Source organism: Kitasatospora sp. NPDC041988, from assembly GCF_055588525.1.
The window spans coordinates 1-45,027 of sequence record NZ_JBVJCO010000014.1 but is presented as its reverse complement, the minus strand read 5'-3'; the positions used below and the strand labels follow the sequence as shown (position 1 = coordinate 45,027).

Sequence of the window (45,027 nt, the reverse complement as noted above, 5' to 3'; positions counted from 1 at the left end):
TTGCCCTTTCGTGCGGTGCCCTACCCCACTCCCCCCCCCCCCCCCCCCCCCACCCCCCCCCCCCCCCCCCCCCCCCGCTGCTCGTCGTCCTCGTCGGAGTAGTGCGCGCCGAGCGTGCAGCAGCCGTCGGACTCGCCCCGGCCCTCGCGGATGCCCTGGCAGCCCTGGCCGAAGATGCACGACCAGCGGGAGGTCAGCCAGGTGAGGTCGCAGCGGAAGACCTGCTCCTCGTCGTCGGGGTCGGTGAACTCGACCCAGGCGCGCGGGAAGTCGAGCGGGACCTCGGCGCGCAGGGTGGGCATCGCGAGGTCGATCGCGGTGGAACCGGTCTTGGACTTCTTCTTGGACGTGTCTGCTGCTGCCACTCGGCAAGGGTAGAGCCTCGGCGGCGGTGCGAACCGCCCGTGGCTTGGGCATTTGCGGCGATTTCACCGAGTGACGGCCGGGCTACGCAGTGCCGGTGGGCGTGAAGGCGGGGTGAAGAGGTCTCCGGCGTGCTGCGGGGGCGCCCGGAAGCGGCCCTAGGATGGCGGCCGGTCCGCTACGGGGAGGTACGGGGATGGCCAGCGGCAGCAGTACAGGCGGAGCCGGAAGCGGCAAGTTCGTCATCAAGCCGTGGGAACTGCACGGCGAGGGGCGGGAGTTCGAGAAGATCTCGCAGGACTTCGGGAAGGCCGCCGCCAGCCTGGAGCAGGCACTCGCCGCGCTCGGCAGTCCGTGGGGGCTGGACAAGCCGGGCAGCGGGTTCGCCGCCGTCTACAAGGACGCGCACGGCGGGCTGATCGGCGGCCTGCGCGGGCTGGCCGGCCGGCTCGGCCAGGTCGGCTCCGGGCTGCACACCATGGCCGAGCGGACCGCGGACGCGGACACCTCGGCCGCGACGGGGTTCGGCGGTGCGGCGGTGCCCGGTGCGAAGCCGGGCGCAACCCCGGGGGGCGGAAAGACCGTCCCCAAGGACATGTCGGCCTGACATCCGGCCCGTCCGGCCCGTCCGGCCCGTCCGGCCCGTCCGGCCCGTCCGGCCCGTGCGGCCGATGGCCCGCACGGCGAAGTCCGCAGTTCGAAGACCGCACGTCGAAGGGGGAGGCACGTGTCCCGGAAACTGCCCGAGGAGCTGGCGCCGGTACTGGCCAGGACCGGTCACCAGTGGCCGCAGGCCGACGAGGACGGGCTGCGCAAGGCAGCCGGGCTCTGGCGCGAGTTCGGCGTCGAGGCCGAACGCCTCGGCAAGCGCGGCGGGGACTCCGCCAAGCGCGTCGCCGGGGACAACTCCGGCCGCGCGGTGGAGGCCTTCGAGGCGTACTGGCGGGCGTTCAGCGGGAGCGGCAAGGGCCACCTGGACGACGCCCACTCCGCCACCGGCCTGATCGCCGGCGCCTTCGACAAGGCCGCCAGGGCCGTCGACAGCTGCAAGGGCGACATCGTCGCCACCCTCACCGAGCTGGCCGCCGAGCTGAAGAAGGCCGAGGAACAGGCGGCCAAGGCCAAGGAGGCCGCCGCCGGGATCGCCGCCGCCACCCAGACCACCCAGAGCGGGGGCACCGCCCCCGGGGGTCTCTTCGGCGGGCTCCGGCAGGGCGTCAACGCCATCGCGACCGGGGTGCAGAACGCCGCCACCGAGAAGGTCGCCGAGGTGGCGGCGGCGGTCGCCGTCGAGTCCGCGAAGCTGAAGATCGGCGGGCTGCTGGACGAACTCGGCCGGGCCATGAAGGACGGGCTGAGCGGCACGCTCAAGGAGCCCGCCGTGGTCGCCATGCTGCGCCTCGGGCCGGACGGGGGCCCCGGCGGCGTCCGCCCGGCCTCGTACACCGGCCCCGGCGGCGCGTTCGACCCGCTGGCCGCCGGCCTGCCCGCCGCGCTCGGCGAGCCCGGCGTCCTCGGCGCGGGCGGCGCCGGCCTGGCGGTGGTGGTCGGCAAGGACGGCAAGCCCGTGATCGGCGAGGACGGCAAGCCGGTGGTCGGCGTGCCCGGACTCGCGGTCAAGCTGGACGAGAGCGGCCGGCCGGTGCTGGACGAGCTCGGCAACCCCGTCATCGTCCGGGCCGACGGCACACCGGTCGCCGACCCGAGCGGGCTGCTCGTCGTCCGGGGCGCGGACGGCAAGCCGGTGGTCGGGGTGGAGGACCTCACCGTCAAGGTCGACGAGCACGGGCGGCCGGTGCTCGGCAAGGACGGCCGGCCGGTGCTGACCGACAAGGACGGCAAGGAGGTCGTCGTCCCGCTCTCCGAGCTCGCGGCGGGCGGCAAGGGGAACGGCCACGGGCTGGACGGCAAGCCGGGCGGCCCGCTCGCCGACGGGCCGGGTGCCGTGCTGCCGGGGGCGCCGGGCGCACCCGGGGCGGGGGTGACCGGGGCCGGGCCGGACGATGTGGTGATCATGGCCGGGGCCGACGGCAACGGGCACGGCCGGGGCGGTGGGCCGGGCTCTTCCGGTGGCCCCGGCGCGGACGGCTCCGCCGCCACCGACGGCGGCCGGGCGCCGGTGCGGACCGGCCCGGTGACCGGGGGCGGCGACTGGTCCCCGCCACCAGCCCACCAGGACAACCCGGGGCGGCCGGCCGCCCCGGCGAACCACGGCGGCGGGGGCGGCGGCCCGGCCGAGGGGGACTACAACCTGGCGCCGGCCACCCCGGCCGCGGCCTCGTACGCCTCCGGCGGCGGCGCGCCGGTCACCGTGCGGACCGACTCCGTGCTCGCCCCGCCCGCACCCTCGGCGCCCGCCTCGTACCCGCAGTACACGCCGGGGCCCGACGCGCCGTCGGGCGGAAACCCCTCGCACGGCAGCTCGTACAACGGCAGCAGCTCCTACGGCGGCCCGTTCAACGTGCCGGTCGGGGCCGGACCGGCCGGCGCGGGACCGGTCGGCCCCGGCCCGTTCGCCGGTGGGTCGGCCGGCATCGGCGGTGGTCACGGCGGGGGCTACAGCGGCTCCCCGGCGGCCGGGCCCGGCCCGGCACCGTTCGGCAGCGGCGTCGGCACCGGTCCGTCCGCCGGTGGCGTCCACACCGGTGCTCCGGGAGCGGCCGGGCCCGCCGGCCTGGTCGGCGTCCCGGTCGGCGCGGGCACCCCGGTGCCCGGCGGGTCCGGGACGCCCGGCGCCTCCGGGCAGCACGCCCCCGGCGAGGCCCGGCCCGGCGCCGGGCCGGGCGGCCCGCGCGCCGCCACCGGCGCCCCGCACCCCGTCACCGCGCCCGGCCCGCTGATCGTGCCGCCGCCCCCGGTGGCCCCGCCGGTCGTCGGCCCAGGCACCGGCCGCCCCGAGTTCCACCCGGGCGACCAGCGGCGCCGCCCCGACGGCTCCCCGACCGAAGGCCAGACCGGGCTCGACTGGGCCGCCGTCCCCGTCGCCACCGCCCACGCGATGGCCCTCCAGCTCGCCCTGCGGGGGAGGCGCGGCACCGCCCCCGACGAGCTCGTCCTCCGGCTGCGGACCATCGCCGACAGCCGCCCCTACGGCCTGCCCGGCGGCCTCGGACCCGTCGACCCCGAGCACCAGCGCGAGATCGAACGCCGCGCGCCCCGGGACGCCGACGGCCTCCCGCTGCGTCACCCCGACCCGGCGGCCGGCGGCTGGCCCGAGGTCGTCAACGACGGCGGACACCGCGAGCCCGGCCGGGCCAACAACAGCCTGGAGATCGCCCTCTCCGCCGTCGACACCTTCACCGGCCGCCCGACCTGCGCCGCCCCGCGCATCCCCACCGAGGGCGACGCGGGCGAACGCGGCGGGCGCGACCGCGCCGAACGCGAGCTCGGCGCACCCTTCCGCGACCTCGGCGACGGTGGAACGGCCTTCGGCCGGCTGGCCGGCGAACTGCGGCGGGCCGGCCACGGCTCCCAGGCCGTCCTGCTCACCCTGGACGGCTTCGGCCGCCCGCACGCCTGGAACGCCGTCAACCACAAGGACACCGTGACCTACCTCGACCACCAGGCCGGCCGTCAGGGCCCCGCCCCCCTGCACGAGGCCGCCCACGGGCTCTGGGCCATCGCCCTCGACCCCGACGGCCGCCCCCTCGACCTCGCCACCCGCCGCCCCGACTTCGCCACGGCCCAGGCCTCGTGACGTCCCGTCCGTCCGCCCGGCGCCGTCTCCCGGGGCGGGGGCCGGGGCGGCCGGGCCGCCGGCGGCGCGTGGGATCCTGGCAGGTGGCCGATGGGGGGCCGGGGGCCGGACCGGCGCTCCGGTGCCCGTCGGCCGGTCAGTTCGTCCGTGCCCGCGCCCATGCAAGGAGCTCCACCACGTGACCGACCGCGCGCAGGCGATCGAGGCCGCCCATCGCTGGATCAACGGAGAGCTGCCGAGGGCTTCGGCCGACGGTTCGACCGGGATCCGGCGGGTGCACTCGCACGAGTTCGAGCTGGGCTGGGTGGTCTGGGCGGAGCCGTCGCCGGCCCGGGTCGACCCGCTGACGGGGGAGCGGCGGGCGCCCGAGGAGGTGGGGGCGGCCTGTGCGGTGGTGGACCGCGAGACCGGGCGGTTCACCGTCTGGCCGTCGGTGCCGGTGGACGAGGTGGTCGCGCTCTACCGGGACTTCCTCGGGGCCGGCGCCCACGACCCGGCCCGGCCGCCGGCCACCGGCCGCGGCACCCGGGCCGAGCTGACCTACCGGGACGACCTGGGCGAGGTGCGCTCGCTGGCGCTGCGTTCGGCGCCCGGCCTGCCGCACCCGGCGCTGCGCGGCTGGTGGTGGCTGCGTGAGCAGGGCGTGCAGGCGGAGAACGTGCTGGCCGTCCACACCGATCTGCGGCTGAGCGCGCTGCCCGGCGGCTACTGGGCGTATGCGCTGGCGGCCGAGCTGCCCGACGTCCGAGTGGGCTTCGACCTGCCGTACGGGCCGCGCTTCGACCACCGCGCGGCGGCCGTCCGCGCCCTGCCGCCCGAGGCGCCCGAGGCGCCCGAGGAGAGCAGGGAGGCAGGGGAGGGCGGGCCGGCGCGCAACCGGGTGCCGTTCCCGCGCGCCCTGCCGCCGCTGCCCGCCGAGCCGGACGGGGTGCTGGCGGCCCGGCTGGTGGAACGGTTCGGCGCCGGCGGCGTCCAGCGGTTCGACCCGGCGGACGTCGCCCGGGCGGACCTGCCGGAGGCCTCCGCCCGCGTCCTGATGGCGGTCGGCGTGCCGGTGGCGGTCGAGGGCTTCTTCGCGCTGCACCACCCCCGGCCGGACGGGATCGCGGACGGCACCCGGCCCGGTACGGTGCTGCCGCCGCTGGCCGGCCATCTGGCGGAGATGGGCCGCGGCACCAGGGTGGCCGAGCGGGAGCGCCTGGCGCTGGCCCCGCAGCTGCTGCTGGGCACCGACGGCTGGGCGCTGATCACACTGGACACCGCCTGCGGCGCCGTGCGGGCGGTCGACCCCGACTACGCCACCGCCCGGCACTGCAACGACGGGCCGGCGTCCTTCGTCCGCTGCCTGGCGCTGTTCGCCGAGCGGCTGCCCGGCCTGCGCGGGCTCGACCCGTCGGCTGCCGGGGCCGCCGTCGACGCCTTGCAGCGCGGGTTGGCGGCGATCGACCCGACCGTCTTCGACGACCCGGAGAACTGGTGGGCCGTCATAGTCGAGCAGCTCTGGGACGGCCTGCTGTGACGGCGGGGGCGGACGCGTGCGTCCGGGTGATCTGTGGTGCGCCGCGGCCGGGGCGTACGGGGGAGCGGGCGCACCCTGAGGGGGACCGACCGCACTATCGGGTTGTCAGATCATCTTGACGACTCCTGGCCGACCCCCGACGATCCCCCCGAGCGCCCGCCTCCGCCGCGGCGTCCGAAGCAGAGCTGGAGTCATGCCGCCGTGACCACCTCGCCCCGCGCCGCCCGCACAGCCGCGCTCGCCGCCCTCGCCGTGCTGGCCGCCGGCTGCGCCTCCGCCCCCGGGCTGCGTGCCCGGCCGGCCGCCGCCGCCCGGCCGGTCTGCGACGGGCCGGTGGTGATCGGCCACCGGGGTGCGCCGCTCGACGCCCCCGAGAACACCATGGCCTCCTTCGAGAAGGCCCTCCAGCAGGGCAGCGACTGGCTGGAGACCGACGTCCAGACCACCCGGGACGGCGTCCCGGTGCTGATGCACGACGCCACCGTGGACCGCACCACCAACGGCAAGGGCGCCGTCGCCGACCTGACCTCGGCCCAGCTCGCCGAGCTGCGGGTGACCGTCGGCCCAGGCCCCGCCGAACCGGTGCCGACCCTGGAGGAGTTGCTGAAGCGGCTGACCGGCACCACCGTCACGCTGCTGATGGAGATCAAGTGGCAGCGCGCCGAGGACGTCTCCCGGATCGCCGGGATCGCGGCCGGCAGCGGCGCCCGGGTCTTCCTGTACTCGTTCTCCGCCGAGCACCTGCGCCAGGCCCACGCCGCCGCCCCCGGCCTGCCGGTGGTCCTCATCCAGGGCGCCGGCATCTCCGAGGATCCCGGCGGCCTGCCGCTGCACGGCATCGCGCTCGACGCCACGCTGGCCACCGCCTCCCGGATCGCCGCCGAGCACGGGGCCGGCCGCGAGGTCTACGTCTGGACACTGGACGACGAGGAGTCCTGGCAGCTGATGACCGAGCGGGACGCCGACGGCCTGATCACCGACACCCCCGCCCGGGCCCGCCGTTGGGCGGACGCCGACTGCCGCACCGGCCGGCCGGCCGCCGCCCCGCGCGGCGCCCGCGCGCACTGAGCGCAGGCCTTCCCGGCCGACCGGCCCGGACCAGCACCAGTACCGCCGTGCCAGGTCTGCCCCGAGGCCGGATCGCGTAGCGTGGAGAGTTATGCGACTCGGTGTGCTCGACGTAGGTTCCAACACGGTCCACTTCCTCGTGGTGGACGCCCATCCCGGGGCCGCCCCGCTGCCCGCGTACTCCCACAAGGCCGAGCTGCGGCTGGCCGAACTCCTCGACGAGCAGGGCGCGATAAGCGGACCGGGCGTCGACAAACTGGTCGGCATGGTCGCCTCCTCGCTGCGGGTCGCCGAGGACAAGGGCGTCGTCGACATCCTGCCGTTCGCCACCTCTGCCGTCCGGGAGGCCGCCAACGGCGAGGCGGTGCTCCGCCGGGTCGCCGAGGAGACCGGCGTCGAGCTGCGGGTGCTCTCCGGGCAGGACGAGGCCCGGCTCACCTTCCTGGCCGTCCGCCGCTGGTTCGGCTGGTCCTCCGGCCGGCTGCTCAACCTCGACATCGGCGGCGGCTCGCTGGAGATCGCCTGCGGGCTGGACGAGCAGCCCGACGTCGCCTGCTCGCTGCCGCTCGGCGCCGGCCGGCTGACCGGCCGCTGGCTGCCCGGCGACGTCGCCGACCCGGAGGAGCTGCGCGGCCTCAGACGCCACATCCGGGCCGAGATGGCCGCGGTGGTCGGCGAGATCGCCAGGCTCGGCGCCCCGGACCACGCCGTCGCCACCTCCAAGACCTTCAAGCAGCTCGCCCGGATGACCGGCGCCGCCCCCGCCGACGCCGGCCCGTACGCGGACCGGCGGCTCACCCGCAGCAACCTCTCGGCCTGGCTGCCCCGGCTCTCCGCGATGACCGTCGCCGAACGGGCGCAGATCCCCGGCGTCTCCGAGGGGCGCGCCAAGCAGCTGCTGGCCGGCGCGCTGGTCGCCGACGCCGCGATGGACCTCTTCGGCCTGGACGAGCTGGACGTCTGCCCGTGGGCGCTGCGCGAGGGCATCATCCTGCGCCGACTGGACACCATGGACAGCCCCACCGACCGCCGCCGCCCCGCCCTCACCACCTGAGGGTCCGGCCGAGGGCCGTCCGGACCGACCCCGAGGGCCTGCTCCCCGTTCCGGGCGCGGTCCGCTTACGCTGTCTCCCGTGGCGCAAGCAGCGGGCGAGGACGGGACGCAGGAGGGCCGCGCACCCGGGGACGGGCAGCCGCGGCCGGACGCCCCGCGCCGCACGCGCCCGGCCGGCGGGGACGGCCCCGGGGAGGGACCGGACGGGACGGCCGGCCGCTCCCGCAAGCTCGGCAAGGCGGTGAAGGGCGTCCGGGCGGCCAAGGTGGCGACCGCCGCCAAGACCGCGGCGGCGGCGAAGAAGGCCACCGGCGGGGTCACCCGGAAGGCCGCGACGAAGGCCGCACGGAAAGCCACCCGGAACGCCGCGCAGCAGACCGCGCAGGACGCCCCGGCGAAGGACACCCCGGCCGAACCGGTGAAGAAGCCGGCGAGGAAGCCGGCGAGGAAGGCCCCCGCGGCCAAGGCCCCCACCGCCCAGGCACCCCGTGAGACGCGGACCGCACGGGCCGCCGGCGCCGCCAAGGCCGCCGTGCAGTCGGTGAAGTCCGTCAAGGCCGCCCGGCAGGCCGCCGGCCGGACCGCCCCGCTGCTGCGCACCACCGACCGTCTGGTGCTGCCCCCGCACCCGGCCCTGCACATCCCCGACACCAAGGTCGCCCTCTCCACCGCCTCCGTCTACCCGGCCGGCACCGCCATCGCCTTCGAACTGGCCGCCAAGCTGGGCTACGACGGGGTCGAGGTGATGGTCTGGAACGACCCGGTCAGCCAGGACATCGAGGCGCTGCGCAGGCTCTCCGACGTCCACCGGATGCCGATCCTGGCCGTGCACGCGCCCTGCCTGCTGATCACCCAGCGGGTCTGGACCACCGACCCGTGGACCAAGCTGGTCCGGGCCCGGGCCGCGGCCGAGAAGCTCGGCGCGAGCGCCGTCGTCGTCCACCCGCCGTTCCGCTGGCAGCGCCAGTACGCCCGCGAGTTCGTCGAGGGCATCAACCGGATGGCGGGTGAGACCGACGTCCGCTTCGCCGTCGAGAACATGTACCCGTGGCGCTACCGCGACCGCGAGATGCTCGCGTACGCCCCCGGCTGGGACGTCACCGAGGAGGAGTACCGGCACTTCACCATCGACCTCTCGCACGCCGCCACCTCCCGGATCGACGCCCTCGCCATGGTCGAGCGGATGGGCGACCGGCTGGCCCACATCCACCTGGCCGACGGCAGCGGCTCCGGCAAGGACGAGCACCTGATCCCCGGCCGCGGCAAGCAGCCCTGTGCCGAGCTGCTGGAGCACCTGGCCCGCACCGGCTTCGACGGCCACGTGGTGCTGGAGGTCAACACCCGGCGCTCGGCGTCCCCCGCCGAACGCGAGGCCGACCTCGCCGAGGCGCTCGCCTTCACCCGGCTGCACCTGGCCACCCCGGCCCGGGTACGCTGATCGCGAACTGCCTTACGGAGGGGGAGATATGACGGACGCTACGGACTTCCGGGAGCTGGCCAAGTCCTTCGGTGGGGTGGCCGCCGAGTACGACCGGGCGCGGCCCTCGTACCCGGACGAGCTCTTCGACGAGCTGGAGCGCCTGGCCGGCCGCCCGCTGAAGGGCGCCCGGGTGCTGGACGTCGGCGCGGGCACCGGTATCGCCACCCGGTTGCTGGCCGGCCGCGGCGCCGACGTCATCGGCATCGAGCCCAACGACGGCATGGGCGCCCAGTTCCTGGCCTCCTCGCCGGGCCTGCCGCTGGTCAAGGGCACCGGCGACGAGCTGCCGTTCCACGACCACTCGGCCGACGTCGTCGCCTACGCCCAGGCCTTCCACTGGACCCACCCGGAGCGGTCCGTCCCCGAGGCGATCCGTGTACTGCGGCCCGGTGGCGCCCTGGCCACCTGGTGGAACGTGAAGGACAGCAGCGTCGGCTGGGTCCGCGCCATGGGCGAGCGGCTCGCCGTCGCCCTGCAGGAGAAGTACCACGGCTACGGCGCGGTCAACGAGATCGCCGGCCACCTCGCCCCGTACGACCTGCGGATCGGCACCGCCGTGCTGCGCTGGGAGCGCCGGGTCCCCGTCGACCACGTGATCACGGACCTCACCTCGCGCTCCTACATGGCCTCCCTCACCCCCGAGCAGCGCGCCCCGCTGCTCGCCGTCGAGCGCGAGGCACTGCTGGCCGAGTTCCCGGACGGCTGGGTGATCGAGCCGTACGTGCTGGACCTGACCGTGGCGCGCACCCGGGGCTGACCGCATCGCGGACGTGGCGTCCACCGCCCGGACGCCGGGCGTAGTCTCGGAAGACACAGCGGCCGCCGCACCCCCTACCGGCGGCGCCGCCAGCAGCCTCCGAAGGAGTGGAGCACAGTGCCCGAGCTGAAGTCCCGTACGGTCACCCACGGTCGCAACATGGCAGGCGCCCGGGCGCTTCTCCGGGCCGCCGGCGTAGCCCGCGAGGACTTCGGCAAGCCGATCATCGCGGTCGCCAACTCCTTCACCGAGTTCGTCCCCGGCCACACCCACCTGCAGCCGGTCGGCCGGATCGTCTCCGAGGCGATCAAGCAGGCGGGCGGCATCCCGCGCGAGTTCAACACCATCGCGGTGGACGACGGCATCGCGATGGGGCACGGCGGCATGCTCTACTCGCTGCCCTCGCGCGACCTGATCGCCGACTCCGTGGAGTACATGGTCAACGCGCACTGCGCCGACGCCCTGATCTGCATCTCCAACTGCGACAAGATCACCCCGGGCATGCTGATGGCCGCGCTGCGCCTGAACATCCCGACCGTCTTCGTCTCCGGCGGCCCGATGGAGGCCGGCAAGGCCACCCTGGTCGACGGCACCGTGCGCAAGCTCGACCTGGTCGACGCGATCTCCCAGGCGGTGAACGAGAACGTCTCCGACGAGGACATCGCGATCATCGAGGAGAACGCCTGTCCGACCTGCGGGTCCTGCTCGGGCATGTTCACCGCCAACTCGATGAACTGCCTCACCGAGGCGATCGGCCTCTCGCTGCCCGGCAACGGCTCGGTGCTCGCCACCCACACCGCCCGCAAGGCACTGTACGAGCGGGCCGGCCAGACCGTCGTCGAGATCACCAAGCGCCACTACCACCAGGACGACTACTCCGTCCTGCCGCGCTCGGTCGCCACCCGCGCCGCCTTCGAGAACGCCATCGCCCTCGACATCGCCATGGGCGGCTCGACCAACACCATCCTGCACCTGCTCGCCGCCGCCCAGGAGGCCGAGCTGGACTTCGACATGCGGGCCATCGACGCCATCTCCCGCAAGGTGCCCTGCCTCTCCAAGGTCGCGCCCAATGGCTCGTACTACATGGAGGACGTGCACCGGGCCGGCGGCATCCCCGCCATCCTCGGCGAGCTCTACCGCGGCGGACAGCTCAACGAGGACGTGCACACCGTCCACTCCGACTCGCTCGCCGAGTGGCTGAAGACCTGGGACATCCGCGGCGGTTCGCCGTCCGCCGAGGCCGTCGAGCTCTGGCACGCCGCCCCCGGCTGCGTTCGCTCCGCCGAGGCGTTCTCGCAGTCCGAGCGCTGGGATTCGCTGGACACCGACGCGGCCAAGGGCTGCATCCGCAGCGTCGAGCACGCCTACTCGGTCGAGGGCGGCCTCGCCGTGCTGTACGGCAACCTCGCCGAGGACGGCTGCATCGTGAAGACCGCCGGCGTGGACGAGTCGATCTGGACCTTCAGCGGCCCGGCCGTCGTGGTCGAGTCCCAGGAGGACGCCGTCGACGCGATCCTCACCAAGCGGGTCAAGGAGGGCGACGTCGTCGTCATCCGCTACGAGGGCCCCAAGGGCGGCCCCGGCATGCAGGAGATGCTCTACCCGACCTCCTTCCTGAAGGGCCGCGGCCTCGGCAAGGCCTGCGCGCTGGTCACCGACGGCCGCTTCTCCGGCGGCACCTCCGGCCTCTCCATCGGCCACGCCTCACCGGAGGCCGCGTCCGGCGGCACCATCGCCCTGGTCGAGGACGGCGACATCATCGCCATCGACATCCCCGGGCGGAAGATCTCCCTGGAGGTCTCCTTCGAGGAGCTGCACGAGCGCCGGCTGAAGCTGGAGGCCGAGGGCGGCTACCGGCCGAAGAACCGCGACCGCCAGGTCAGCCAGGCCCTGCGCGCCTACGCCGCGATGGCCACCTCCGCCGACAAGGGCGCCGTCCGCGACGTCTCCAAGCTCGGCTGACACCCCGCGCACAGCGCCGCGCACCACGAGGAGCCGTTCCGCCCGGCGGGACGGCTCCTCGCGTTCCCGCGGCACCGGGTGATAATCGGCCGTGTGACCGAGCACCCCACCCCCGCCCCCAAGCCCGCCGGCGCCCCCGAGCCGGAGCCGATCCGCTGGTTCGGCACCAGCTGGGTCGGGCGCGGCAGCGACTACTGGCCGCGCCGGGTCGTCGTGCCGATCGGCGCCCTGCTGGCGACCGCGGCAGCGGCCCTCGTCCTGCGCCTCGCCGTCGACGGCGTCCGGCTCTCCGACAACGGGGGCTTCGTCAACGGGCTGCTGCTCGCCGCCGTCGCGATCTGCTCCTGCCTCTCCGGCCTGCGCAACTGGAAGCTGCTCGCCGAGGGCAGGGACGAGCTGACCGGCTGGATGGCCGAGGAGAAGTCGCTCGGCGCGGTCTGGATCATCGGCGGGGCCGGCGCGCTGTTCGCCTACTTCCTCCGCAGCCTCGTCGAGGCCCCCGGCGAGGCGGTCAAGCGGGCCGGGTACGAGCGGGCCACCGCCGCCCACGGACGCCGCCAGGCCGGCCGCAGCGGCCGGCCCGACGCCAGGGCGCCGGGCCGGGGCAAGCGCAAGGGCTGAGGGCGGTCAGCTGCGGCTGACCGTGCCGCAGTCCTCGTGGTCCGTCAGGTCCTTGGAGCGGTCGTACGGGTCGGTGGTCGGCCCGCTCTGCTTCGGCTGCGGCCGGGCGAACTGGTTGAACTGCGGGTGGAAGTAGCCGTCGTAGACGTCGCAGGCGGAGTTGCCGGACTCCGACCGGCTCTTGCCGAAGTTGATCTTCTTCGGGTCGTTCCGGTACTTGCCCGGGTCGTAGAACCGGAAGTCCTCGATCTTCCGCACCACGGTGCGGGCGGTCCAGGTGTCCCCGGCGACATCGGCCGCCGGCACCACCAGGCCCGCCGGCCTGGCCGTCCCGTCGCCCTTGGGTGCCGGCGCCCCCGACTGCGGCGGGGCGCTCGTCGCCGGACGCTGGGAGGCGGCCCGCTGCGCGGCCTCCGGCCCCGGGCGCACGGCGTACACATAGGTGAAGTCGGTGTGCACCACGACACCCTTCTCGCCGTCGCCCTCGACGCTGATCCGGCCCTGCATCCTGACCGTGTCGGTCACCGGGATCGCCTCGCGCGGATCGAACCGGCCGAACGACCCGGTGGGGTCGTTCTCCTTCGACGGGTGGGCCAGCGCGGCCTCCAGCTCGTCGCGGGTCTCCCGTTCGAGCATCGCCAGCGCCGCGTCCGGCCGCCCGCCCGCGATCACCTTCGGATCCAGGTTGGCCGCCGCCAGGTACTCCTTCACCAGCTTGACCTGGGCGGTCACCTGATCGGCGCTGAACACCCCGATCGGGCCGGGGGCCTGCGGCAGCTCGAAGGCGTCCAGCGTGGTCGGCCAGCCCTCGGCGGGCGAGCCGGCCCACGGGTGGTCGACGGTCGGCTGCTTCGTGTCGGCGGTCGGCGGCGCGGTGGTCGGCTTCGCCGTCTCCGGGGGCGCGGTGGGCGCGGCGGAGGAGCTGCTGTCGCCGCCGTAGTGCTCGGAGTACCAGCTCCGCAGGGCGTTCAGGTTCAGCGCCGCCAGCAGCACCGCGACCGTCAGCACCACATAGAGCGGCGTGCGCCACTCCAGCCGGCGGCGCGGGCGGGGGCCGCCCCAGGGGTCGACCGGCTTCGGGCTTCGGCCGAACCGCTTCGCCTTCGCCGGGCCGTCGTTCACCGAGCGGCGGCCGCCCGGGTCGACCGGCGGGGTGTGCTTCCACTGGGCGGCGAGCATCCGGGTGCGGCCCGACTGCTCCTTCACGGCAGCGCCCTTGACGAACTCGTCGTCCAGGACGAGGTCGTCGAACGGGTCCTTCCCGCCCGCTCCGGACGGGTCCGCCCCGTCCGGGTTCCGGCCCTCGGACGGGCGCGGTTCTGGATCTTCGGCTATCGGCATCGCGCCAGTATGCCGAGGAGGTGTGACGGTTCCCCGATCGGGGCCACACCTTGTGGTGAACTCGTGCACGGTGTGCGGTGATCACCCCTTTTTGTCCGCTGCCGGGGCCGCCTCACCCCTTGCCGCGGGCCTGCTTCACCGAGCCGACCACACCCGCGACCGCCAGCAGCACGCCGGCCGGCAGCAGCGAGAGGAAGAACGCGCCGAACAGGCTCGCGTCGCCGAGGAACGTCTGCGCCAGCATGTTCAGCACCAGCAGTCCGCCGGCCGCCGGCAGCGCCGACTGCCAGGGGTGCTCGGCCGCCCACTTGCGCAGCCGCCGGTCGCCGGTGTCGCGGCGCAGCTGCCCGCCCACCGTGCCGACCAGGAAGAAGAAGAACAGCGCCCAGCCGGCCGGACCGGCCAGCATGCTCAGCGACCAGTTCCCGGTGATCGCGTCGATCCCCAGGGCCGTCGCCCCCACCACCGCACCGACACCCGCGGCCGTCCGCCACGGTCCCACCGTCGCGGCGGCGACGGCGGCTTGCCGGTTCTCACGTCGGGACATCTCTCCGTGTGCCATACGTCCACGGTGCGCCCGGGAACAGCCGCGGGCCATAGGGGAGAACCCCGAGTTTCTCCCTAGGTGTTCGTGGGCTTCCGCAGAATGGACGCTCCCGCTGCGGGCGGGCCGGCGGTGCGAGGATGGCGGCAGGAACGGATGCAAGGAGCGGGCATGGGCAGCGCAGCGGCGCACGGGCAGAAGATCGCCTTCCTCGGCACGGGCAAGATCGGGGAGGCCCTGCTCTCCGGTCTGCTGCGGGCCGGAAAGGACCCGGCCGACGTCCTGGTGACCGCCCGCCGGCCGGAGCGGGCCGCCGAGCTGGCCGCCACGTACGGGGTCGGCGTGGTGAGCAACAGCGAGGCCGCCAAGCTCGCGGACACCCTGATCCTCGCGGTGAAGCCGCAGGACATGGGCACCCTGCTGGACGAGCTGGCGCCGCACGTCAGCGCGGACCGGCTGGTGATCTCGGCGGCGGCCGGCATCCCCACCGCCTGGTTCGAGGCCCGGCTGGCGGCCGGCACCCCGGTGGTCCGGGTGATGCCCAACACGCCCGTCCTGGTGGACGAGGGGATGAGCGTGATCTCCGGCGGCTCGCATGCCACCGAGGCGCATCTGGAGCGGGCCGAGGAGATCTTCCGCTCGGTCGGCAAGGCACTGCGGCTGCCGGAGTCCCAGCAGGACGCGGCCACCGCGCTCTCCGGATCCGGCCCGGCGTACTTCTACTTCCTGGTCGAGGCGATGACCGACGCGGGCATCCTGCTCGGCCTGCCCCGGCACGTGGCGCACGACCTGATCGTGCAGTCGGCGATCGGCGCCTCGGTGATGCTGCGGGACTCCGGCGAGCACCCGGTGAAGCTGCGCGAGGCGGTCACCTCGCCGGCCGGCACCACCATCGCGGCCATCCGCGAGCTGGAGAACCACGGGGTGCGGGCCGCCCTGCTCGGCGCCCTGGAGGCGGCCCGGGACCGCTCCCGGGAGCTGGCCTCCGGGGGCAAATAGGGCCGCCGGAGGCGCCCAGTAGGCTCGACGGTATGGCCTATGACCTGGTGATCTTCGACAACGACGGTGTCCTGGTGGACAGCGAGCCGCTCTCCAACCGGCTGCTCGCCGAGTACCTGACCGAACTCGGGTACCCGACCACGACCGAGGACTCCTACCAGGACTTCATGGGCACCGCCGCCCACCGGGTCCACGACGTGATCGCCGAACGGTACGACGGCGCGAAGCTGCCCGACGGCTTCGACGGCCTCTTCCATGCCCGCGTGTTCGCCGCGTTCGACGCCGAGCTCACCGCCGTCCGGGGCGCGGAGGCGCTGCTGAAGGAGCTTCAGCAGTGCTCCGTGCCCTACTGCCTGGCCTCCTCGGCGAACCACGAGTGGATCCGCACCGCCCTCGACGTCACCGGCCTGCGTGGGTACCACGCCGAGGAGCGGATCTTCAGCGCCCAGGACGTCGGCGTCGGCAAGCCCGCGCCCGACCTCTTCCTGCACGCCGCCCGTACGCTCGGCGTCGACCCGGCCCGCTGCCTGGTGCTGGAGGACAGCCCCAACGGCGTGCTGGCCGCCCGCGCCGCCGGGATGGACGTGTACGGCTACACCGCGCTCACCGACCCGGCCAAGCTCACCGCCGCCGGTGCCACCGGGCTGATCGCGGCCCTGGCCGAGGTGCCGGCGCTGCTCTGAGCCCGCCGGGGCCGCGGTGGAGAACTCCCGCGCGACCCCTCCCGCAATCGCCCGCCACCGCCTACGCTCTCGCCAACATCGTCGTACCGGCCAGTAGCGAGGTCCGTGTGAGCACCGCGATACCCCCTCGGCTGCGGCAGGCCAGAGCCGCGCTCGCAGCGAGCTTCCTGCTCCAGGGCGTCACCTTCGCCCTGCTGGTCACCTGCATCCCCGAGATCCAGGACCGGTACGGGCTCAGCGACGCGCTGCTGCCGGTCTTCCTGGCCGCCGTGCCGGTCCTGGCCGGGGTGGGCTCGATCGTCTCCGAGCAGCTGGTGAAGCGGACCGGCGCGCGCGCCGTGCTGCGGGTGGTCCAGCCCGCCGTCTGCCTCAGCCTGGCCGCTGCCGGGCTCGGTGGGACGCTCTGGCAACTCGCCCTCGCGCTGGGCGCGTTCGGGCTGCTGGTCGGTGCGCTGGACGCCAGTATGAACATGCTCGGGGTGGGCCTCCAATACCGCTACGGCCGCTCGGTCATGCTCGGCTTCCACGCCGCGTTCAGCCTCGGCGGCATCCTCGGCGCGGCCCTCGCCGGCCTCGGCTCGCACTACGACCTCGGCCTGCCCGTCCTGTTCGGGACGGCCGCCGCCGTGATCGCCCCGCTCGCCGTGCTGGCCGGCACCCTCCCCCGGCCTTCGGCCGGGGGGACCCCCACTGCCGGGCCCGCCGAGCTCGGCGACGCCGTCCGGGAGGCCGCCGAGGCCGCCGCCCGGTCCATCCCGTGGCGGCCGCTGCTGCCGCTCTGCCTGGCGATGGCCTTCGCCTACATCGCCGACGCCTCGGTCTCCAACTACAGCGTCAAGTACCTCACCGACGGCCTGGGCAGCCCCGAGGACGTCGCCAAGCTCTCCTATCTCGGCTACATGGTGGCGATGCTGCTCGGCCGGGCGGTCGGAGACCGTGCGGTGCAGCGCTGGGGTGCCGTCCCGGTGGTCCGCGGCGGAGCGGCCCTGGCCGCGCTGGGCTTCGCGGTGGCGGCCGCCGCGCCCGGTGCCCCGGCCGGGATCGCCGGGTTCACCGTGCTCGGCTTCGGGATCTGCGCGATCATCCCGCAGGTCTTCGCGGCCGGCGGGCGGCTCTTCCCGGCCGACTCGGACGCCGCCGTGGCCCGGCTCAACCTCTTCAACTACGTGGGCTTCCTGGTCGGTTCGCCCCTGGTCGGGGCGATCGCCGGTGCCGGCTCGTACCGCTGGGCGCTGCTCGCCCCGATGCTGCTGGTGCTGGCCGTCCTGCCGCTGGCCGGCCGGTTCGCCCCGGCCCCGGTGCTGGCTCCGGCGACGGCCTGAGGCCGAGGCCCGACGTCCGAGGCCCGACGTCCGAGGCCCGACGTCCGAGGCCCGACGTCCGAGGCCTGACGGCCGAGGCCTGCTGTCAGAGGTCCGGGCGCTGGGCTCAGGGCTCAGGGCTCGCGGATCTCGTCCAGTGACTCCTGCATCAGCGCCTTGGCGCGGGTGAACCAGTCCGCGAGGACGGCGATCTCGGCCGGCGTGTAGTCGGCGAACAGCGCGCCGAGGCGCTGGTAGAACGGGCCGTAGACCTCCAGGATGCGCGCCTGTGCCGACTCGGCCATCACCACCCGTACCCGGCGCCGGTCGGCGGGGTCGGCCTCCCGGTGGGCGTAGCCGGCCTTCTCCAGGCGGTTGAGCACGCCGGTCACCGCGCCGGTGGTCAGGTGTGCCCGTTCGGCGAGGTCGCCGGCGGCCAGCGGCTCCCCGGCCAGGGCCGCCTCGATGACGAAGCCGAGGCAGGTGAGGTCGGTGACGTTCAGTCCGAGCCGTGCGGCGATGTCCTGTTGTCCGAACTGTGCGAGCGCGATCATCCGGTCCATCGCGTACTGCGCCTGCTCGGCCGTCGCCTGCGGGCGCGGCTTGCCCTCCACGGGAGATCTCCTTAGCATCTAAGTTACTTAGCTCGTGAGATAAAACGCCTGCGCGGCCGCTCCGCACTGCGGTCCGGCCGGTCGCGGGTCCCATCACACCAAAGAGGAGACATGGGCGCACACGACGAGCACGACATGGGCCACACCGTCGCCGGCTGGACCGGCGTCGCCCTCGCGGTCACCGGCAGCGCCGTCGCCGGCCTGGCCCTGGTGGCCGGCTCGGCGGCAGGGCTCTGGCTCGGCGCGGTGGTCACCGCGCTCGGGGCGCTCACCGCCTGGCTGCTCCACCTCGCCGGCTGGGGCAAGGCGACCGGCCCGCGTCCGCCCGGCCGCCGGCACTGGCGCACCCGCGACGCGGCCGCCCGGTACGGCCACCCCGACTGCCTCGGCTGCCGCCTGGCGGGCCGGACCGGTGCCGGGGCCGTCGCCGCCGGGGCCGCCGCCGCGAGCGGTGCCGAGGCCGCCCCCACGCCCCGCCCGGCCGGCCGGCCCGCCCGCGGGTAGCCGCGCCCACGGGCCGGGGGCACGCCCCTGGCGGCCGTCGCACCGCCGCGACGCACTACCGTGGAGGCCATGCCCGAAGCCGAGCGTGACACCCCCTGCGGCCTGCATCTCTTCTGGGACGAGGCGGTCACCGCCTACGACTTCGGTCCCGGCCACCCGATGGACCCGGACCGGCTGGCGCTCACCATGCGCCTGGTGGAGTCCCTCGGACTGAACACCGGGCCGGGTGTCACCGTCCGCTCCGCGCCGCCGGCCGGCGACTCCACCCTCCACCTGGTGCACACCCGCGAGTACGTCGAGGCGGTCAAGCACGCCGCCGCCCACCCGGACGAGCGGGACCAGCGGCACGGGCTCGGCACCGACGACAACTGGGCCTTCCCCGCCGTGCACTCCGCCTCCGCGCTGATCGCCGGCCAGTCGGTGGCCGCCGCCGAGGCCGTCTGGCGCGGAGAGACCCCGCACGCCGTCAACTTCGCCGGCGGCCTCCACCACGCCATGCCCGGCAAGGCGTCCGGCTTCTGCATCTACAACGACCCCGCGCTCGCCATCGCCCGGCTGCTCGAACTCGGCGCCGAGCGGGTCGCCTACGTCGACGTGGACGTCCACCACGGCGACGGCGTCCAGCAGGCGTTCTGGGACGACCCCCGGGTGCTCACCGTCTCGCTGCACGAACACCCCGCCACGCTCTTCCCGCAGACCGGCTGGGCCACCGAGACCGGTGGCCCCGACGCCCCCGGCACCGCCGCCAACCTGCCATTGCCCGCCGGCACCGGCGACTCCGGCTGGCTGCGCGCCTTCCACGCCCTGGTGCCCGAGCTGCTGGCCGCCTTCCGCCCGCAGGTCCTGGTCACCCAGCACGGCGCGGACACCCACCTGGAGGACCCGCTCGCCCACCTCGCCGTCACCGTCGACGCCCAGCGCCTGATCGCCGAGGAACTGCACGCCCTGGCCCACGAGCACGCCGACGGCCGCTGGATCGCGCTCGGCGGGGGCGGCTACGCCGTCGTGGACGTCGTCCCGCGGACCTGGACCCACCTCGTCGCCACCGCCGCCGGCCGGCCCGTCGACCCGGCCACCGAGACCCCGGAGGCCTGGCGCGCGGAGGTGTACCGGCGCACCCGCCGCCCGGCCCCGCTGCGGATGACCGACGGCGCCCGGCCGGCCTGGCGCGACTTCGACGCGGGATACGATCCGGCCGACCGGCTCGATCAGGCGATCCTGGCCGCCCGCCGCGCCGTCCTGCCCCACCACGGCCTGCTGCCCTGACCAGCGGCCCTGAACCGCGGCCCCCGGTTGTGAAGGGTGTGGGCGGTGCGCACGGACGGTACGGCAGACCGCCGAGCGACTACGTACTGCAACAGTCCTATCTCTCACCGTACGAGGACTGCGCTTCTCCCTCTTCCCACTGGTACCACCCATAACTACTCTGGGGATACACGTGTGCCGGTGGAGTCACCGGAGGGGAAGCCGGTGCCTTGCACACGGGTAAGGGTCGGGTGATGGTCATGAGTTCCGGCGAACGCCCCCTGCAGGAAGTCGTCTTCCTGACCGTGGCCGAAGTGGCCGCGGTCATGCGGGTGTCCAAGATGACGGTGTACCGGTTGGTGCACAGCGGAGAGCTGCCGGCCATCCGGGTCGGGCGGTCCTTCCGGGTGCCCCAGCAGGCGGTGCACGAGTACCTCAAGGAGTCCTACGTGCGGCTCGAGAGCGCGTAGGGCAGGCGGCGGGTCGGGGCTCACAGCCGGTGGGCCCCGCACCCGTTTGCCGCAGATTTCCCCCGAGTTTCCCGGTCACGGGGAGCACGATTACGGCCCTGGCCGTACGGACGGTAGGCTAGGCCCTCCGTCAGTCGTATGGACTCCGTCTCTCACGGACGGGAGTCTCAGTGAGCGAGGGTTGTTCCGTGGGCTCTGTCATCAAGAAGCGTCGCAAGCGTATGGCCAAGAAGAAGCACCGCAAGCTTCTGAAGCGGACCCGCGTGCAGCGTCGCAACAAGAAGTAAGCGCCCGCCGCGCCCTGCGCGCCCGGCGCTTCCACCGCCCGTCCAGGCCCCCGTGGTCTGGGCGGGCGGTGTCGTTTCACGGCCCGCCGCGGTGTCGCGGTACGGTGCACGCAGGTCGCGGAGGCCGAGGAATGAGGTGCAGCACTGTGGGCAAGGTCGTGCTCGTCACCGGTGTGGCCCGCCAGTTGGGGGCCCGCTTCGCCGCCGAGCTCCGCCGCCGGCCCGGCGTCGACCTGGTGGTCGGCGTGGACGTGCAGCCGCCCCGGCAGGCCGTCGAGGAGCCGGACGGGCCCGCCGCGCCGTACCGGTTCCACCAGCTCGACCTGCGCCGCCCGGCGGTGGCCCGGGTGATCGCCGAGCACGGCGTCGACACCGTCGTCCACCTCGCCGTGAGCGCCACCGGCCTGGGCTCCACCAACCGCTCGTCGGTCAAGGAGTCCAACGTCATCGGCACCATGCAGCTGCTCGGTGCCTGCCAGAAGGCGCCCGGGGTGCGGCGGCTGGTCGTGAAGTCGACCACCGGCGTCTACGGCTCGGCGCCGCGCGACCCGGCGGTGTTCACCGAGCGGACCCAGCCCAAGAACCTGCCCGGCGGCGGCTTCGCCAAGGACGCGGTGGAGGTCGAGGGCTACGTCCGCGGCTTCGCCCGCCGCCGCCCGGACGTCGCGGTGACGGTGCTGCGGTTCGCCAACATCGTCGGGCCCGGCGCCGACACCCCGCTCAGTGAGTACTTCGCGCTGCCGGTGCTGCCCACCGTCCTCGGGTACGACCCGCGGCTGCAGTTCGTCCACGAGGACGACGTGCTCGCGGTGCTCTCCCTGGCGGCCGACGAACCCGAGCCGGGCACCGTCAACACCGGCACCTTCAACGTGGCGGGGGAGGGCGTGCTGCTGCTCTCCCAGTGCGCCCGCCGGCTCGGCCGGCCGATGCTGCCGCTGCTGCTGCCCGCGATCAGCTGGATGGCCGGGCTGGCCCGGCAGACCAGGATGGTCGACTTCTCGCCCGAGCAGCTGCGGCTGCTGACCCACGGCCGGGTGGTGGACACCGCCCGGCTGCGCGAGACCTTCGGCTACCGGCCCCGGTACACCACCCCGGAGGCGTTCGCCGACTTCGCCGCCGCCCAGTCCGCCGGCCTGCTGCCGCCCGAGCGGCTCGCCGCCGTCACCGACGGGCTGGCCGCGCTGCTCGGGCGCGAGCACGGCCCGGCCACCCGTCCCGACCGACCCAGGAGCTGAACCCGCGATGAGTGCCGCAGCCGAGAACGCGCCGGGCGAGGCCAAGGTCATCCCGATCGAGTCCGCGCCCAGCTGGAGCGAGCCCGACCGGCCCGCCGGCCTGGCCGACCAGCTCGCCGACGCCGTCGGCGGGGCGCTGGCCGGGCGGCTCGGCCCGGCCGCCACCCGGCTGTTCGGCAAGGGCTGGGAGGGCCGGGCCGCCGACGGCCTCGCCTTCGTGCGCCGCCGGATCACCGGGGACTACGAGGTGGACGAGTTCGGATTCGACCGCGAGCTGACCGAGGAGGTGCTGCTCTCGCTGCTGCGCCCGCTCGCCGAGAAGTACTTCCGGATCGAGGTGCGCGGGATCGAGAACATCCCGGCCGAGGGCGGCGCGCTGATCGTCGCCAACCACTCCGGGACGATCCCGCTGGACGCCCTGATGACCCAGGTCGCCATCCACGACCACCACCCCGGCGGGCGGTTCCTGCGGATGCTCGCCGCCGACCTGGTGTTCGTCCTGCCAGGCATCAACGAGCTGGCCCGCAAGGCCGGCCACACGCTGGCCTGCAACGAGGACGCCCAGGCACTGCTGGAGCGCGGCGAGCTGGTCGGGGTCTGGCCGGAGGGCTTCAAGGGCATCGGCAAGCCGTTCTCCGACCGGTACAAGCTGCAGCGGTTCGGGCGCGGCGGGTTCGTCGCCTCGGCGCTGAGGGCGCAGGTGCCGATCGTCCCCTGCTCGATCGTCGGTGCGGAGGAGACCTATCCGATGATCGGCAACTTCAAGACACTGGCCCGGCTGCTGGGCCTGCCGTACGTGCCGATCACGCCGACCTTCCCGTGGCTCGGGCCGCTGGGCGCGGTGCCGCTGCCGACCAAGTGGACGATCCAGTTCGGCGAGCCGATCGCCACCGACCGGCACCCGGTGGAGGCGGCGGACGACCCGATGCTGGTCTTCGACCTGGCCGACGAGGTGCGGGAGACCATCCAGCACACCCTCTACGAGCTGCTGGTGCAGCGGCGTTCGGTGTTCTTCTGATCCTGCCGGAATCCTTCCGGAACGGCTGAGGGGCCCGGCGGCGCCGGGCCCCTCAGCCGTTCCGGCCGCGTCAGCCGCCGAGGATCCGCAGCCCGGGCAGCAGCCCGGGGATCAGCGGTGGCACCTCGACACCCTGCGGCGGTGCGTCGCCGGTGGCGGCGCTGGGTGTGCCGGACGGCTGCGGGGCCGCCTGGTCGGGCGTCGGGTCGGGGCTCGGGGAGGGCTTGGTGCCGGTGAGCCCGCTGGTGAGGTTGTCGACCAGCCCGTTGACCGCGCCCGCGGCGTTGCTGGGCACGCTGCTCGGGGCGACGGCGCCGCCGTTGCCGGGCGTGCTCGCCCCGGCGGAGGGTGCCCGCTCGGTGGTGCCGGCCTTGCCTCCGTTGGCGCTGCCCGCGCCGCCGCTCTGGGCCGGTCCGGCGCCCGGTGCGGGGTTGCCGCCGACGGCCGGGGTGCCGGCCGGGGAGCCGCCGCTGGGCGCGGAGCCCGTGCCGCCGCCCGTCCCGTTGCCGACCTTGTCGCCGCCCTTGGCGGGCGGCCCGGCCAGACGCAGGGGCGCGACGTCCTCGCTTATGTCGTCGAAGAGCTGGTCGACCAGGTGCGCCTGCGGGATCAGCTGGACCGGCAGCCTGCTCTGCAGGTCGCTCCAGCGGTCGTCCTCGTCCTGGGCGAAGCCGGCCAGGGTGCGCATCGGGTCGAGCGAGCCGTTGCTCCGGTAGACCGAGCGCAGCAGGTCGCGGCCCTTGAGGGCGTCGGCGTGCATGTCGTCGAGCGCCTTGCGGACCTGCTCGACGGTGCCCGGGCTGAGCGCGCCGGCGCCGTCCGTCCGGCCGACCAGGCTCTGGGCCTCGCCGAGCCGGGTGGCGGCGTTGTCGAGCAGCAGCCCGCCGCGCTCGCTGTCGGAGTTCGCGAGGTCCAGCCGGAGCCCTTCGAGGCCGCGCTTCATGCCGTACAGCGTGTCCCCGGGCAGGGCGTTGGAGCTGGCGGCGGCCGCACCGGCGAAGCTGCCGACGGCGAGCCCGGCGACCAGGCCGCCGATCGCGAACCGGCGGCTCCAACGGCCGCGCGGCGCCATCCGGACCGCCCGGTGCCTGCGCTGGCGGGGCACGGTCGCGCCCGGCCCGCCGGCGAAGGCCTGCTCGAACGCGGCCATCAGCTGGGCGCGTTGGACGGTTCGGACCTCCGCGTCCAGCTCCGGTCCGGGCAGTGCACCGAGTGCACCGGCCATGCCGACCAGCTCGGCCATGGCGGCCGAACCGGCTCCGGTGGAAACGGTGTTGGCCGATCCGGCAGCGTCGGCGCCGCGTTGCTCTGCCTGGTGGGCCTCCAGCGCCTCGGCGAAGGCCTTCACCCGCCGGTGCTCCAGCACGTTTGCCGTCACGGGCCACACCTCCCTTCGTCGTTGTCGACACCCCGGCCTGCCGGACGGTTGCCTCGGCGGGCCAAAGCCACTCCATCGGGTGAGAGGTCGCAATTCGACTTGACCGTACGCCTGGTGGAGGCTTGCACGCTGGCCAACGAGCGGTGCGGGCGGTCGGTTACGCACGGCTGATCATCGGACCGACCGTTCACCCGGACGTGTCGGGCCGGCACCGACGGTGACGGCCCCCCGGTCGTCCTCCCCGGTGGCTTACCCGTCGTCCTCCCCGTCGTCCACCCGGCTCGCTGCCCGGCTATCTCACCGGGGCGGTCCCCGGCGCCGTCCCCGGCGCCGCCGCCGCGGTCCCCCGGTCCCGCTCCGCTCACCGCGCGTCGGGCGGCAGCAGGCGGGCCAGCGTCCGCACCGCGCGGTACTGGAGGGTCTTGATGGCGCCCTCGTTCTTGCCCATGATCCGGGCCGTCTCGGCCACCGAGAGCCCCTGCAGGAAGCGGAGCGTGACGCACTCCTGCTGCTGCGGGTTGAGCCGGCGCACAGCGTCCAGCAGGGCGGCGTTGGAGAGCGACTCCAGCACCGACTCCTCCGGGCTGCGCTCGCACTCGTTGGAGTCGAGCATCTCCCCGGTGGTGACCTCCAGCCGGAACCGGCTGGACTTGAAGTGGTCGGCCACCAGGTTGCGGGCGATGGTCACCAGCCAGGCGCCGAAGTCCCGGCCCTGCCAGGTGAAGGTGCCGATCCGGCGCAGCGCGCGCAGGAAGGTCTCGCTGGTGAGGTCCTCGGCGGTGGCCCGGCTGCCCACCCGGTAGTAGATGTAGCGGTAGACGGTGTCCGCGTAGTGGTCGTAGAGGCGGCCGAAGGCCTCGCTCTCGCCGGCCTGGGCCTTCTCGACGAGCTCCATGATCGGGTTGTGCTCGGTCTCGTAGCCGGGGCTCGGGGCCGTCCTGGCCCGGCTGCGGCCGCTGGTGCCGGTGGCCCCGGTCCGGCCGCGCGAGCCCGTCCCGGTGGAGGAGCCGGCGGCGGTGGTGCGCAGGGCCTGGCCTGCGGGTTGGGGCGGGCCGTAGCCGAACGCGGCTCCGGCGGGGACCAGTTGGGGCGATGCGGTGAGCTGGCTGCGGAGCAGGGTGCGCAACAGCTCCAGGCCGGTGGAGATCTGCCGGGCGGAGGCCGGGCGGCCGCGGAGGCTGGTGCGGGAGCGCAGGGGCGCGGGCGACGGGCGGGAGGGTGCAGGCGCGTCGTTCCGGACGGGTGGGTACACGGGACTCCCAGAGGCAGAACTGTGGACGGATCACCTCCGCCTGCGCGGAGAGCACGTCCGCGCCGCCCGGTCGGGAGGGGCGCGTGGGTGACGTGCATCCAGGAGAGAATAACGCTTTGTGCAATGACAGCTACACCGTGTGGTCGAAGTGGTCGTTTAGGATCCGCATTGCATGCATATTCGGCTGACACTGACCGAAGATGTCATCGTTCATCCGGCTCAACGTGATCGAACAGGCGCATAGGGTGACCAATTCGGCGGTCTGGTGGGCGGTTTCCCAGTCATTGGCCTCGGTAACCCCTGACTTTCCCCGTCTGACGAACGATCAGAACCGGTCACTGGATGACAGGTTCGTTCGGCCGGCTCGGACGGCCCTGCGCCACACGGGAGTTCGCCCGTACGAGGGGCCTGGTCAGCATGCGGATTGACGGGTGGTCACCCGTCCAGGGGAAGCCGTCGCCCCGGCGCGCCACGGCACGGCGAGGGCGTGGCCAGGACGTGCTTCAGGCGGGTCCGGGTCTGGTCCGGGGCGCGGGTCAGGCGCGCTGGCGGCGGTGCAGGGCGACCCCGGCGGCCGCCGCGCCCGCGACGACGCCCAGTGCGGCCGCCGCCGGCAGGCCCACCCGGGCCGCCTTGCGCCCGGTCCGGAAGTCCCGCACCCGCCAGCCCTGGGCCCGGGCGTGCCGGCGCAGCGCGCCGTCCGGGTTCACCACGTACGGGTGGCCGACCAGCGAGAGCATCGGGATGTCGTTGGCCGAGTCGCTGTACGCGGCGCAGCGGTCCAGTGCGAGCCGCTCGCGGCGGGCCAGCGCCCGGACGGCGGCCGCCTTGGCGGGCCCGTGCAGCAGCTCGCCGACCAGTCGGCCGGTGTAGAGGCCGCCCTCGGCCTCGGCCACGGTGCCGAGCGCGCCGGTCATGCCGAGCCGGCGGGCGATGACCCGGGCCACCTCCAGCGGGGCGGCGGTGACCAGCCAGACCCGCTGGCCGGCGTCCAGGTGCATCTGGACCAGGGCGCGCGTGCCGGGCCAGATCTTGTCGGCGACGACCTGCTCGAAGACCTCCTCGCAGATGGCTTCGAGGTCGGCGGTCCGCTTGCCGGCGACCAGGCCGAGCGCGGTGTGCTGAGCGTCGGCCATGTGGTCCGGGTCCTCGGCGCCGTGCAGCCGGAACCAGGTCTGCTGCCAGGCGAACCGGGCGATGTCACGGCGGGTGAGGAAGCCGCGGCGGTAGAGGCCGACGCCGAGGTAGAAGATCGCGGCGCCGCGCAGGATGGTGTTGTCGCAGTCGAAGAACGCGGCGGCGCGCGGGTCGTCCCGCTCGGGGGTGTGGTTCCCGGCGGGTGCCTTGGGGGCCTTCGCCGGCCGGTCGGCCGCCGGGGCCTGCTCGGCTGCCGGGGCCTGCTCGTCCGGCGCGGCGGGGGCGGTGGCGACGGCCGGCTCGGCCCGCAGGGCGGCCTCCGCCGCCTCGGCCGCGGCCTCGCCGGCCAGGGCGGTCCGCGCGGTGGTGGAACGCCTTGACTGGGTGAGCCTTCGGAGCACGGCCATGGCACCGAGCATAGCCAGCCGGGCCGGGAGAGGCCGTGACGGCGGCGTGCCCGCGCGGTGAACACCGGACGGCCCGGCCGTGGGTCCGGGTCGGTGTGAGAGGGGCGCACAATGGCCGGGTGAGCCCACTGCTGCGACGTGACAAGAACCCGAGCCCGAAGCCGGCCGAGCGGACCGTGACCCTGGTCGGCAAGCCGGGCTGCCACCTGTGCGACGACGCCCGGGAGGTGATCGTCCGGGTGACCGGTGAGCTCGGTGCGTCCTTCGAGGAGAGGGACATCACACAGGACGAGGAGCTGTACCGGAAGTACTGGGAGCAGATCCCGGTCACCCTGATCGACGGCCGCCAGCACGACTTCTGGCGGGTCGACGAGCGCCGCCTGCGCGCCGCCCTCGGGGCCTGAGAGGCGGGCGGTACGCGCCCGGAGCGCCGCCGGTCGGCTCCCGCTCACTGCCGACGCCGCCCCCGCCGGTCGGCGGGGGCGCTTCGCCGAATCGTTGTGAAGAAAACCGGGATCGCTCTGGGGAGCCCCCTGCTGGTCGGCTTACGATCGAACTCGTTTGCGCCCATGGGGGGCTGAGCACGCGAGGAGTGCCGCCATGCTTCCCGTCCCGACCCCTGGGACCTCTGTCGCCCCCGCCGGGGCCGGGGGGTTCGCGGTGGTGGACGTGGAGGCGACCGGCCGCAGCCCGTGGCGGCACCGGGTGGTCGAGGTCGCCGTGGTGCTGCTGGACGGGGCGCTGCGTCCCGAGGCCGAGTTCTGCACCCTGCTGGACCCGTTGGGCCCGGTCGGCCCGACCCATGTGCACCGGATAGCCCAGGCCGACGTCGAGGGCGCCCCCCGGTTCCGCGAGATCGCGCCGCACCTGCTGGAGCTGCTGGCCGGCCGGGTGCTGGTCGGCCATCACGTGACCTGCGACCACGCGTTCCTGGACCGCGAGTTCGCTCGGATCGGCGTGCCGCTGCCGCCGGTCCCGCTGCTCTGCACGATGCGGCTGGCGCGCGCGCACCTGCCGCAGGCCCGCGGTTTCGGCCTGGTGGCCTGCGCGGAGGCGGCGGGTCTGGGCCGGTTCCCGGCGCACACCGCGCTGGGCGACGCCCGGGCCACGGCCGAGCTGCTGCGGCACTGCCTGGGGGCACCGTCCTGCCCGCCGGACGACTGGGCGGTGCCGTTGCGCGAGGCGGCCCGGGTGCCGTGGCCGCGGCTGGGCCGGGCGCGTTCCCGGCCGTCCGGGGAGTCCGTTCCGCTGCTCCGCCGCGACCTGCCGTCCGGGGAGTCCGTCCCGCTGCTCCACCGCGACCCGGCGTCCGGGCCGTCGGCGGCGGGCCTGCCCGAGCCGCTGCGGGAGCCCGCGCACCCCGTCCGGACACCGGGCGCACAGCCCCCGGCGGCGGCCCGGAAGGAGTCCGGTGCTATGGGGTCTTCGGCGTGATGCGCATCACTGTGCGGGGACAAATCGGACACCATCTTTGTGCACACGTTCACAAACGCATAGCCTGGCTGCCAAAGCCCAGCTTCACCCACAGGAGCACCGTGGCAATCGGCCGATCACCACAGAGCAGTTCGCAGACGCCCGACCAGGGCGCCGCGCGCCGACCCTCGCGTGCCCGGGGCATCCCGGAGGCGACCGTCGCCCGTCTTCCCCTCTACCTGCGGGCCCTCACCGCGCTCTCCGAGCGCTCGGTGCCGACCGTCTCCTCCGAGGAGCTGGCGGCCGCCGCGGGCGTGAACTCCGCGAAGCTGCGCAAGGACTTCTCCTACCTCGGCTCGTACGGCACCCGCGGTGTCGGCTACGACGTCGAGTACCTCGTCTACCAGATCTCCCGCGAGCTGGGCCTGACCCAGGACTGGCCGGTCGTCATCGTCGGCATCGGGAACCTCGGCCACGCGCTCGCCAACTACGGCGGCTTCGCCTCCCGCGGCTTCCGGGTGGCGGCCCTGCTGGACGCCGACCCGGCCGTGGTCGGCAGCAGCGCGGCCGGCCTGCCGGTGCGCCACATGGACGAACTGGAGTCCATCGTGGAGAGCCAGCACGTCTCGATCGGCGTCATCACCACCCCGCCCGGCGCCGCCCAGCAGGTTTGCGACCGCCTGGTCGAGGCCGGCGTCACCAGCATCCTCAACTTCGCCCCGACCGTGCTGACCGTCCCGGACGGCGTGGACGTGCGCAAGGTGGACCTCTCCATCGAGCTGCAGATCCTGGCCTTCCACGAGCAGCGCAAGGCCGGCGAGGAGCCCGACCGCACCGAGTCGGTGCTGGACCGCGCCCCCGGTCCGGTCCGCGCGGCCGCCGCCAAGCTGCGCCGCGCCGCCGGCGGCTCCGGCAAGACCCGTACCACCGCCGAGCCGGCGGCCAAGGACGCCGAGGCGGCGCCGAAGGCCAACAAGCCCGGCAAGGGCGGCGAGGGTGAGCTCTCCGCGGTGATGCCGGCATGAGCAACGAGATCCGTGGCACCAGGGGGCGGGCATGAGTCTTCTCGTCGTAGGACTGAGCCATCGCACCGCCCCGGTCGGCGTGCTGGAGCGCGCCGCCCTGACCGGTGACGTCCCGACCAGGCTGCTGCACGACGCGGCGGCCACCGCGACCGTCGCCGAGGCCGCGCTGCTGAACACCTGCAACCGGATCGAGCTGTACGCGGACGTGGACAAGTTCCACGCCGGCGTCGCCGAGCTGTCGCTGCTGCTGGCCCACCACAGTGGGGTGGACCTGGAGGAGCTGACCTCCCACCTCTACGTCCACTACGAGGACCGCGCCGTCCACCACCTCTTCTCGGTGGCCTGCGGCCTGGACTCGATGGTGGTCGGCGAGGGCCAGATCCTCGGCCAGCTGCGCGACGCACTGGCCAAGGCGCAGGACGAGCACACCGCCGGGCGCGGCCTGAACGAGCTGTTCCAGCAGGCCCTGCGGGTCGGCAAGCGCGCGCACAGCGAGACCGGCATCGACAAGGCCGGCCAGTCGCTGGTGACCTTCGGCCTGGAGCAGGTCGCGGCCGGCGCCGGCGAGATCGCGGGCAAGCGGGCCCTGGTGGTCGGCGCGGGCTCGATGAGCTCGCTGGCCGCCGCCACCCTGGTCCGCTCCGGCGTCACCGACCTGCTGATCGCCAACCGGACGCCCGAGCGCGCCGAGCGGCTGGTCGAGATCCTCGGTGCCGGTGCGGCCCGGACGGTCGAGCTGGCCAAGGTGCCCGAGGCACTGGCCGACGTCGACCTGGTGATCTCCTGCACCGGCGCGGCCGGCGTGGTGATCAGGGCCGAGGACGTCGCCGCGGCGGTCGCCGCCCGCGGTGGCACCACCCCGCTCGCCTTCCTCGACCTCGCCATGCCGCGCGACGTCGACCACGCCGTGCACGAGCTGCCCGGCGCGCTCCTGGTCGACCTGGAGAGCCTCTCGCACGCCCACGCCGCCACCCCCGGCGCCGGGGACGTGGACGCGGTCTCCGGCATCGTCGCCGACGAGGTGGCCGCCTTCGGCGCCGCCCAGCGGGCCGCCCGGATCGCCCCCACCGTGGTGGCGCTGCGGGCGATGGCCTCCGACGTGGTCGCCGCCGAGCTGGGCCGACTGGACTCCCGGCTGCCCGGTCTGGACGAGCGCTCCCGCGCCGAGATCACCCAGACCGTCCGCCGGGTGGTCGACAAGCTGCTGCACGCGCCGACCGTGCGGGTGAAGCAGCTGGCCGCCGAGCCCGGCGGCGCGTCCTACGCGGACGCGCTGCGCGAGCTGTTCGACCTCGACCCGGCGGCCGTGCACGCGGTCTCGGGCACTCCGATCGGCACCCAGCAGCCTTCGGGCGGGGGCGCCAGATGAACCGTCAGCCATCCCACGAGTACCACCGGGACGATCACCTCATGAATGGTCAACCGCTCACCGACCAGGCCCCGGCCGCCACCGCACCCCTGCGACTCGGCACCCGGCGCAGCGCGCTAGCCATGGCCCAGTCGGGCATGGTCGCCCGCGAGGTGACCCGGCTCACCGGGCGCCCCGTCGAGCTGGTGGAGATCACCACCTACGGCGACACCTCCCGGGAGGCGCTGGCACAGATCGGCGGCACCGGCGTGTTCGTCTCCGCCCTGCGGGACGCCCTGCTGGACGGCCGGATCGACTTCGCCGTGCACTCGCTGAAGGACCTGCCCACCGCCGAGCCCGCGGGCCTGGCGCTGGCCGCGGTGCCCGAGCGCGAGGACGCCCGCGACGCCCTGGTGGCGCGCGAGGGCCTGGCCCTGGACGAGCTGGTCGAGAAGCTGGCCGGCGCCGGGCACACCGCCCGGATCGGCACCGGCTCGCCGCGCCGGATGGCCCAGCTGAACGCCTGGGCCCGCGCCCGCGGCGCCCAACTGGAGACGGTCGCGATCCGCGGCAACGTGGACACCCGGATCGGCTTCGTCGCCTCCGGCGAGCTGGACGCGGTGGTGCTGGCCACCGCCGGTCTGAACCGGCTCGGCCGCGCCGCCGAGATCACCGAGCACCTCGACCCGGAGCTGATGCTCCCGGCCCCCGGCCAGGGCGCGCTCGCGATCGAGTGCACCACCGCCGACCAGGACCTGATCACCGCGCTCTCGGCCCTGGACCACCTCCCCACCCGGGTCGCGGTGGCCGCCGAGCGTGCCCTGCTGGCCACCCTGGAGGCCGGCTGCTCCGCGCCGGTCGCCGCGCTGGCCACCTGGGGCCACCCGTACGAACTGCGGCTGGAGGGCGTGGTCGGCACCGTCGACGGCGCCACCCTGCTGAAGATGTCCGCCAACGGTCCGATCGTCCTCGACGAGACTGCCGAGCAGCAGGCGAAGGCCCTCGGCCACGCCCTTGCCGCCCGGCTGCTCGACGCGGGCGCGGCCGCCCTGATGGGGGAGCGAGCCCGATGAGCCCCACCACCGCCACCGACACGCCGTTCCCGGCCGACAGCCCGTTCGCGGGCGGGCCGGCCGCCGCCGGACGGTGCACCTTCCTGGGCGCGGGCCCCGGGGACCCGGGCCTGCTGACCCTGCGCGCGGTCGAGGTGCTGGCCTCGGCCGACATCCTGGTCGCCGACCCGCTGACGGCCGCCGCCGTGCGCAGCCACTGTCCGGCCGGTGTGCAGGTGCACACCCCCTCCGCCGAGGGCACCGACTTCGACCTGGCCCAGCTGGTCGCGGAGGCGGTCCGCTCGGGCAAGCACGTGGTCCGTACCGTCGACGGCGACCCGGGCCTGGACGGCTGCGCCGCCGAGGAGATGCTCAGCTGCGCGGGCGGCGGGATCCCGTTCGAGGTGATCCCGGGCGTCGCCCAGTCGGTCGGCGTACCGGCCTACGCGGGCGTCCCGCTGCGCGGCACGGCCGGCACCGACGTCCGTTTCGTGGACGGCGCCGCGCTGCTCGCCGGCAGCCCGGTGGACCTGGGCGCGCCGGAGACCACCCTGGTCGTCCGCACCACCCTGGGGCAGCTGCCGGCCACCGCCAACGCGCTGGTCGCCAACGGCCGCAAGCCGGAGTCGGCGCTCAGCGCGACGCTCTCCGGCACCACCACCCGCCAGCGCACCTTCACCGCCACCCTGGCCACCATCGCGGCGGACCTGAAGGCGGCCCGGGTGCTGCCCTCTCCGGTCTCCGCCCCGGTGGACCCGGCGACCTCGGTGATAGCCGTGGTGGGCGAGCAGGTCGCCCACCGCGCCTCGCACTCCTGGTTCGAGACCAAGCCGCTGTTCGGCTGGAACGTGCTGGTGCCGCGGACCAAGGAGCAGGCCACCGGCCTCTCCGAGCAGCTCCGCTCGTACGGCGCGGTGCCGCAGGAGGTGCCGACCATCGCGGTCGAGCCGCCGCGCACCCCGCAGCAGATGGAGCGGGCGATCAAGGGCCTGGTCACCGGCCGCTACGAGTGGATCGCCTTCACCTCGGTGAACGCGGTGCGCGCCGTCCGCGAGAAGTTCGAGGAGTACGGCCTGGACGCCCGGGCGTTCGCCGGGATCAAGGTCGCGGCGGTCGGCGAGACCACCGCGCAGGCCCTGGTGGACTTCGGTGTGAAGCCCGACCTCGTACCGTCCGGCGAGCAGTCCGCGGCCGGGCTGCTGGAGGACTGGCCGCCGTACGACCCGGTGTTCGACCCGATCGACCGGGTGCTGCTGCCGCGCGCCGACATCGCCACCGAGACCCTGGTGGCCGGCCTGGTCGAGCTGGGCTGGGAGGTCGACGACGTGACGGCGTACCGGACGGTGCGCGCCTCGCCGCCGCCGGCCGAGACCCGTGAGGCGATCAAGGGCGGCGGCTTCGACGCGGTGCTCTTCACCTCGTCCTCGACCGTGCGCAACCTGGTCGGCATCGCCGGCAAGCCGCACAACGTGACGGTCATCGCCTGCATCGGCCCGGCCACCGCGAAGACCGCCGAGGAGCACGGCCTGCGGGTCGACGTGATGGCTCCGGCCCCGTCGGCGGCCGCACTGGCCCAGGCGCTGGCAGACTTCGGGGCCAAGCGCCGCGACGCCGCGACCGCGGCGGGCGAGCCGGTCTACCGGCCCAGCGAGCGCCGTCCGGGCTCGCGTCGCAAGGCCCGCTGAGAATCCTCCCCGCCGGGGGCGGCAACCCCGTCGCCCCCGGCGCTGCACAACCGTTCGGAGAGAGAAGCCGTGTCCGCTGAATTCCCGTACGTTCGCCCCCGCCGGCTCCGCACGACCCCGGCGATGCGCCGGCTGGTCGCCGAGACCCGGCTGCACCCGGCGGAGCTGATCCTGCCGCTGTTCGTCCGTGAGGGCGTCAGCGCGCCGGTGCCGGTCACGTCGATGCCGGGCGTGGTCCAGCACACCCGCGACACCCTGCGCAAGGCCGCGGTCGAGGCCGCCGAGGCGGGCCTGGGCGGGGTCATGCTGTTCGGCGTGCCGGCGGTGCAGGACGCGGTCGGCAGCGAGGGCACCAACCCGGACGGCATCCTCCAGCAGGCGATCCGGGACGTGGTCTCCGAGGTCGGCGACTCCCTGGTCGTGATGTCGGACCTCTGCCTGGACGAGTACACCGACCACGGCCACTGCGGCGTGCTGGCCGCCGACGGCAGCGTGGACAACGACGCGACGCTGGAGCGCTACGCCGAGATGGCCCGGGTCCAGGCGGACGCCGGCGTCCACCTGGTCGGCCCGTCCGGAATGATGGACGGCCAGATCGCGGTGATCCGCAGGGCCCTGGACGAGGCCGGGCACCAGGACGTGGGCATCCTCGCCTACACCGCCAAGTACGCCTCGGCGTTCTTCGGCCCGTTCCGGGAGGCGGTCGGCTCCTCGCTGAAGGGCGACCGCAAGAGCTACCAGCAGGACCCGGCCAACGCCCGGGAGGCGCTGCGCGAGCTGGAGCAGGACCTCGCCGAGGGCGCCGACCTGGTGATGGTCAAGCCGGCCATGGCCTACCTGGACATCCTGCGGCAGGTGGCCGACGCCTCGCCGGTGCCGGTGGCGGCCTACCAGGTCTCCGGCGAGTACGCGATGGTCGAGGCGGCCGCGGCGAACGGCTGGATCGACCGCGAGCGGATGATCCTGGAGACGCTGACCTCGATCCGCCGGGCCGGGGCCGGGCAGATCCTGACCTACTGGGCGGTCGAGGCCGCCGCGATGCTCAAGTAGTCCGGTCGTCCGGTCGTCCGGTCGTCCGGTAGTCCGGTAGTCCCGTACGCGGACGAAGGCCGGGCCCCTCCCGCGGAGGAAGGGCCCGGCCTTCGTCGTACGCCCGGACGTCAGCCGACGTGGGCGAAGCCCTCCACGCCGCCGAGCGCGTCGGTGGAGGTGGCGGCGCCCCAGCCGTGCGCACCGCTGTGGATGTGCGAGGTGTGGGCCAGGCCCCACCACTCGCCGGCGGCGAACACCGGGTGGGCCGAGGCGACGAACTCGCCACCGCCGGCCAGGCCGACGTGCGCGAACGCCGGGGTGGCGACACCCGCGAGCGCCAGTGCGCCGAAGGCGGTCAGCGCGGCCTTGCCCAGCTTGCTCTTCATGGATCTGCCCTCTCGTTCGGAGCGCTCGTTCGGAGCGCTCTGCCACTGATCACGTGAACACACGCTGCCGTCCGTCCCGGCGCCCCACGCGCCGGGACGGACGGCCTGTCACCCGGCCGGGCCACGCCCGAACGAGGCGGTCCGGCCGGACAGTTGATCGCATCAAAGCCCGGAGGGCCCGGGGAGACGTCCCCGGGCCCTCCGTCCGCGCCATGCCCCTGGATCAGCCGATCAGGTGCGAGACACCCGCGTCGCCCGAGGACTGGGTGTTCTGGCCGACGTTGCAGATCTGCTTCGGGGTGCTGTTGAGGACCGGGACCTCGACCGGAACCGCGACACCGATGACGGCGACCGCGATGTTGTGCACCTCGGGCAGGCAGACGTTCGCGTTGTCCAGGGTGTGGAAGTTCGGCGAGCCGTTGCCGTGGGTGCCGGTCTGGTTGGTGCCGCCGTTGCCCTGGGCGGAAACGGCCGAGCCGTCCGAGTCGGCGATGGCGGAGGCCGAACCCGCGGACATCGCGATGGCGGCGGCGGCCAGGCCGGCGGCGGCGAGGGTCTTCTTGATCATTTCTGGTTTTCCTCTCGGGGTTGAATCGGGGAGCGATTCGAAGGGTGGTTCAGGGGGGTGGTGCGGGGAGGCGGGTCAGCCGACCAGGTGGGAGACGCCGGCGTCGCCCTTGGTCTGGGTGCCCTGGCCCTGGGTGCAGTACTGCTTGCCACCGCTGTTGGCGATCGGGACCTCGACCGGGACGGCCACCCCGAGCACGCCGACGGCGATGTTGTGGATCTCGGGGAGGCAGACGTTCGCGTTGTCCAGGAAGTGGAAGTTCGGGCTGTTGTCACCGACGGTGCCGGTGAAGTTGGTGCCGCCGTTGCCCTGGAGGGACGCGGCGGAGCCGTCCGAGTCCGCGATGGCCGAGGCCGGCGCCGCGGCGGCGGCCAGTGCGGCGACGGCCAGGCCGGCGGCGGCGAAGGACTTCTGGATCATGGGGAGATCCCTCTCTGAAAAGCTTTTGGTTTCCGTGCGTACAACGCGTACAACGCTCAGACCCGGTCTGCGGTCACTGACATTCAGATCAAAGAATGACGGCACGGAAGGTTACGGGGATTTTTGAAAAGAGTCCGGGAGGCGCGGCGATCGGGGCTTTCCGGTCGGATTATTAGGCCGAACCGGTTAACCGCCGCAATCCGGGCTCCGGGTGTCTCGTTGAGACAGATTGCTTTCCGGCTGCGCCCGCGCAGCCGTCTCCCCAGATCTCCAGTACGGACAGGCAGAACGGTGAAAAGCATGAAGTTCTCCAAGCGGGCCGGCGCGATGCTGCTGGCGGTCGGTGCGGGCGTGCTCGCCTCCCAGGGAGCGGCGTCCGCCGCCGCGGTCAGCCCCGACCAGGTCGGGGCCCTGGAGGACAGGCTGGGCACCCAGCAGGTCCCGGTGGACGTGCCGCTCGCTCCGCTGGACAGCCGGATCTCCGGCGGCATCCCGACCTCCCTGGTGATGCCGGCCGTGCCCGGCCGCACCACCGGCAACGAGCTCCTCCCGGAGCGGATCGTGCCGGCGCTCGGCACCGGCAAGGTCGGCCCGACGGCCAAGGCCGAGCTGCCGCTGCCGCTGGTCGACCGGGGCGCCGACCTCGGCGAGCTGCTGCTGGAGGCCCCGGCCGCGCCGCTGCACGCCGACACCCCGGGGATCGGCCTCGGCAAGCCGCTCGCGCTCGCCCAGGACGGCACCGGGCAGCTCGCCGACGGTGCGCTCAAGGTGGACGAGATCGACCCGCGGCTGATCACCGGCGCGGTCCAGGCCGTCCCCGGCGCCAAGGCCACCCTCGGCAACGAGGACGAGCGGATCTCCGTCACCGACTCGGTGGGGGACCTGGCCGCGACCACCACGGCGACCACCACCGGCGTGGTGCAGCAGACCGGCCTGGCCGGTCTCGCCCAGCTCTGAGCGATTCCACCCGCGCGAGAGCCCGGTATCCCCGTCCAGGCCGGTCCGGACGGACGGGGGTACCGGGCTCCCGCGTGCCTGCTGCGGGTGCGTCCGCTGCCGGTGCGTCGGCTGCCGGTGCGTCCGCTCCCGGGCTCAGCCGGGCAGGGCGCCGAGCACCTGCCCGACGACCGGCAGGTCCCGCGGCCCGCCGCCGGCGCTCAGCGGGCCGGTCAGCGTGCTGGTGGAGACCGGCGCCAGGCCGGAGTTGTCCGGCTGGACGGTGGCGCCGTTGTTCAGCACGTCGGCCGAGGAGTTGGCCCACGGGTCCAGACGGAGGTCCTTGACCGGCGCGATGCCGTAGCCGAGGCCGGCGGTCGTACCGCCGAGCGCCTGGGCGAGGTCGGTCTTGGCCAGGCCGGCGCCGCCGGCGGCCGGCGCCGCGTGCGCCGTGCCGGCACCGGCGCCGAGCAGCATCGCGGCGCCCAGGGCGGCGGCGAGGCCGGCCCCGCTCTTCTTCGAAACCATGCGAATCACCTTCGGGGGGATCGGGTCCCCGGGCGGCTGGACTGCGCCCGGGCATGCCGAACTGCCCCCCGGCCGGCTGGTCGGGGGGCAGTTCGGCCGGAATGCGTGCCGATCGGGGATCAGCAGTCGTCCGAGTCGTGGTGCGGGTGCGCTTCCACGTTGGCGCAGCTGTTGCCGAACGCCGGGTTCAGGGCGCCGATCACGTCGACGGAGTTGCCGCACAGGTTGATCGGGATGTGCACCGGGACCTGGAGCTGGTTGCCGGAGAGCACACCGGGCGACCCGGCGGCGACGCCCTCGGCGCCGGAGCTGGCGGAGGCGGCACCGGCCGCGCCCATCACCAGGCCGGCGGCGGCGGCGGAGAGGACGGCGGCCTTCTTCACGTTCTGCATGGGGGTTGATCTCCTCGATCACACACGGGTTGAGCGGGCCGCACCCCGCGGTCGGCGGGGCGCGGCACGGACTCGGTGAAGCAGCTGTCGCCGGTGCGGCGACCGCCGGTTCAGCCGATGTTGGTGCAGTGGTTGCCGAACGCCGGGTTCAGGATGCTGACGACACCGATGGAGTTGCCGCAGACGTTGACCGGGATGTGCACCGGGATCTGGATCTGGTTGCCGGAGAGCACACCGGGGGAGCCGGCGGCGACGCCCTCGGCGCCGGAGCTGGCGAACGCACCGCCGGCCGCACCGACGACCAGGCCGGCGGCGGCGAGGGACAGGGCGGCGGCCTTCTTGAGGTTACGCATGGGGTTCTTCCTCCGTTTTCTGCCCGACCGTAAATGGAATTAGTCGGGAGCCGGGCGAAGGTGAATCATCGCCCGCTGGCTTCTGGAAATGCCGTGATTGTCACTCTGGCGGCCCAAGTGGCGCGTGTCGCCCGTGGCTTGGGCGATGGACGGCGGCCGCGTCACCGCACGTCGCGAATTGTTCCCGCACGGCCGGGACAATTCGCGCAGACGCGCGACCAGGAGCAATTCCGGACGGGCTCGGACCGGCGGCGGATCTCCCGGAGTCGATGAGCCGCCCGGCGAGGTGGGCCGGGCGGCCGTTCGGGGCTGGGTCAGGCGCTGGCGCAGTGGTTGCCGAACGCCGGGTTGAGCAGGCCGACCAGGTTGGCCGAGTTGCCGCACAGGTTCACCGGCACGTGCACCGGGATCTCGATCCCGTTGCCCGAGGCCACCCCGGGCGAGCCGGCCGCGACACCCTCGGCGGACGCGCCGTGGATGTGGTGGGCGGAGGCGACGCCGGCGCCGGCGGCCAGCATGGCGGCGGTGGCCGCGGTGCCGAGGGCGCCGTGGGCGAGCTTGCGCATGTGCGGTACTCGATTCGTCTGGAGGGCCTGGGTGGAGCGTGTTCCGCCAGGGAGAACGAGGAAGCGCCCGGGGGGAAACGGTCGGGCCGGGTGATCACCCGAATGCCTGGCGCCGGTTCGGTTAGGCCACTTGGGTGACAAAGGGTGTGCCGTCGCAACCGGGTCGGGCGGGTGTCGTTCTAGATGTCGCACTCCCCGTGCATCTCTGTCGATTAGTCAGGAGGCTCCTATGAGCATCAAGAAGACGGCCGCCGTCGGTGCCGCCGTGGTAGGCATCGTGGCGGCCGGTGCCGGCACCGCGATGGCCAGCTCCGGCGCCGAGGGTGTCGCCGCGGGTTCCCCCGGCGTCATCTCCGGCAACCAGGTCCAGGTTCCGGTCCACATCCCGGTCAACCTCTGCGGCAACACCATCAACGTGATCGGTCTGCTGAACCCCGCGTTCGGCAACCACTGCGTCAACGCGGGCTGACCTGCGCCCGGTTCGGCCGGCGCGAGCCGCCGTTCCGCGCTTCCCTCCTGGGGCGCGGGGCGGCGGCTCTCCGCATTCCGGGTGCTGCGCCGGCGCTGTACGGGCGGCCGCGTCGGTGCTCTGCGGGCGCTGGGCGGGGCTGGGTCAGGGCCTGCGCCGGGCTGGGCGAGTGGCCGTACGCGTGTCAATTCCCGGTGCCGTCACAAGCCTTGTTGCGTTACTTGTCAGTACTTAGAATATGAGACCTGCTCACCTTCTTTGCTCCGAGCCGCCCGGCGCCCCCGGTCGGGCGGTCCCCCACCCCGCAAGGAGTCGCGTGTGATCAGGTCAAGATTGTCAGGTGCGCGGCGGTTCCGGTCGGTTGCGCGCCGCTCCCCGTACGGCGCGCTGCTGGCGACGGGCGCCCTCGTCGCCACCCTCGGCCTGGCCGGTGCCCCCGCCGCCCTCGCCGACTCCGGACCGGCCGCCGCGGCCGCCGGCACCACCCGCCCGGCCGCGATCGTCGCCCTCGGCGACAGCGCCATCTCCGGGGAGGGGGCCGGCACCGACACCGGCGACGGCTACTTCCCCGAGACCGACAGCCCCACCAACTACTGCCACCGCCACCCCAAGTCGGAGATCTTCGTCACCGGCATCCCCGATGTCACCCCGGTCGACCTGGCCTGCTCCGGCGCCCAGACCGGTGACCTGGTCAGCGACCCCGAGCTGGCCAGGATCACCGGTGGCGGCAGCGGCGACTTCGGCGAGCGCAAGCAGGACGTCCAACTCGCCGAGGTGGCAGGCAAGTACGACGTCAAGATGGTCGTCGTCACGATCGGCGCCAACGACGACTTCGACTTCAGCGGGATCATGATGCACTGCCTGGCGCAGTACTTCCCGGTCCCCAAGGACCAGGGCTGCCGCGACACCATCGGCAGCGACGAGATCGCCCAGCGGGCCAAGAAGGTCCAGCCCAAGGTGGTCGCCGCGCTGCAGGACATCCGCCAGACCATGCGGAAGGCCGGCTACGCCGACAACGCCTACCAGCTGGTCTACCAGTCGTACTTCAACCCGATCACCCCGGACATCCGCCGCAACGACTACCTCGGCAAGGTCGCCGACGGCTGCCCGGCCTTCCCCGAGGACCTCGCCTGGGGCCACAACTGGGTGGTGCCGGTCTTCAGCGACACCCTGCGCGCCGCGGCCGAACAGGTGCCCGGTGTCCGGTACCTGGACCAGCGGCGGGTCGCCTTCGGCCACGAGGTCTGCGCCGAGTGGACCAGCTCCCCGTACGAGTACAGCAACGGGGACGTCATCAACCTCTCGGAATGGGTGCGCAACGGCTGCGACTCGCAGATCGGCATCCCCGGCCTCTGCATGAACATGGTCCGCCAGTCGTACCACCTGCGGGTGGCCGGCTACCGCGGCGAAGGAGTCTGCCTGGCCCAGTTCTACGCCAAGCCCGACCAGCAGCAGGCCTACTGCACCCTCAACCAGCAGAACACCACGTCCATCCAGCCGCTCACCCCCGGCAAGCCGTTCGCCGACGTGCCCGAGGACGGCGCCTGGTACCAGCTCACCAACTCCGCCAACGGCAAGGCGCTCGACCTCTCCGGCGGCGGCACCTACGGCGACTCCACCAACGGCCGCTCCGCCATCACCTACAACGCCACCGGCGGGCTCAACCAGTCCTTCGTCCTGGAGATCAAGCAGGGCGGCGGCTACGAGGTCGACTTCAGCGGCAACCGGGACATGTGCCTGGACGCCAACGCCGCCTCCACCGCCCCCGGCACCCGCCTCCAGCAGTGGGGCTGCAACGGCGGCGGGAACCAGCACTGGGTCTTCAAGCCGGCCGGCAACGGCCTCTACAAGCTGGCCGACTCCCAGGACCAGTCCAAGGTCGCCACCGCGAGCGGCAACCTCGACGCCAAGGGCAACCAGCTCGTCGAGCTCGCCGCCGACACCGGCGCCGCCAACCAGCTCTGGCAGCTCACCAAGCTCGGCATCGTCTACCTGCACGGCTGACGGCCCGGCCAGGCCGCCCACCGGTCACCACCCCGCCGCCGCCCCCAACCGGGCGGCGGCGGTTCCGGGAGTCCTGCACGGAAGGTTGACGCGGGTGGTCGAACCCCCGTGACGTAGGCTCGCCCGGCGGCGGAGCGTTGGACGGCCGCGCCGACCACGAGCGGGGGAGGGAGTCCCGAGCTGATGAGCACGGCAGCGAGCACATCGAGTACGGAGCCGGCGAGCGCGGAGCCGTCCGGTGCCGGCGATCGGCCCGACGGGGCCGAGGGCCAGGGCCGGTTCTCCGCCGCGGTGGACCGCTTCGCGCCCGCGCTCGGCGCGTACGCGGTGGTGAAGGCGGTCGGCCTGGCCGTCTTCATGCTGCTGCTCTCGCACACCGGGGACTTCCTCAAGAAGGAGGTCGGCCGCGGCGGCGGTGCCCAGCCCTGGGACGTGCTCGGTACCTGGGACGGCATCTGGTACCAGCGGATCGCCGAGAACGGTTACGACCCGCAGCTGATCCGGCTGCACGGTTTCGGCCCGCTGGCCACGTACCACGAGAACTCGGCGGCGTTCTTCCCGCTGTACCCGTGGCTGATGCGGCTGGTCGGCGCGGTGACCGGCCTCGGCCCGTACGGCTCCGGGATCCTCGTCTCGGTGATCGCCTCGTTCGTCGCGGCGGCCGGGATCTTCGCGATCGCCGAGCGGCTGGGCGGCTTCCGGGCGGGCGTGACCGCCGCGGTGATCTGGGGTCTCTTCCCGGGCTCGGGGGTGGAGTGGGCGGTCTACTCGGACTCGCTCTTCGTCGCGATCTCCGCCTGGGCCTGCTACTGCGTGATGACGCGCCGCTGGGTGGCCGCCGGTCTGCTGGCCCTCGCGGCCGGCCTCAACCGGCCGACCGCGGCCGCGCTGATCGCGGCCGTCTCGATCGCGGCGCTGGTGGCACTCGTCCGGCGTAGGGACGGAATCGCGCGCCCCCTGACCGCGATGCTGATCACCCCCTGGGGTCTGCTCTGGTACGTCGCCTGGGTCGGCTACCGGATGGGCGACTGGGGCGGCTACTTCAAGCTCCAGCGCGGCGCCTGGAACCGCTACTTCGACTGGGGCGCCTCCACCTCCCGCACCTTCCTGGACGTGATCACCGGGCACTGGACCTTCTGGCAGTCCAACCCGGTGCCGGACCTCATCGCGGTGGGGCTGCTGATCGCCCTGCCCGGCCTGCTGGTGCTGCTGTTGCGCGTCCGGCCACCGCTGGTGCTGGTGGTCTACACGCTGCTGACCGTCTTCACCGCGCTGAGCAGCAACCAGATCTTCAGCAACATCTCGCGCTACCTGCTGCCCGCCTTCCCGCTCTTCATCGGCCTGGCGATCGCCCTGCGCCGGGTGCGGCTGCCCTCCCTGATCGGCCTCTTCGCGGTGCCGTCGCTGGCGGCCGGCTGGTACGCGGGGTACGCGCTGTTCGAGCTGGGCATTCCGTAAACCGGGCGTTCCGTCGGGCGGCGCGTTCCGTCGGGCGGGGTGTGCTGCTGGATGGGGGTGTGCTGCCGGGCGCGGCGCATTTGGTTGTTCACGGGATCATCTGCCGGGAGACTGCCTTGCTACGCTCGGACGTATGACGACGAGCCCGCCCGTGCGCCAGATCCGCGACCTCTCCGGCCTGCTGGACCACGCCAGCCACGTGCTGGCGACCCGGATGGCGGCCGCCTTCACCGAGCTCGGGATCACCCCGCGCGCGTACTGCGTGCTCTTCCACGCGATGGAGGCCGAGCGCACCCAGATCCAGCTGGCCGAGCTGGCCGACCTGGACAAGACCACCATGGTCGTCACCGTCGACGAGCTGGAGAAGGCCGGCCTCGCCGAGCGCCGGCCGTCCGCCACCGACCGCCGGGCCCGGATCATCTCGGTGACCGAGGCGGGCGAGCGGGCTGTCGAGCAGGGCACCGCGATCGCCGACCGGGTCCACCGCGAGGTGCTGGAGTCGCTGCCGGACCCGGAGCGGACGGCCTTCGTCTCGGCGCTGTCGCGGCTGGTGGACGGGCACCTGGCGGAGCCGGTGGAGAGCGACCGGACGGTCCGGCGGGCCCGCCGCTCCCGGGGCTGAGTGAGGACCCAACAAGACCTTCCCGAGAAAGATAGTCCCGAACAAAACCATCTGTTAGTGTCATACCCGGTACTCGACGAACCGGGAGACCCACCATGACCACGCACGCCCCGACCGCGCCCGCCCCGCGCAAGGCCGCGCCGACCGCGTCCGCCCCGACCGCGTCCGCCCCGAGCCCGGCGGCCCCCGCCCGCTCCCGCGCGCTCGCCCTCGCGGTGCTCTGCGCGGGAATGCTGATGATCATCCTGGACGGCTCCATCGTCACCGTGGCCCTGCCGGCCATCCAGGCCGACCTCGGCTTCACGCCCGCCGGCCTGACCTGGACGGTCAACGCCTACCTGATCGCGTTCGCCGGCCTGCTCCTGCTGGCCGGCCGGCTCGGCGACCTGATCGGCCGCAAGAAGGTGTTCGTCGCCGGGCTCGCGCTCTTCACCGCCGCCTCGCTGCTCTGCGCCGTCGCCACCGGCCAGGGTGTGCTGATCGCCGCCCGGTTCCTGCAGGGCGTCGGCGGCGCGATGGCCTCCGCGGTCAGCCTCGGCATGATCGTCACGCTCTTCCCCGAGCCGGGCGAGCGCGGTCGTGCGATCGGCGCCTTCAGCTTCGTCGGCGCGACCGGCGCCTCGATCGGCCAGGTCCTCGGCGGCGTCCTCACCGAGGCCCTCAACTGGCACTGGATCTTCCTGGTCAACCTGCCGCTCGGCCTCACCGCCGCCCTGCTCGCCGTCCGGGTGCTCGACGCCGACCGCGGCCCCGGCCTGCGGGCCGGCGCCGACGCCCTGGGCGCCGTCCTGATCACCGCCTCCCTGATGCTCGGCATCTACACCGTCGTCGGCACCGGCGAGCACGGCTGGACCTCCGCCCGCACCCTCGGCCTCGGCGCGCTCTCCGGCGCCCTGCTGGCCGCCTTCCTGCTGCGCCAGGCCCGCACCGCCCACCCGCTGCTGCCGCTGCGGATGTTCCGCTCCCGCACCGTCGCCGGCGCCAACGTCGTGCAGATCCTGACCATCTCGGGGATGTTCGGCTTCCAGATCCTCGTCGCCCTCTACCTGCAGAACGTGCTCGGCTACGGCGCCGCCGCCACCGGCCTGGCGATGCTTCCGGCGGCCATCGCCATCGGCGCCGTCTCGCTGCTGCTCTCCGCCCGGCTGAACGCCCGCTTCGGCGAGCGCAACGTCCTGCTCGCCGGGCTGGCGCTGCTGGTCGCCGCGCTCGGGCTGCTCACCCGACTGCCGGCCGACGCCGACTACGTCGTCCACCTGCTGCCGACGATGCTGCTGGTCGGCGGCGGCGGGCTGGTGCTCTCCGGCCTCACCGCACTGGGCATGTCCGGCGCGAGCGCGGCCGACGCGGGCACCGCCTCCGGCCTCTTCAACACCACTCAGCAGGTCGGCGCCGCCCTCGGCGTCGCCGTCCTCACCACCCTGGCCACCTCCCGCGGCGCCGCCCTGACCGCGGCCGGCCACTCGACCGCGGAGGCCCTCACCGGCGGCTTCCGGCTCGCCTTCGCGGTAGCGGCCGGGCTGCTGACGGTGGCCCTGGTGCTCACCGCGGTCGTCCTGAGGCCCGCCCGCCCGGCCGCCGACCGGCCGGCCGCGCCGATGCTCTGAAGTCCCTGCTCTGAGGCGCGGATCTTCTGACGCACAGCCACACAGTCACACAGCCACACAGCGACGGGCCGCCGGGGTGACCGGCGGCCCGTCCGTTCGGCGCGGCGGGCGGGGGCACCTCCCGTGCGGGGGGGGGGGGGAGGGGGGGTGGGGGGGGGGGGGCGGACCCTCCTTGGCGTGAAGGGGAAAGACAGGGCCCCACCCCCTCCCAACTCCAGCCCGTCGGG

General features: G+C 74.1%; 44 protein-coding genes and 1 pseudogene. 31 read left to right on the top strand and 14 right to left on the bottom strand.

The window, feature by feature from the left end; all coding sequences use genetic code 11:
- Nucleotides 1-65: 65 nt before the first annotated feature.
- Nucleotides 66-302: pseudogene (locus ACZ6NC_RS16355) on the bottom strand (hypothetical protein); the annotation flags it as partial.
- A gap of 257 nt (nucleotides 303-559) precedes the next feature.
- Between ACZ6NC_RS16355 and ACZ6NC_RS16350 the strand changes: the two are divergent.
- From ACZ6NC_RS16350 to ACZ6NC_RS16310, 9 genes are all read left to right on the top strand, one after another.
- Nucleotides 560-970: a hypothetical protein gene (locus ACZ6NC_RS16350; protein WP_465733164.1), complete on the top strand. Its 411-nt coding sequence runs from the start codon at nucleotides 560-562 to the stop codon at nucleotides 968-970.
- A 120-nt stretch (nucleotides 971-1,090) separates the two neighbouring features.
- A complete protein-coding gene (locus ACZ6NC_RS16345; protein ID WP_465733162.1) occupies nucleotides 1,091-4,060 on the top strand; it encodes a toxin glutamine deamidase domain-containing protein in 2,970 nt (989 codons plus the stop codon).
- A 178-nt stretch (nucleotides 4,061-4,238) separates the two neighbouring features.
- Nucleotides 4,239-5,579, top strand: coding sequence for an SUKH-4 family immunity protein (locus ACZ6NC_RS16340; protein ID WP_465733160.1), 1,341 nt, complete (start codon nucleotides 4,239-4,241; stop codon nucleotides 5,577-5,579).
- Between the two features lie 201 nt (nucleotides 5,580-5,780).
- On the top strand, nucleotides 5,781-6,647 hold the full coding sequence (locus tag ACZ6NC_RS16335; RefSeq protein ID WP_465733158.1) for a glycerophosphodiester phosphodiesterase: 867 nt from the start codon (nucleotides 5,781-5,783) through the stop codon (nucleotides 6,645-6,647).
- 91 nt (nucleotides 6,648-6,738) lie between these two features.
- Complete coding sequence (locus tag ACZ6NC_RS16330) at nucleotides 6,739-7,701, top strand: Ppx/GppA family phosphatase (protein WP_465733156.1); 963 nt, start codon at nucleotides 6,739-6,741, stop codon at nucleotides 7,699-7,701.
- A 610-nt stretch (nucleotides 7,702-8,311) separates the two neighbouring features.
- Nucleotides 8,312-9,139, top strand: a complete 828-nt coding sequence (locus ACZ6NC_RS16325) for a sugar phosphate isomerase/epimerase family protein (protein WP_465733381.1) — start codon at nucleotides 8,312-8,314, stop codon at nucleotides 9,137-9,139.
- 28 nt (nucleotides 9,140-9,167) lie between these two features.
- The gene (locus ACZ6NC_RS16320) at nucleotides 9,168-9,938 is read left to right on the top strand and encodes a class I SAM-dependent methyltransferase (protein WP_465733154.1); all 771 of its coding nucleotides are present in this window, start codon (nucleotides 9,168-9,170) and stop codon (nucleotides 9,936-9,938) included.
- A gap of 117 nt (nucleotides 9,939-10,055) precedes the next feature.
- Nucleotides 10,056-11,900, top strand: a complete 1,845-nt coding sequence (gene ilvD, locus ACZ6NC_RS16315; protein WP_465733152.1) for a dihydroxy-acid dehydratase — start codon at nucleotides 10,056-10,058, stop codon at nucleotides 11,898-11,900.
- A 93-nt stretch (nucleotides 11,901-11,993) separates the two neighbouring features.
- Nucleotides 11,994-12,521 carry a hypothetical protein gene (locus tag ACZ6NC_RS16310; protein WP_465733150.1) on the top strand — a complete coding sequence of 176 codons (528 nt, stop codon included), beginning with the start codon at nucleotides 11,994-11,996 and terminating at the stop codon, nucleotides 12,519-12,521.
- Between the two features lie 6 nt (nucleotides 12,522-12,527).
- Here ACZ6NC_RS16310 and ACZ6NC_RS16305 read toward each other — a convergent pair whose 3' ends face one another.
- Both ACZ6NC_RS16305 and ACZ6NC_RS16300 read right to left on the bottom strand, forming a co-directional pair.
- Nucleotides 12,528-13,862 carry an SCO2583/SCO2584 N-terminal domain-containing protein gene (locus tag ACZ6NC_RS16305; RefSeq protein ID WP_465733148.1) on the bottom strand — a complete coding sequence of 445 codons (1,335 nt, stop codon included), beginning with the start codon at nucleotides 13,860-13,862 and terminating at the stop codon, nucleotides 12,528-12,530.
- A 112-nt stretch (nucleotides 13,863-13,974) separates the two neighbouring features.
- Nucleotides 13,975-14,409 (bottom strand): hypothetical protein, encoded by a 435-nt coding sequence (locus ACZ6NC_RS16300; protein WP_465733146.1) that lies wholly within the window; start codon nucleotides 14,407-14,409, stop codon nucleotides 13,975-13,977.
- Between the two features lie 168 nt (nucleotides 14,410-14,577).
- On the opposite strand from ACZ6NC_RS16300, the gene proC reads away from it, so the two are divergent.
- The 3 genes from proC (at nucleotide 14,578) to ACZ6NC_RS16285 (ending at nucleotide 17,410) form a co-directional block, all read left to right on the top strand.
- Nucleotides 14,578-15,405, top strand: coding sequence for a pyrroline-5-carboxylate reductase (gene proC / locus ACZ6NC_RS16295; RefSeq protein ID WP_465733144.1), 828 nt, complete (start codon nucleotides 14,578-14,580; stop codon nucleotides 15,403-15,405).
- Between the two features lie 32 nt (nucleotides 15,406-15,437).
- Nucleotides 15,438-16,088, top strand: coding sequence for an HAD family hydrolase (locus tag ACZ6NC_RS16290; protein WP_465733142.1), 651 nt, complete (start codon nucleotides 15,438-15,440; stop codon nucleotides 16,086-16,088).
- Between the two features lie 107 nt (nucleotides 16,089-16,195).
- Nucleotides 16,196-17,410, top strand: coding sequence for an MFS transporter (locus ACZ6NC_RS16285; protein ID WP_465733140.1), 1,215 nt, complete (start codon nucleotides 16,196-16,198; stop codon nucleotides 17,408-17,410).
- Nucleotides 17,411-17,523: 113 nt separating this feature from the next.
- On the opposite strand, the gene ACZ6NC_RS16280 is transcribed toward ACZ6NC_RS16285, so the two are convergent.
- Nucleotides 17,524-18,003 carry a MarR family transcriptional regulator gene (locus ACZ6NC_RS16280; RefSeq protein ID WP_465733138.1) on the bottom strand — a complete coding sequence of 160 codons (480 nt, stop codon included), beginning with the start codon at nucleotides 18,001-18,003 and terminating at the stop codon, nucleotides 17,524-17,526.
- Between the two features lie 111 nt (nucleotides 18,004-18,114).
- Here ACZ6NC_RS16280 and ACZ6NC_RS16275 point away from each other — a divergent pair, with 111 nt between their 5' ends.
- The 6 genes from ACZ6NC_RS16275 (at nucleotide 18,115) to ACZ6NC_RS16250 (ending at nucleotide 22,762) form a co-directional block, all read left to right on the top strand.
- On the top strand, nucleotides 18,115-18,507 hold the full coding sequence (locus ACZ6NC_RS16275) for an HGxxPAAW family protein (RefSeq protein ID WP_465733136.1): 393 nt from the start codon (nucleotides 18,115-18,117) through the stop codon (nucleotides 18,505-18,507).
- A gap of 69 nt (nucleotides 18,508-18,576) precedes the next feature.
- Nucleotides 18,577-19,773: an acetoin utilization protein AcuC gene (locus ACZ6NC_RS16270; RefSeq protein ID WP_465733134.1), complete on the top strand. Its 1,197-nt coding sequence runs from the start codon at nucleotides 18,577-18,579 to the stop codon at nucleotides 19,771-19,773.
- A gap of 239 nt (nucleotides 19,774-20,012) precedes the next feature.
- Nucleotides 20,013-20,222, top strand: a complete 210-nt coding sequence (locus ACZ6NC_RS16265; RefSeq protein WP_148644250.1) for a helix-turn-helix domain-containing protein — start codon at nucleotides 20,013-20,015, stop codon at nucleotides 20,220-20,222.
- 170 nt (nucleotides 20,223-20,392) lie between these two features.
- Nucleotides 20,393-20,509: a 30S ribosomal protein bS22 gene (locus ACZ6NC_RS16260; RefSeq protein ID WP_425311139.1), complete on the top strand. Its 117-nt coding sequence runs from the start codon at nucleotides 20,393-20,395 to the stop codon at nucleotides 20,507-20,509.
- A gap of 146 nt (nucleotides 20,510-20,655) precedes the next feature.
- A complete protein-coding gene (locus ACZ6NC_RS16255) occupies nucleotides 20,656-21,744 on the top strand; it encodes an NAD-dependent epimerase/dehydratase family protein (RefSeq protein WP_465733379.1) in 1,089 nt (362 codons plus the stop codon).
- A gap of 7 nt (nucleotides 21,745-21,751) precedes the next feature.
- Nucleotides 21,752-22,762 carry a lysophospholipid acyltransferase family protein gene (locus ACZ6NC_RS16250; RefSeq protein WP_465733132.1) on the top strand — a complete coding sequence of 337 codons (1,011 nt, stop codon included), beginning with the start codon at nucleotides 21,752-21,754 and terminating at the stop codon, nucleotides 22,760-22,762.
- 70 nt (nucleotides 22,763-22,832) lie between these two features.
- Here the strand turns inward: ACZ6NC_RS16250 and ACZ6NC_RS16245 are convergent, their stop codons facing one another.
- From ACZ6NC_RS16245 to ACZ6NC_RS16235, 3 genes are all read right to left on the bottom strand, one after another.
- Entirely contained in the window at nucleotides 22,833-24,140 is a 1,308-nt protein-coding gene (locus ACZ6NC_RS16245) for a DUF5667 domain-containing protein (protein WP_465733130.1), read from the bottom strand.
- A gap of 361 nt (nucleotides 24,141-24,501) precedes the next feature.
- Complete coding sequence (locus tag ACZ6NC_RS16240; RefSeq protein ID WP_465733377.1) at nucleotides 24,502-25,287, bottom strand: ECF subfamily RNA polymerase sigma factor, BldN family; 786 nt, start codon at nucleotides 25,285-25,287, stop codon at nucleotides 24,502-24,504.
- 641 nt (nucleotides 25,288-25,928) lie between these two features.
- Nucleotides 25,929-26,936 (bottom strand): HAD family hydrolase, encoded by a 1,008-nt coding sequence (locus tag ACZ6NC_RS16235; protein WP_465733128.1) that lies wholly within the window; start codon nucleotides 26,934-26,936, stop codon nucleotides 25,929-25,931.
- 119 nt (nucleotides 26,937-27,055) lie between these two features.
- Here ACZ6NC_RS16235 and ACZ6NC_RS16230 point away from each other — a divergent pair, with 119 nt between their 5' ends.
- From ACZ6NC_RS16230 to hemB, 7 genes are all read left to right on the top strand, one after another.
- Nucleotides 27,056-27,340, top strand: a complete 285-nt coding sequence (locus ACZ6NC_RS16230) for a glutaredoxin family protein (protein WP_465733126.1) — start codon at nucleotides 27,056-27,058, stop codon at nucleotides 27,338-27,340.
- A 196-nt stretch (nucleotides 27,341-27,536) separates the two neighbouring features.
- Nucleotides 27,537-28,370, top strand: a complete 834-nt coding sequence (locus ACZ6NC_RS16225; RefSeq protein ID WP_465733125.1) for a 3'-5' exonuclease — start codon at nucleotides 27,537-27,539, stop codon at nucleotides 28,368-28,370.
- Between the two features lie 101 nt (nucleotides 28,371-28,471).
- Entirely contained in the window at nucleotides 28,472-29,374 is a 903-nt protein-coding gene (locus ACZ6NC_RS16220; RefSeq protein ID WP_465733123.1) for a redox-sensing transcriptional repressor Rex, read from the top strand.
- Nucleotides 29,375-29,405: 31 nt separating this feature from the next.
- Nucleotides 29,406-30,743, top strand: a complete 1,338-nt coding sequence (locus ACZ6NC_RS16215) for a glutamyl-tRNA reductase (RefSeq protein ID WP_465733121.1) — start codon at nucleotides 29,406-29,408, stop codon at nucleotides 30,741-30,743.
- A 41-nt stretch (nucleotides 30,744-30,784) separates the two neighbouring features.
- A complete protein-coding gene (gene hemC, locus ACZ6NC_RS16210; RefSeq protein ID WP_465733119.1) occupies nucleotides 30,785-31,795 on the top strand; it encodes a hydroxymethylbilane synthase in 1,011 nt (336 codons plus the stop codon).
- The gene (locus ACZ6NC_RS16205; RefSeq protein ID WP_465733117.1) at nucleotides 31,792-33,459 is read left to right on the top strand and encodes a bifunctional uroporphyrinogen-III C-methyltransferase/uroporphyrinogen-III synthase; all 1,668 of its coding nucleotides are present in this window, start codon (nucleotides 31,792-31,794) and stop codon (nucleotides 33,457-33,459) included. The genes hemC and ACZ6NC_RS16205 overlap by 4 nt, the downstream gene beginning before the upstream one ends.
- 69 nt (nucleotides 33,460-33,528) lie before the next feature.
- A complete protein-coding gene (hemB, locus tag ACZ6NC_RS16200) occupies nucleotides 33,529-34,509 on the top strand; it encodes a porphobilinogen synthase (RefSeq protein ID WP_465733115.1) in 981 nt (326 codons plus the stop codon).
- Between the two features lie 110 nt (nucleotides 34,510-34,619).
- Here hemB and ACZ6NC_RS16195 read toward each other — a convergent pair whose 3' ends face one another.
- The 3 genes from ACZ6NC_RS16195 to ACZ6NC_RS16185 form a co-directional block, all read right to left on the bottom strand.
- Nucleotides 34,620-34,877 (bottom strand): hypothetical protein, encoded by a 258-nt coding sequence (locus tag ACZ6NC_RS16195; protein ID WP_465733113.1) that lies wholly within the window; start codon nucleotides 34,875-34,877, stop codon nucleotides 34,620-34,622.
- 223 nt (nucleotides 34,878-35,100) lie between these two features.
- The gene (locus ACZ6NC_RS16190; RefSeq protein WP_360182585.1) at nucleotides 35,101-35,445 is read right to left on the bottom strand and encodes a rodlet layer protein; all 345 of its coding nucleotides are present in this window, start codon (nucleotides 35,443-35,445) and stop codon (nucleotides 35,101-35,103) included.
- Nucleotides 35,446-35,520: 75 nt separating this feature from the next.
- Nucleotides 35,521-35,865, bottom strand: a complete 345-nt coding sequence (locus ACZ6NC_RS16185; protein WP_465733111.1) for a rodlet layer protein — start codon at nucleotides 35,863-35,865, stop codon at nucleotides 35,521-35,523.
- A 300-nt stretch (nucleotides 35,866-36,165) separates the two neighbouring features.
- Here ACZ6NC_RS16185 and ACZ6NC_RS16180 point away from each other — a divergent pair, with 300 nt between their 5' ends.
- Nucleotides 36,166-36,822, top strand: a complete 657-nt coding sequence (locus tag ACZ6NC_RS16180) for a hypothetical protein (RefSeq protein WP_465733109.1) — start codon at nucleotides 36,166-36,168, stop codon at nucleotides 36,820-36,822.
- A 135-nt stretch (nucleotides 36,823-36,957) separates the two neighbouring features.
- On the opposite strand, the gene ACZ6NC_RS16175 is transcribed toward ACZ6NC_RS16180, so the two are convergent.
- From ACZ6NC_RS16175 to ACZ6NC_RS16160, 4 genes are all read right to left on the bottom strand, one after another.
- Nucleotides 36,958-37,329, bottom strand: coding sequence for a hypothetical protein (locus ACZ6NC_RS16175; RefSeq protein WP_465733107.1), 372 nt, complete (start codon nucleotides 37,327-37,329; stop codon nucleotides 36,958-36,960).
- Between the two features lie 119 nt (nucleotides 37,330-37,448).
- Complete coding sequence (locus ACZ6NC_RS16170) at nucleotides 37,449-37,721, bottom strand: chaplin (RefSeq protein ID WP_465733105.1); 273 nt, start codon at nucleotides 37,719-37,721, stop codon at nucleotides 37,449-37,451.
- A gap of 110 nt (nucleotides 37,722-37,831) precedes the next feature.
- Nucleotides 37,832-38,074, bottom strand: a complete 243-nt coding sequence (locus ACZ6NC_RS16165; protein WP_465733103.1) for a chaplin — start codon at nucleotides 38,072-38,074, stop codon at nucleotides 37,832-37,834.
- Between the two features lie 314 nt (nucleotides 38,075-38,388).
- On the bottom strand, nucleotides 38,389-38,640 hold the full coding sequence (locus ACZ6NC_RS16160) for a chaplin (RefSeq protein WP_465733101.1): 252 nt from the start codon (nucleotides 38,638-38,640) through the stop codon (nucleotides 38,389-38,391).
- A gap of 229 nt (nucleotides 38,641-38,869) precedes the next feature.
- On the opposite strand from ACZ6NC_RS16160, the gene ACZ6NC_RS16155 reads away from it, so the two are divergent.
- From ACZ6NC_RS16155 to ACZ6NC_RS16135, 5 genes are all read left to right on the top strand, one after another.
- A complete protein-coding gene (locus tag ACZ6NC_RS16155; RefSeq protein ID WP_465568007.1) occupies nucleotides 38,870-39,109 on the top strand; it encodes a chaplin in 240 nt (79 codons plus the stop codon).
- Nucleotides 39,110-39,427: 318 nt separating this feature from the next.
- Nucleotides 39,428-41,113: an RICIN domain-containing protein gene (locus ACZ6NC_RS16150; protein ID WP_465733099.1), complete on the top strand. Its 1,686-nt coding sequence runs from the start codon at nucleotides 39,428-39,430 to the stop codon at nucleotides 41,111-41,113.
- Between the two features lie 183 nt (nucleotides 41,114-41,296).
- On the top strand, nucleotides 41,297-42,571 hold the full coding sequence (locus ACZ6NC_RS16145) for a hypothetical protein (protein ID WP_465733097.1): 1,275 nt from the start codon (nucleotides 41,297-41,299) through the stop codon (nucleotides 42,569-42,571).
- 133 nt (nucleotides 42,572-42,704) lie between these two features.
- Entirely contained in the window at nucleotides 42,705-43,193 is a 489-nt protein-coding gene (locus ACZ6NC_RS16140) for a MarR family winged helix-turn-helix transcriptional regulator (RefSeq protein ID WP_465733095.1), read from the top strand.
- A 95-nt stretch (nucleotides 43,194-43,288) separates the two neighbouring features.
- Nucleotides 43,289-44,800, top strand: a complete 1,512-nt coding sequence (locus tag ACZ6NC_RS16135) for a DHA2 family efflux MFS transporter permease subunit (protein ID WP_465733093.1) — start codon at nucleotides 43,289-43,291, stop codon at nucleotides 44,798-44,800.
- The last annotated feature ends 227 nt before the right edge of the window (nucleotides 44,801-45,027 follow it).

Coding starts and splice junctions, on each gene's coding strand:
- ACZ6NC_RS16205 (WP_465733117.1), top strand. CDS start 31,792: ATGAGCCCCACCACCGCCACCGACACGCCGTTCCCGGCCGACAGCCCG.
- ACZ6NC_RS16215 (WP_465733121.1), top strand. CDS start 29,406: ATGAGTCTTCTCGTCGTAGGACTGAGCCATCGCACCGCCCCGGTCGGC.
- ACZ6NC_RS16250 (WP_465733132.1), top strand. CDS start 21,752: ATGAGTGCCGCAGCCGAGAACGCGCCGGGCGAGGCCAAGGTCATCCCG.
- ACZ6NC_RS16155 (WP_465568007.1), top strand. CDS start 38,870: ATGAGCATCAAGAAGACGGCCGCCGTCGGTGCCGCCGTGGTAGGCATC.
- ACZ6NC_RS16190 (WP_360182585.1), bottom strand. CDS start 35,445: ATGATCAAGAAGACCCTCGCCGCCGCCGGCCTGGCCGCCGCCGCCATC.
- hemC (WP_465733119.1), top strand. CDS start 30,785: ATGAATGGTCAACCGCTCACCGACCAGGCCCCGGCCGCCACCGCACCC.
- ACZ6NC_RS16235 (WP_465733128.1), bottom strand. CDS start 26,936: ATGGCCGTGCTCCGAAGGCTCACCCAGTCAAGGCGTTCCACCACCGCG.
- ACZ6NC_RS16135 (WP_465733093.1), top strand. CDS start 43,289: ATGACCACGCACGCCCCGACCGCGCCCGCCCCGCGCAAGGCCGCGCCG.
- ACZ6NC_RS16265 (WP_148644250.1), top strand. CDS start 20,013: ATGAGTTCCGGCGAACGCCCCCTGCAGGAAGTCGTCTTCCTGACCGTG.
- ACZ6NC_RS16140 (WP_465733095.1), top strand. CDS start 42,705: ATGACGACGAGCCCGCCCGTGCGCCAGATCCGCGACCTCTCCGGCCTG.
- ACZ6NC_RS16300 (WP_465733146.1), bottom strand. CDS start 14,409: ATGTCCCGACGTGAGAACCGGCAAGCCGCCGTCGCCGCCGCGACGGTG.
- ACZ6NC_RS16170 (WP_465733105.1), bottom strand. CDS start 37,721: ATGCAGAACGTGAAGAAGGCCGCCGTCCTCTCCGCCGCCGCCGCCGGC.
- ACZ6NC_RS16175 (WP_465733107.1), bottom strand. CDS start 37,329: ATGGTTTCGAAGAAGAGCGGGGCCGGCCTCGCCGCCGCCCTGGGCGCC.
- ACZ6NC_RS16290 (WP_465733142.1), top strand. CDS start 15,438: ATGGCCTATGACCTGGTGATCTTCGACAACGACGGTGTCCTGGTGGAC.
- ACZ6NC_RS16165 (WP_465733103.1), bottom strand. CDS start 38,074: ATGCGTAACCTCAAGAAGGCCGCCGCCCTGTCCCTCGCCGCCGCCGGC.
- ACZ6NC_RS16350 (WP_465733164.1), top strand. CDS start 560: ATGGCCAGCGGCAGCAGTACAGGCGGAGCCGGAAGCGGCAAGTTCGTC.
- ACZ6NC_RS16320 (WP_465733154.1), top strand. CDS start 9,168: ATGACGGACGCTACGGACTTCCGGGAGCTGGCCAAGTCCTTCGGTGGG.
- ACZ6NC_RS16270 (WP_465733134.1), top strand. CDS start 18,577: ATGCCCGAAGCCGAGCGTGACACCCCCTGCGGCCTGCATCTCTTCTGG.
- ACZ6NC_RS16160 (WP_465733101.1), bottom strand. CDS start 38,640: ATGCGCAAGCTCGCCCACGGCGCCCTCGGCACCGCGGCCACCGCCGCC.
- ACZ6NC_RS16275 (WP_465733136.1), top strand. CDS start 18,115: ATGGGCGCACACGACGAGCACGACATGGGCCACACCGTCGCCGGCTGG.
- ACZ6NC_RS16225 (WP_465733125.1), top strand. CDS start 27,537: ATGCTTCCCGTCCCGACCCCTGGGACCTCTGTCGCCCCCGCCGGGGCC.
- ACZ6NC_RS16185 (WP_465733111.1), bottom strand. CDS start 35,865: ATGATCCAGAAGTCCTTCGCCGCCGCCGGCCTGGCCGTCGCCGCACTG.
- ACZ6NC_RS16195 (WP_465733113.1), bottom strand. CDS start 34,877: ATGAAGAGCAAGCTGGGCAAGGCCGCGCTGACCGCCTTCGGCGCACTG.
- ACZ6NC_RS16180 (WP_465733109.1), top strand. CDS start 36,166: ATGAAGTTCTCCAAGCGGGCCGGCGCGATGCTGCTGGCGGTCGGTGCG.
- ACZ6NC_RS16305 (WP_465733148.1), bottom strand. CDS start 13,862: ATGCCGATAGCCGAAGATCCAGAACCGCGCCCGTCCGAGGGCCGGAAC.
- ACZ6NC_RS16330 (WP_465733156.1), top strand. CDS start 6,739: ATGCGACTCGGTGTGCTCGACGTAGGTTCCAACACGGTCCACTTCCTC.
- ACZ6NC_RS16145 (WP_465733097.1), top strand. CDS start 41,297: ATGAGCACGGCAGCGAGCACATCGAGTACGGAGCCGGCGAGCGCGGAG.
- proC (WP_465733144.1), top strand. CDS start 14,578: ATGGGCAGCGCAGCGGCGCACGGGCAGAAGATCGCCTTCCTCGGCACG.